This window comes from Halalkalicoccus tibetensis (genome assembly GCF_037996645.1).
In the GTDB taxonomy this organism is placed as follows: domain Archaea; phylum Halobacteriota; class Halobacteria; order Halobacteriales; family Halalkalicoccaceae; genus Halalkalicoccus; species Halalkalicoccus tibetensis.
Map to the genome: position 1 here is coordinate 1 of NZ_JBBMXV010000004.1, position 55,184 is coordinate 55,184.

At 67.1% G+C, this 55,184-nt stretch carries 60 protein-coding genes and 2 tRNA genes (1 of these 62 running past the window's edge); 20 read left to right on the forward strand and 42 right to left on the reverse strand.

Translation table 11 applies throughout. From position 1 onward, the window contains the following. From WOA58_RS12675 to WOA58_RS12705, 7 genes are all read left to right on the forward strand, one after another. The coding region (locus WOA58_RS12675) for a SufD family Fe-S cluster assembly protein (RefSeq protein WP_340603756.1) at positions 1-492 on the forward strand (492 nt) is incomplete at its 5' end. Next, the gene (gene sufD, locus WOA58_RS12680) at positions 489-1,757 is read left to right on the forward strand and encodes a Fe-S cluster assembly protein SufD (RefSeq protein ID WP_340604601.1); all 1,269 of its coding nucleotides are present in this window, start codon (positions 489-491) and stop codon (positions 1,755-1,757) included. The genes WOA58_RS12675 and sufD, both read left to right, overlap by 4 nt. Positions 1,758-1,807: 50 nt before the next feature. Then, positions 1,808-2,308, forward strand: coding sequence for a ferritin-like domain-containing protein (locus WOA58_RS12685; RefSeq protein WP_340604602.1), 501 nt, complete (start codon positions 1,808-1,810; stop codon positions 2,306-2,308). A 55-nt stretch (positions 2,309-2,363) separates the two neighbouring features. Further along, the gene (locus tag WOA58_RS12690) at positions 2,364-2,798 is read left to right on the forward strand and encodes a metal-dependent transcriptional regulator (protein ID WP_340604603.1); all 435 of its coding nucleotides are present in this window, start codon (positions 2,364-2,366) and stop codon (positions 2,796-2,798) included. A gap of 219 nt (positions 2,799-3,017) precedes the next feature. Next, positions 3,018-3,090 (forward strand) — tRNA-Gln (locus tag WOA58_RS12695). A 144-nt stretch (positions 3,091-3,234) separates the two neighbouring features. Next, entirely contained in the window at positions 3,235-3,486 is a 252-nt protein-coding gene (locus WOA58_RS12700; RefSeq protein ID WP_340604604.1) for a hypothetical protein, read from the forward strand. Positions 3,487-3,541: 55 nt separating this feature from the next. Continuing rightward, a complete protein-coding gene (locus WOA58_RS12705) occupies positions 3,542-3,784 on the forward strand; it encodes a PRC-barrel domain containing protein (RefSeq protein ID WP_340604605.1) in 243 nt (80 codons plus the stop codon). A gap of 33 nt (positions 3,785-3,817) precedes the next feature. On the opposite strand, the gene WOA58_RS12710 is transcribed toward WOA58_RS12705, so the two are convergent. Further along, positions 3,818-5,131 (reverse strand): polysaccharide deacetylase family protein, encoded by a 1,314-nt coding sequence (locus WOA58_RS12710; RefSeq protein ID WP_340604606.1) that lies wholly within the window; start codon positions 5,129-5,131, stop codon positions 3,818-3,820. 59 nt (positions 5,132-5,190) lie between these two features. Then, positions 5,191-6,480, reverse strand: a complete 1,290-nt coding sequence (locus WOA58_RS12715; protein ID WP_340604607.1) for a nickel pincer cofactor-dependent isomerase, group 22 — start codon at positions 6,478-6,480, stop codon at positions 5,191-5,193. 84 nt (positions 6,481-6,564) lie between these two features. Here WOA58_RS12715 and WOA58_RS12720 point away from each other — a divergent pair, with 84 nt between their 5' ends. Then, positions 6,565-6,936: a cyclophilin-like family protein gene (locus WOA58_RS12720; protein ID WP_340604608.1), complete on the forward strand. Its 372-nt coding sequence runs from the start codon at positions 6,565-6,567 to the stop codon at positions 6,934-6,936. On the opposite strand, the gene WOA58_RS12725 is transcribed toward WOA58_RS12720, so the two are convergent. Both WOA58_RS12725 and WOA58_RS12730 read right to left on the reverse strand, forming a co-directional pair. Beyond that, positions 6,933-7,685 carry a ribonuclease H-like domain-containing protein gene (locus WOA58_RS12725; RefSeq protein ID WP_340604609.1) on the reverse strand — a complete coding sequence of 251 codons (753 nt, stop codon included), beginning with the start codon at positions 7,683-7,685 and terminating at the stop codon, positions 6,933-6,935. The two genes, WOA58_RS12720 and WOA58_RS12725, sit on opposite strands and share 4 nt — an antisense overlap. 30 nt (positions 7,686-7,715) lie before the next feature. Beyond that, a complete protein-coding gene (locus WOA58_RS12730) occupies positions 7,716-8,453 on the reverse strand; it encodes an alanyl-tRNA editing protein (RefSeq protein ID WP_340604610.1) in 738 nt (245 codons plus the stop codon). 159 nt (positions 8,454-8,612) lie between these two features. Here WOA58_RS12730 and WOA58_RS12735 point away from each other — a divergent pair, with 159 nt between their 5' ends. Further along, a complete protein-coding gene (locus WOA58_RS12735; RefSeq protein WP_340604611.1) occupies positions 8,613-9,305 on the forward strand; it encodes an HD domain-containing protein in 693 nt (230 codons plus the stop codon). On the opposite strand, the gene WOA58_RS12740 is transcribed toward WOA58_RS12735, so the two are convergent. Together WOA58_RS12740 and WOA58_RS12745 are read right to left on the reverse strand one after the other, a co-directional pair. Next, entirely contained in the window at positions 9,297-9,938 is a 642-nt protein-coding gene (locus WOA58_RS12740; RefSeq protein ID WP_340604612.1) for a LysE family translocator, read from the reverse strand. The genes WOA58_RS12735 and WOA58_RS12740 overlap by 9 nt on opposite strands. Further along, on the reverse strand, positions 9,939-11,135 hold the full coding sequence (locus WOA58_RS12745) for a threonine synthase (RefSeq protein ID WP_340604613.1): 1,197 nt from the start codon (positions 11,133-11,135) through the stop codon (positions 9,939-9,941). 92 nt (positions 11,136-11,227) lie between these two features. On the opposite strand from WOA58_RS12745, the gene WOA58_RS12750 reads away from it, so the two are divergent. After that, the gene (locus WOA58_RS12750; RefSeq protein WP_340604614.1) at positions 11,228-12,478 is read left to right on the forward strand and encodes an NAD(P)/FAD-dependent oxidoreductase; all 1,251 of its coding nucleotides are present in this window, start codon (positions 11,228-11,230) and stop codon (positions 12,476-12,478) included. Here WOA58_RS12750 and WOA58_RS12755 read toward each other — a convergent pair whose 3' ends face one another. From WOA58_RS12755 to WOA58_RS12790, 8 genes are all read right to left on the reverse strand, one after another. Further along, positions 12,479-12,919: a hypothetical protein gene (locus tag WOA58_RS12755; protein WP_340604615.1), complete on the reverse strand. Its 441-nt coding sequence runs from the start codon at positions 12,917-12,919 to the stop codon at positions 12,479-12,481. A 221-nt stretch (positions 12,920-13,140) separates the two neighbouring features. After that, positions 13,141-13,818 (reverse strand): metallophosphoesterase, encoded by a 678-nt coding sequence (locus tag WOA58_RS12760; RefSeq protein WP_340604616.1) that lies wholly within the window; start codon positions 13,816-13,818, stop codon positions 13,141-13,143. A gap of 52 nt (positions 13,819-13,870) precedes the next feature. Beyond that, the gene (locus tag WOA58_RS12765) at positions 13,871-14,500 is read right to left on the reverse strand and encodes a J domain-containing protein (RefSeq protein WP_340604617.1); all 630 of its coding nucleotides are present in this window, start codon (positions 14,498-14,500) and stop codon (positions 13,871-13,873) included. A gap of 65 nt (positions 14,501-14,565) precedes the next feature. Next, positions 14,566-15,318: a proteasome assembly chaperone family protein gene (locus tag WOA58_RS12770; protein ID WP_340604618.1), complete on the reverse strand. Its 753-nt coding sequence runs from the start codon at positions 15,316-15,318 to the stop codon at positions 14,566-14,568. Positions 15,319-15,322: 4 nt separating this feature from the next. Further along, entirely contained in the window at positions 15,323-15,505 is a 183-nt protein-coding gene (locus WOA58_RS12775; RefSeq protein WP_340604619.1) for an RNA-protein complex protein Nop10, read from the reverse strand. After that, complete coding sequence (locus WOA58_RS12780) at positions 15,505-16,305, reverse strand: translation initiation factor IF-2 subunit alpha (protein ID WP_340604620.1); 801 nt, start codon at positions 16,303-16,305, stop codon at positions 15,505-15,507. The genes WOA58_RS12775 and WOA58_RS12780 overlap by 1 nt, the downstream gene beginning before the upstream one ends. Further along, positions 16,305-16,478, reverse strand: a complete 174-nt coding sequence (locus WOA58_RS12785) for a 30S ribosomal protein S27e (protein WP_340604621.1) — start codon at positions 16,476-16,478, stop codon at positions 16,305-16,307. The genes WOA58_RS12780 and WOA58_RS12785 overlap by 1 nt, the downstream gene beginning before the upstream one ends. Positions 16,479-16,480: 2 nt before the next feature. Beyond that, on the reverse strand, positions 16,481-16,759 hold the full coding sequence (locus WOA58_RS12790; RefSeq protein ID WP_340604622.1) for a 50S ribosomal protein L44e: 279 nt from the start codon (positions 16,757-16,759) through the stop codon (positions 16,481-16,483). 229 nt (positions 16,760-16,988) lie between these two features. On the opposite strand from WOA58_RS12790, the gene WOA58_RS12795 reads away from it, so the two are divergent. Beyond that, a complete protein-coding gene (locus WOA58_RS12795; RefSeq protein ID WP_340604624.1) occupies positions 16,989-18,803 on the forward strand; it encodes a cbb3-type cytochrome c oxidase subunit I in 1,815 nt (604 codons plus the stop codon). Positions 18,804-18,807: 4 nt separating this feature from the next. Here WOA58_RS12795 and WOA58_RS12800 read toward each other — a convergent pair whose 3' ends face one another. Continuing rightward, on the reverse strand, positions 18,808-19,227 hold the full coding sequence (locus WOA58_RS12800) for a DUF6789 family protein (protein WP_340604625.1): 420 nt from the start codon (positions 19,225-19,227) through the stop codon (positions 18,808-18,810). An 82-nt stretch (positions 19,228-19,309) separates the two neighbouring features. On the opposite strand from WOA58_RS12800, the gene WOA58_RS12805 reads away from it, so the two are divergent. Then, positions 19,310-19,573, forward strand: a complete 264-nt coding sequence (locus WOA58_RS12805) for an HAH_0734 family protein (RefSeq protein WP_340604626.1) — start codon at positions 19,310-19,312, stop codon at positions 19,571-19,573. On the opposite strand, the gene WOA58_RS12810 is transcribed toward WOA58_RS12805, so the two are convergent. After that, complete coding sequence (locus WOA58_RS12810; protein WP_340604627.1) at positions 19,570-19,932, reverse strand: methylglyoxal synthase; 363 nt, start codon at positions 19,930-19,932, stop codon at positions 19,570-19,572. The genes WOA58_RS12805 and WOA58_RS12810 overlap by 4 nt on opposite strands. A gap of 111 nt (positions 19,933-20,043) precedes the next feature. On the opposite strand from WOA58_RS12810, the gene WOA58_RS12815 reads away from it, so the two are divergent. Next, positions 20,044-20,118 (forward strand) — tRNA-Met (locus tag WOA58_RS12815). A gap of 559 nt (positions 20,119-20,677) precedes the next feature. Here the strand turns inward: WOA58_RS12815 and WOA58_RS12820 are convergent. From WOA58_RS12820 to coaBC, 21 genes are all read right to left on the reverse strand, one after another. Beyond that, complete coding sequence (locus WOA58_RS12820; RefSeq protein ID WP_340604628.1) at positions 20,678-21,202, reverse strand: DUF7529 family protein; 525 nt, start codon at positions 21,200-21,202, stop codon at positions 20,678-20,680. A gap of 38 nt (positions 21,203-21,240) precedes the next feature. Then, the gene (locus WOA58_RS12825) at positions 21,241-21,684 is read right to left on the reverse strand and encodes a DUF7555 family protein (RefSeq protein ID WP_340604629.1); all 444 of its coding nucleotides are present in this window, start codon (positions 21,682-21,684) and stop codon (positions 21,241-21,243) included. Between the two features lie 3 nt (positions 21,685-21,687). Beyond that, positions 21,688-23,067: an ABC transporter ATP-binding protein gene (locus WOA58_RS12830; RefSeq protein ID WP_340604630.1), complete on the reverse strand. Its 1,380-nt coding sequence runs from the start codon at positions 23,065-23,067 to the stop codon at positions 21,688-21,690. Continuing rightward, a complete protein-coding gene (locus tag WOA58_RS12835) occupies positions 23,064-24,446 on the reverse strand; it encodes an ABC transporter ATP-binding protein (protein WP_340604631.1) in 1,383 nt (460 codons plus the stop codon). The genes WOA58_RS12830 and WOA58_RS12835 overlap by 4 nt, the downstream gene beginning before the upstream one ends. Next, positions 24,446-26,170: an ABC transporter permease gene (locus tag WOA58_RS12840; RefSeq protein ID WP_340604632.1), complete on the reverse strand. Its 1,725-nt coding sequence runs from the start codon at positions 26,168-26,170 to the stop codon at positions 24,446-24,448. Before WOA58_RS12840 ends, WOA58_RS12835 begins: the two co-directional genes overlap by 1 nt. Further along, positions 26,167-27,237, reverse strand: coding sequence for an ABC transporter permease (locus WOA58_RS12845; protein WP_340604633.1), 1,071 nt, complete (start codon positions 27,235-27,237; stop codon positions 26,167-26,169). The genes WOA58_RS12840 and WOA58_RS12845 overlap by 4 nt, the downstream gene beginning before the upstream one ends. Positions 27,238-27,358: 121 nt before the next feature. After that, a complete protein-coding gene (locus WOA58_RS12850) occupies positions 27,359-29,200 on the reverse strand; it encodes an ABC transporter substrate-binding protein (RefSeq protein ID WP_340604634.1) in 1,842 nt (613 codons plus the stop codon). 347 nt (positions 29,201-29,547) lie between these two features. Continuing rightward, positions 29,548-30,237, reverse strand: a complete 690-nt coding sequence (locus tag WOA58_RS12855; protein WP_340604635.1) for a type 1 glutamine amidotransferase domain-containing protein — start codon at positions 30,235-30,237, stop codon at positions 29,548-29,550. Between the two features lie 58 nt (positions 30,238-30,295). Continuing rightward, positions 30,296-32,068, reverse strand: coding sequence for an ABC transporter substrate-binding protein (locus WOA58_RS12860; RefSeq protein ID WP_340604636.1), 1,773 nt, complete (start codon positions 32,066-32,068; stop codon positions 30,296-30,298). A gap of 58 nt (positions 32,069-32,126) precedes the next feature. Next, positions 32,127-32,696 (reverse strand): hypoxanthine/guanine phosphoribosyltransferase, encoded by a 570-nt coding sequence (hpt, locus tag WOA58_RS12865; RefSeq protein WP_340604637.1) that lies wholly within the window; start codon positions 32,694-32,696, stop codon positions 32,127-32,129. Between the two features lie 46 nt (positions 32,697-32,742). After that, the gene (locus WOA58_RS12870) at positions 32,743-33,129 is read right to left on the reverse strand and encodes a MaoC/PaaZ C-terminal domain-containing protein (protein ID WP_340604638.1); all 387 of its coding nucleotides are present in this window, start codon (positions 33,127-33,129) and stop codon (positions 32,743-32,745) included. A gap of 202 nt (positions 33,130-33,331) precedes the next feature. Then, on the reverse strand, positions 33,332-35,173 hold the full coding sequence (locus tag WOA58_RS12875) for a Na(+)/H(+) antiporter subunit D (protein WP_340604640.1): 1,842 nt from the start codon (positions 35,171-35,173) through the stop codon (positions 33,332-33,334). Then, on the reverse strand, positions 35,170-37,044 hold the full coding sequence (locus WOA58_RS12880; protein WP_340604641.1) for a proton-conducting transporter transmembrane domain-containing protein: 1,875 nt from the start codon (positions 37,042-37,044) through the stop codon (positions 35,170-35,172). Before WOA58_RS12880 ends, WOA58_RS12875 begins: the two co-directional genes overlap by 4 nt. Further along, entirely contained in the window at positions 37,037-38,629 is a 1,593-nt protein-coding gene (locus WOA58_RS12885) for a monovalent cation/H+ antiporter subunit D family protein (protein WP_340604642.1), read from the reverse strand. Before WOA58_RS12885 ends, WOA58_RS12880 begins: the two co-directional genes overlap by 8 nt. Beyond that, the gene (locus tag WOA58_RS12890; RefSeq protein ID WP_340604643.1) at positions 38,622-38,993 is read right to left on the reverse strand and encodes a cation:proton antiporter subunit C; all 372 of its coding nucleotides are present in this window, start codon (positions 38,991-38,993) and stop codon (positions 38,622-38,624) included. Before WOA58_RS12890 ends, WOA58_RS12885 begins: the two co-directional genes overlap by 8 nt. After that, positions 38,993-39,532, reverse strand: a complete 540-nt coding sequence (locus tag WOA58_RS12895; protein WP_340604644.1) for an MnhB domain-containing protein — start codon at positions 39,530-39,532, stop codon at positions 38,993-38,995. Before WOA58_RS12895 ends, WOA58_RS12890 begins: the two co-directional genes overlap by 1 nt. Continuing rightward, positions 39,529-40,068, reverse strand: coding sequence for a DUF4040 domain-containing protein (locus WOA58_RS12900; RefSeq protein WP_340604645.1), 540 nt, complete (start codon positions 40,066-40,068; stop codon positions 39,529-39,531). The genes WOA58_RS12895 and WOA58_RS12900 overlap by 4 nt, the downstream gene beginning before the upstream one ends. Further along, on the reverse strand, positions 40,065-40,379 hold the full coding sequence (gene mnhG, locus WOA58_RS12905) for a monovalent cation/H(+) antiporter subunit G (RefSeq protein WP_340604646.1): 315 nt from the start codon (positions 40,377-40,379) through the stop codon (positions 40,065-40,067). Before mnhG ends, WOA58_RS12900 begins: the two co-directional genes overlap by 4 nt. After that, a complete protein-coding gene (locus tag WOA58_RS12910; RefSeq protein ID WP_340604647.1) occupies positions 40,376-40,651 on the reverse strand; it encodes a cation:proton antiporter in 276 nt (91 codons plus the stop codon). Before WOA58_RS12910 ends, mnhG begins: the two co-directional genes overlap by 4 nt. Next, positions 40,648-41,679, reverse strand: a complete 1,032-nt coding sequence (locus tag WOA58_RS12915; RefSeq protein WP_340604648.1) for a monovalent cation/H+ antiporter subunit E — start codon at positions 41,677-41,679, stop codon at positions 40,648-40,650. Before WOA58_RS12915 ends, WOA58_RS12910 begins: the two co-directional genes overlap by 4 nt. A gap of 90 nt (positions 41,680-41,769) precedes the next feature. Then, entirely contained in the window at positions 41,770-42,978 is a 1,209-nt protein-coding gene (gene coaBC, locus WOA58_RS12920; RefSeq protein WP_340604649.1) for a bifunctional phosphopantothenoylcysteine decarboxylase/phosphopantothenate--cysteine ligase CoaBC, read from the reverse strand. 212 nt (positions 42,979-43,190) lie between these two features. Between coaBC and WOA58_RS12925 the strand changes: the two genes are divergently transcribed. Both WOA58_RS12925 and WOA58_RS12930 read left to right on the forward strand, forming a co-directional pair. Beyond that, complete coding sequence (locus WOA58_RS12925) at positions 43,191-44,165, forward strand: lamin tail domain-containing protein (RefSeq protein WP_340604650.1); 975 nt, start codon at positions 43,191-43,193, stop codon at positions 44,163-44,165. 108 nt (positions 44,166-44,273) lie between these two features. Then, entirely contained in the window at positions 44,274-45,365 is a 1,092-nt protein-coding gene (locus tag WOA58_RS12930; protein ID WP_340604651.1) for a lamin tail domain-containing protein, read from the forward strand. A gap of 27 nt (positions 45,366-45,392) precedes the next feature. Here the strand turns inward: WOA58_RS12930 and WOA58_RS12935 are convergent, their stop codons facing one another. Then, positions 45,393-46,148, reverse strand: coding sequence for an NAD(P)/FAD-dependent oxidoreductase (locus WOA58_RS12935; protein ID WP_340604652.1), 756 nt, complete (start codon positions 46,146-46,148; stop codon positions 45,393-45,395). A 98-nt stretch (positions 46,149-46,246) separates the two neighbouring features. Here WOA58_RS12935 and WOA58_RS12940 point away from each other — a divergent pair, with 98 nt between their 5' ends. From WOA58_RS12940 to trkA, 3 genes are all read left to right on the forward strand, one after another. Further along, positions 46,247-47,746 (forward strand): globin-coupled sensor protein, encoded by a 1,500-nt coding sequence (locus WOA58_RS12940; protein WP_340604653.1) that lies wholly within the window; start codon positions 46,247-46,249, stop codon positions 47,744-47,746. A 106-nt stretch (positions 47,747-47,852) separates the two neighbouring features. Continuing rightward, positions 47,853-48,383, forward strand: a complete 531-nt coding sequence (locus WOA58_RS12945) for an SRPBCC family protein (protein ID WP_340604654.1) — start codon at positions 47,853-47,855, stop codon at positions 48,381-48,383. 60 nt (positions 48,384-48,443) lie between these two features. Beyond that, positions 48,444-49,781 (forward strand): Trk system potassium transporter TrkA, encoded by a 1,338-nt coding sequence (trkA, locus tag WOA58_RS12950; RefSeq protein ID WP_340604655.1) that lies wholly within the window; start codon positions 48,444-48,446, stop codon positions 49,779-49,781. On the opposite strand, the gene WOA58_RS12955 is transcribed toward trkA, so the two are convergent. From WOA58_RS12955 to WOA58_RS12965, 3 genes are all read right to left on the reverse strand, one after another. Beyond that, on the reverse strand, positions 49,776-51,272 hold the full coding sequence (locus WOA58_RS12955) for a TrkH family potassium uptake protein (RefSeq protein WP_340604656.1): 1,497 nt from the start codon (positions 51,270-51,272) through the stop codon (positions 49,776-49,778). The genes trkA and WOA58_RS12955 overlap by 6 nt on opposite strands. Before the next feature lie 80 nt (positions 51,273-51,352). Next, a complete protein-coding gene (locus WOA58_RS12960; RefSeq protein WP_340604657.1) occupies positions 51,353-52,147 on the reverse strand; it encodes a halocyanin domain-containing protein in 795 nt (264 codons plus the stop codon). Positions 52,148-52,191: 44 nt separating this feature from the next. Continuing rightward, complete coding sequence (locus tag WOA58_RS12965; protein WP_340604658.1) at positions 52,192-53,298, reverse strand: M42 family metallopeptidase; 1,107 nt, start codon at positions 53,296-53,298, stop codon at positions 52,192-52,194. A gap of 141 nt (positions 53,299-53,439) precedes the next feature. Between WOA58_RS12965 and WOA58_RS12970 the strand changes: the two genes are divergently transcribed. Further along, a complete protein-coding gene (locus WOA58_RS12970) occupies positions 53,440-53,697 on the forward strand; it encodes a hypothetical protein (protein ID WP_340604660.1) in 258 nt (85 codons plus the stop codon). Between the two features lie 236 nt (positions 53,698-53,933). On the opposite strand, the gene WOA58_RS12975 is transcribed toward WOA58_RS12970, so the two are convergent. After that, positions 53,934-54,998 (reverse strand): polyprenyl synthetase family protein, encoded by a 1,065-nt coding sequence (locus WOA58_RS12975; RefSeq protein ID WP_340604662.1) that lies wholly within the window; start codon positions 54,996-54,998, stop codon positions 53,934-53,936. A gap of 114 nt (positions 54,999-55,112) precedes the next feature. Between WOA58_RS12975 and WOA58_RS12980 the strand changes: the two genes are divergently transcribed. Then, on the forward strand, positions 55,113-55,184 hold the start of the coding sequence (locus WOA58_RS12980; RefSeq protein ID WP_340604663.1) for an MTH865 family protein. Its footprint extends 183 nt past the window's final position; the window shows 72 of its 255 coding nt (coding positions 1-72); the start codon lies at positions 55,113-55,115; its stop codon lies beyond the right edge, outside the window.

The following is a 55,184-nucleotide window of genomic DNA, read 5'->3' on the forward strand; positions in this document are numbered from 1 at the left end:
ATCCTGAAGGGGCGCGGCGCGAGCGCGAACCACATCAGTATCGCCTTCGCGGGCGAGGGTCAGGACATCGACACGGGCGCGAAAGTGTATCACAACGCGCCCAACACCAACTCGACGATCGAGTCCAAATCGATCAGCAAGGACGGTGGACGGACCAACTACAGAGGGCTGGTGCACATCTCGGACGGCGCACACGATTCGTCGACGGCAGTCGAGTGTGACGCCTTGATGTTCGACAACGAGTCGATCTCGGACACGATGCCGTACATGGAGATCAACGAGTCGAAGGTCGACGTCGCCCACGAGGCGACGGTGGGCAAGATCGGCGACGAGGACGTCTTCTACCTCCAGTCGCGCGGCCTGGACGACGACGACGCCAAACAGATGATCGTTTCGGGGTTCATCGAGCCGATTACCGAGGAGCTGCCCATCGAGTACGCCGTCGAACTCAACCGGCTCATCGAGCTCGAGATGGAGGGATCGCTCGGATGAGCGCCGGCATCCAGCACGCGGACATCTCGGAGGAAACAGTAGAGAAGATCTCCGAGGGGCTCGACGAGCCCGAGTGGCTCCTCGAGACTCGCCTGGAGGCCCTGGAGGCGCTCGACTCGCTCGAGCTCCCCAGCGTCATTCAGACGCCGGGACGGCGATGGACGAACCTCGAGGACCTCGACTTCGAGGCGCTGGTCGACCCGCTCGACGCCGCCGAGGAGAAGGACCAGGTCGGCCCCGAGAACGTCGAGGTGCTGCCGTTCGCGGAGGCCGCACGCGAGCACGAGGAGCTCGTCCGCGAGCACTTCGGGTCGATCATCGACCATCAGGAGAACTACCTGACGGCGCTCTCGACGGCGCTCTTCACGACGGGGACGGTCGTCTACGTCCCGCGGAACGTCGACGCCGAGGACGTGACGATCCGGACGACGATGAACTCCCGGTCGCTGTTCAACTACACGCTCGTCGTGACCGAACAGTCGAGCTCGGTCACCATCCTGGAGCGCCAGTCGACGGGCAGCGAGGCGCGTAGCACCTCGGAACGAGCGAGCGGCGACGAGCCGCGAGCAGACGAGGTCGACAGCGAGGAGGGTCGCTACTACAGCGGCATCGTCGAGATCAGTGCAGGGGAGAACAGCCACGTCCAGTACGGTAGCCTGCAGGACCTCGACGAAGACACCTACAACTACACGCTGAAACACGGCGTCACCGACCAGTACTCGACGATCAACTGGATCGAGGGCAACCTCGGCTCGCGGCTGACGAAGTCGGGCGTCGAGACTACCCTCGCCGGCGAGGGCTCGGAGAGCCAGATCGTCGGGGCCTTCTTCGGCCACGACGACCAGCACTTCGACATCAACTCGCGGGTCTGGCACCGCGCGGAGCACACTACGGCGGACCTCGTGACCCGCGGCGTGCTCGACGACCGGGCCCGCTCGGTCTACGAGGGCGTTCAGGACGTCGGCTCGATGGCGTGGGACACCAACTCCTACCAGCGTGAGAACACCCTCATGCTGAGCGACGAGAGCGAGGCCGACGCCTCCCCGAAGCTGATCATCAACAACCACGACACCGAGGCGAGCCACTCGGCGACTGTCGGACAGGTCGACGCCGAGGACCTGTTCTACATGACCTCGCGCGGGGTCGATCCTCAGACCGCGAAGAACATGCTCGTCGAGGGGTTCTTCGTGCCGGTCCTCGAGGAGGTCGCGGTCGACGAGCTGCGCGAGGACCTCGAAGCACGTATCAAAGAGCGGCTCCGATAAAGGGGTATGCACGCCGGCCGTATCGCTTTCGAATCGCTGGGTGGTTTCCAATGAGCCTCACGACACGGGTCGGCTCCGATCGCCAGCTCGCGCGGCTGCTCCAGATCGGCATCGTCCTCGAGGAAGTCGTCGAGGCACGCGCCTATCACCACCACCAGTCGCTTTCCACCGAGGAGAAAGCGGAGCTCGACGAGGAGATCGAGCACCTGCTCGAACACGCCGCCGAGGAGTCCGCCGAGCACCGCGAACGTCTCGAGGGGCTGATCGAGGAGCTCGACGCCGACAGCGTCGCCTTCGAGGAGATCGAGACCCTCGTCGAGGGCCAGTACGGCCAGACCAAACCCGACGATTTCGATGGGATCCTCTACGACCAGCTTCACAGCGAGGAGACCGCCTACAAGTTCTACGACGACCTCATCGAAGCGATCGAGGGCAGCGACGCCGAGTTCGGTATCGAACGCGGGCGGCTCCTGGAGACGCTCCGGTCGATCCGCGCCGAGGAGGAGGAGGGTGCCCGCGAGGTCACCGAGATCATGGAGGGACGCGAATGACAGCATTCACAGCAACGCTGTTCGCTGCTCGCGGCGACCACGCGGGGTGGTCGCTGTGAACACAGCCGATCAGTATCTCAAGACGATCTACGTCGTACAGCACGTGGAGAACGGACCCGCAGCGACCGGCGCGCTCGCCGACCGACTCGAGGTCAGCCCCGCGAGCGTCAACGAGATGATCGGCAAGCTCGAGGAGCGCGGGCTCGTCGACCACGAGAAGTACAAGGGCGCCTCGCTCACCGACGACGGGATCGTCCGCGCCCGGAACGCGCTCCAGACGTACTGCATCATCGAGCGGTTCCTCGCGAACGTCCTCGAGGTCGAGGAGTTCCGCGCGGAGGCCCACGAGCTCGAGAGCGTCATCGACGGCACGGTCGCAGAACGCCTGGACACGATCATCGACCGCCGATCGGACTGTCCGGAGTGCTTCGACCCCGAGACGGATGCGTGTGAGTACCTGGAGACCTGTCTCGAGGAGCCGGCGGACTGATTCTCGAAGCGTTCAAGTGATCGCCGTGGGTAGGTACGGCGAGGAATCCCGTGGCGTCCCACGATGGGGCGTGATACGGGCGTTCCGAACGCAGTCCCGTGGTGTCTCACCGAGTGAAGCGAGGTGAGGCTTGGAACGCGAGCAAAGCGAGCGTTCCGGTGGTGAGCAAAACCGTAGGTTTTGCGATTCTCACGGGACGAGCACGTCGAAGACGCGCGCAGTCCCGTGGTGTAGTGGCCAATCATAATGGCCTTTGGAGCCATTGACGGCGGTTCGAATCCGCCCGGGACTATTTTTCGGTGACATCGCGATCAGAGCGGTGGCCGCTTCCCGGCGAGACACGGCATCGGATCGGCATCGGTGAGGCCGTCCCGTCCGTCGATCATCGGAGGAGTACCGTAAGATTATAATCTGCCTCGTCCGAATCCATCGTCGGATGTCGATCGAACTCACCGATATCACCGTTGGAACGCCGGTCGTCGACTCGACCGGTCTGGAGATCGGTATCGTCAGCACCGTGGAGGACGGGAGCGCGACGCTCGACCGGGACCCGACAATCGCCGACGAGCTCCGCTCCATCGTCGGGTTCGGACGCTCGGAACCTGATCACCTCACCATCACCGGCGACCTGGTCGAATCGGCCGAAAACGGCGTGATACGGCTGGCCGTTCCCGACCGACACCTGTAACCTTCGGAAGCCGAGACAAGCCAGCCTATATGCGGCTGGCCGTCGAAGGCCGACCATGGCGATCACTCTGACGGAGGCCGATGAGGGAAAGCGCGTCATCGATGCCGACGGCGACGAGATCGGGATCATCAGCACCGTCGAGGGTGAGACCGCGCTGGTCGACCCCGACCCGAGCCTCACCGACGACGTCAAGGCCGCGCTCGGGTTCGGCGACACCGACGAGGACCAGTTCCCGCTGGACCCCAGTGACGTCGGCGAGGTCACCGACGACGAGGTCCGCCTCGAAACGACCTACTGAACGCTTCTCCGATCACGGTCCGGGGACCGCCGGTCACTCGTACTGCTGGTTCCGTAGCTCGCTGGTCAGCAGACAGTCCGCCCCGACCTCGTCGATGTAGGCCATCGTCCGTTCGAACCCCTCGGGGTCGATCCAGACGTCGTGGTCCTCGACCACGTCGTGGTAGTAGAGCACGAGCGTGTCGGTCGGGATCCGGTCGTCGAGCAACAGGTCGATCAGCGCCATCGCCCGTTCGGGGTTGTCGCCGGGGTGGCGGTTGACCGACAGCGGCGAGCTGATCGTCCGGTTCATCGAGCCCCGTTGGCCGTGGGTCCCGAAGTCGTAGTAGTCCGCCGCGATGTCCATCGTGTCCGTGGTAAACGAGCCGAACGGGTAGGCGATCATCGAGGTCGCGCGCTCGAAGCCGTGATCGAGCAGCCACCGTTTCGACTCCTCGAGCTCCGCCCGCTGTTCGTCGAGCGAGAGCTCCCCGGTCCGGCGGTGGGTGTGGGTATGGCTCGCGAACTCCCAGCCGGCCTCCTGCATCTCCTCCATCTGTGCGAGGGTGAGGCTGCGGCTGTTCCCGACCCGGCCCGTGATCGTGTAGACGGTCGCCGGGACGTCGTACTCCTCCATGATCGGGAACGCGGTGTCGTAGGTCGACCGCAGCGAGTCGTCGAACTGGACGAACAGCTTCGGCTCGCGCTCGACGGGCACCGCACGGAGGTCGTCGAGGTACCAGTCGACGTCGTCGCCCGCCCAGGAGATCGTCGCGTAGGCCTCGTCGGCTGACGCGAGCGACGAGGTGTGGCTCACCCCCAGGTCGTAGCGGATCCAGCCCGGCTCGTCGATCTTGTGTCGGGTACGGAAATGCAGTTTCCGGCCGCAGTCGGGTGCGTTGACGTCGAACGACGGCGAGTAGTGGTTCCCGGGCGATTCGATGTACATCGCCAGCGAGAACGAGGTCTCCGTGAGGTCGTAGCCCGAAAGCGGGATCCGAACCCGGACCTCGCCGTCGCCCGCGCTCGTCAGGTGCGCCGATCGCGAGCCCCGATAGGCCCGTTCGGTCGACGCCTCGAGCGAGCCGGCGAGCAGCTCCCAGTCGTCGAGATGTTCACAGTCCTGCCAGCTCTCGCCGCGGTCCCAGAACTCCTCGCGGGGATCGCCGTCGATGAACAGCGTCGCCTCCGGCGGCTCCGGGCCCGGATCGGGCTCCGGGTCCCGTTCGGGCTCCGTCTCGGCTCCGTTCTCGTCGGCCCCGCTCTCGTCGTCCTCGGGCTCCGCGCTACCCAGACAGCCGGCCGCGCATGCCGCGCCGGCCGCCGCCAGGAACGCCCGTTTAGTCATCGGTCGCTGGCTCCCGTTCATACGGGAACCACAACTATCAGTAATATTATTATTAACGAGCTAGACTATCGCTCCCGTCGTCACCCGACCGGGTCGAACCGGGGCTCGCCGGCCTCGAAGCCGAGGCGGTCGTAACCCGCTACCGAGAGGTGCTCGACGGGCTCGTCGGCGAGCGCCGCCGAGACGCGGAACTCCGAGAGATGGCCCGTATCGGGGATCCAGGCCATTCGGACCGTCTCGGGGTCGTAGCTCCCGATCGAGGAGACCGCGGCGATCAGCGCGAGCTCGCCGGTCGGCAGCGCGACCGGGAGCCGGGCCTTCGAGAGCGAGCCGCTCGTCAGCGCGTTCGTGTAGACTTGCTCAAGATCGAGCTCCTCCGCGACCGCGGTCGTGGTGAGGTCGGCCAGCCCGATCCCCTGGCCGTTGCCGTGGGTCGCCTCCGTCAGTCCGCGGACGACGACCCGGTCGATGTCGGGCGTCTCGGGATCGTCGGCGTTGAGCACCTCGTAGCGCCCGATCACGTTCGTGTCCATGCCCGTCCCGGAGACGTCCTTTCCGATCCGATCGACCACGAGGGCGTCGAGGTCGTCGTAGGGCAGTGTGGGCATGTACTCGCGGGCGCGTTCGAGCAGTTCGGCCTCGCGTTCGGGCAGCGCGTTCTCGGGGATTCCCTCGACGTGAGCCGTTCGGTCCTCGAAGTTCTCGACGATCGCGATCCCGCCGAGTACCTCCACCCCCTCGCGGACCGCCTCGAGCGCGTCGGTGATCGCGGGGACGTACCCCCGTGAGAGCGCGTCGCGGTGGACGGCCTGGGCGCCACGGTGCTTCCCGAGGCCGATCGCGAGCATCTTACAGAGCCCGCTCTCGACCTCGCCGGTGAAGTTGGTGTGGGGCTTCACCCGGTTGATAACGAGGACCGCGTCGGATTCGTGGGCGGCCCGCGAGAAGTACACGGGCCCGCCGCCCGCCTCGCCGACCTCCACGACGTCCATCCGGGAGTCAATCGGACACCCGACCGATTCCGCGTCGATCCCCAGCGCCGCGAGGGTCTCTCGCTGGCCCTCGCTGGTCGCACCACCGTGGGACCCCATCGCCGGGACGACCACGGGATCGAACCCCCGCTCGGCGAGTCCGTCCACGACCGCTCGTGCGACGGGTACGAGGTCGTGGATCCCGCGGCTGCCGACGCCGACGGCGACGGTCGCCCCCGCCGACAGCGTTTCGAGGGGGAGATCGGAAAGGGATTCGCGGGCCGTGCTGGCGGGGTCGTCGACGGTCGGCGTCGGCGGGTCGTACTCGACGCGCGCGAACCGCGGGAACTCGACGGGTTCGAGCATCCCTTCGACCGCCTGTTGATCTGGAAACTCCATACGGGGCGCTCGCACCGGAGCTACAAAAGCCGCCGTCCCGGTGTCGGGGGACCGTTTATGCTCCTCCTATGCCGATCCGTAGCCATGTCCCGACTTCGCATTCGGGTCGGCGAGCGGGAGTCGACGGCCGAGTGGACCGACGAGAATCCGAGGACGCGTGAAGCGATCGAGGAAGCGCTGCCGCTCGCCGGCGACTGTCGGACGTGGGGCGACGAGCTCTACTTTCCGACCGAGGTGGACGTCGGGCCGGAGAACGCCCGCGAGGAGGTCCCGGTCGGCGCGGTCGCCTACTGGCCGGTGGGCGACGTCATCTGCCTGTTCTGGGGGGCAACGCCCGCGAGCCACGGCGACGAACCGCGTGCGGCCGCGCCGGTGAACGTCGTGGCGCGGCTCGACGACCCGGACGCGTTGGTCGGTACCGAAGAGGGAGACGAGGTGCGGATCGCCCTCGATTAGCGGAACGCGCCGAAGACCTCGCTGTCGAGGCGCGTCGCGACCCGATCCGCGAGCGTCTCGAGGTTGCGGGTGTCGTCGCGGTTGTACCGCACGAGCCGCTCGAGGGCCTCCTCGTCGCCCCGTTCGTAGGCGTGCCACAGCCTGACGGCCTCGCGGCCGTCGACGCCCGCCTCCTCGCGGCCGATCCCGAGCTCCCCCTCGATCGCCTTCAGCCCGCCCGTGAGCCCCGCCTGCTTGCAGGGGTACATCAGATCGAGGTGGGGGGTGTCGATCGAGAGGTCGAAGCTGGTCTCGAGGAAGGGGACGTCGAAGCGGGCGCCATTGAAGCTGACGAGCAGATCCGCCGCGTCGAGCTCCTCGGAGACGGCCTCGCGGGTGAGGTCGTCGCCGGCGACCAGCGTCTCGGTCTCGCCGCCACAGTGAAAGCTCACCGTCGTCACCCGGTCGCGGTCCTTGCTGAGGCCGGTCGTCTCGATGTCGAAGAAACACGTCCCGGACCGGAAGTTCTCGTAGAAGCGCCAGTGGCTCGCGGAGGGTAGCCGATCGGCGAAGTAGGCGGCGTTTCGCCGGTCGAGCTCGGTTCTGGCCTCCGCGACGAACGACTCGATCGACGCGGCTCGCGAGTCGCCCACGGGAAGCGAGCCCGCCTCCCTGAAGGCGTCCCAGTCGGTGATCCCCGCCTCCCAGAGCTTCCGCTCGGTCCGCTCGCCCACGCCGTCGGCGGCGATGAAGCTGTTCTCTACGCGCACGCGATACGGTCGGCGACCGAGGGAAATAACCTATTCGTCTTCGAGGACGAACGCGATCCGCTCCCCGTCCGCGCCCCGCGTCTCGCGGCCCGTCACCTCGACCCGGCCGATCTCCTTGGTGTCCTCCACGTGGGTGCCCGCGCAGGCGACCCGGTCGAACGGGTCGTCCGGATCGCCGATCTCGACGATCCGCACCTCGGTGATGCTGTCGGGCAGCAGTTCGAGGCGCGTTCGTTGGGGATCGAGCTCGCGTTCGGCCCGTTCGCGTTCGAGCGTGTACCACCGGACGCCGAGACCCGCCTCGACCAGCTCGTTCATCCGGTCCTCGATATCGGTCAGCTGCTCGTCCGAGAACCGCTCGTACGCACAGTCGAGGCGCGCGCGGTCGGCGTGGAGCTGGTTTCCGGTCGTCGGCGCGTCGTACCCCTCGAGCAGCAGCGCCGACAGCAGGTGCTGGGCGGTGTGATAGCGCATGTGGGCGCGCCGGCGCTCCCAGTCGAGCTCTCCCCGAACCATCTCGCCGGCGGTCGGCCCCGCGTCCCCGCTCTCGACGACGTGGTAGACCTCGTCGGTCTTCTGAACATCCGGAACGGGCCAGGTCTCGCTCCCCGAGAGCGCCCCGTGGTCGGCCGGCTGGCCCCCACCCTCCGGGTAGAAGTGGGTGGCGTCGAGGACGACCCGCGACGTTTCGCCGTCGTCGATGACGCGCTCGACGCGCGCATCGAACTCCCGGACGGTCGAGTCCTCCAGATAGCGCTGTTCGGTCATATCCACGCTACTCGCTCGCCGGACATAAGCATCGTCGGCGACGTAGGAACATTGGACCCGACCACCGATCGATACCGAGACCGTCGTAACGCTAAAGAGTAAAACACACGTTTTTGTAGGTAACAATGAACGACGACAGGACGCTTTCGAGGTGTTTCTATGGGCGTTGAGATCAAGGAGACGCCCGTCTCGGACGAGGAGTTCGAATCGATGAAGGAGTTCGTCTACGAGTATCTCGACGCGAGCGTCCAGAACGAGGAGGAGGGCGGGCGCATGCGGTGGTATCCGTGGCATTCGGCGGAGTACCGGTTCAACCACACGCTGAACGTGCTATCGCTGGCCGAGGAGATCGCCGAGGCCGAGGGCGCCGACGTCGACGTCGTCCGGGTCGCCGCGCTGTTTCACGACGTCGCCAAGCTCGACGCCGACCAGGAGATCCACGCCGAGGAGGGCGCGCGCGTCGCCCGCGAGTATCTCTCCTCGCGGGGCTCGTTCCCGACCTCCTTCATCGACCGGGTCTGCCGGGCGATCGACGCCCACACCCACACGGGCGAGCTTTCGGAGCTCTCGCTCGAGGGCCAGTGTCTGATCGAGGCCGACCTGCTCGATAAGGTCGGCGCGAACGGCACCGTGCTCATGCTGCTTCGGATGGGCTACGAGGCCCGCACCCACATGGACAGCGCGACGATGGTCCACCGGGTCTACGAGCGCGGCAAGGAGGCCTGCGAGCGCGTCGAGAGCGACACGGGTCGGAGCCTCGCGCACGAACGGCTCAAGCGCGTGCGCTGGTTCTGCGAGTGGCTCGAGATGGAGGTCCCCGAGATGGAGCGCGATACCGAGGCCCTAGAGTAGGGCCAGCGCCCGGTAGAGGAAGACGACCCCGAAGCCCGCGAGGACGAGGGCGCTCCCCGCGGCGACCAGCGGCGCGAACCCGTCGATCCGTCGGCCCGCCCGGACCAACGCCGCCGGGAACAGCGTGATCCAGAGCGCGATCCCCGCGAAGAAGCCGAGAACGATGGCGACGCTCCCGGTCGCGACGCCCAGCTCGCCGATCACGGGCACCGCGACCGAGAGGGTACCGGGATCGAGCAGCGCCACGCCGACGGTGAGCCACCAGAGCACCTGGTACGGGTTGGTCAGCGAGAGCATGAACGTCCTCCGGAACCCCTTCGAGGCGCTGCTCTCGCCCTCGACGAACGATCCGCGGGCGCTCCGCGCGGCGTCGAGCGCGAAGTAGAGCATGAGCAGTCCGCCGACCGCCATCATCCCGGCTCGCAGCGTCGGGGCGTCCTGCAGCACGGTCGCGACGCCCGCGAGCGCGACGACGAAGAAACAGGCGTCGGCGCTCATCGCGCCCAGTCCGGCGCGAACGCCCGCATCCCATCCCCGCAGAACGCTCTCCTCGGCGATGATCGCGTTCATCGGCCCCGGCGGGGCCGCGAGCGAGAGGCCCAGCAGGATCCCGGCGATCGCCGCCCCGAGCACTCAGATCCCCTTGCCCATCAGGTGGCTGCGCAGCACGTCGCTGTCCTTGTTGGCGGTCGCGGTGTTGAGCAGGATGACCGTCGAATCGGCGTCGAACTCGCCGCGATCCGCCAGTTCCCAGGCCCCGCTCGCGGCCGCGGCACAGGTCGCGCCCATCTCCAGGCCCTCGCCCTTCGCGACCGCGATCGCGCTCTCGAGGATCTCCTCGTCGGGCGTCGCGACCGCACCGCCATCGGATTCGCGCAGACACTCGAGGATCCACGGGCTCGCGCCGGGGTCGGGGATCTCGATCCCGCCACAGATCGTGTCGGGATGCTCGACGGGCTCGTGGTGGTCCTCTCCCTCCTCGAAGGCCTCGACGATCGGCGCACAGCCCTCGGCCTGGGCGGCGTACATCGCCGGGAGCTCGTCGATCAGGCCGTGCTCCCGGAGCTCTTTGGCGCCCTTGTGCATCCCGACGAGGCCGACGCCGCCGCCGGTGGGGTAGACGATCGCGTCGGGGGCCTCCCACTCGAGCTGTTCGAGGATCTCGTAGCCCATCGTCTTCTTGCCCTCGTGGCGATAGGGCGTGACGAACGTTTGGACGGAGTGCCAGCCCTCCTCTTCGCCCTCCTCGTCCATCGCGTCGGCGTAGGCCGCGCCCGCGTCGCCGATCCGCCCGCCGACGACGGTCATGTCTCCCCCATGAACGTTCACCATCGCCTTGTTGGTGAAGCCGGATCGCGAGGGGAGGAAGACGTGCGAATCGATGTCGGCCCGGCCGGCGTAGGCCGCGGCGGCCTGCCCGGCGTTGCCCGCCGAGGCCAGTGCGATATCGCTTGCGCCCTCCTGAGCGGCCGCCGTCATCGCCACCGTCTGGCCGCGGTCCTTGAAGCTCCCCGTCGGGTTGCGGCCCTCGTCCTTGATCAGCACGCGCCCGACGCCCATCTCCTCGGCGAGCTTCTCGCACTCGACCAGCGGCGTCGCGCCCTCGTCCATCGTAACCGCCGATTCGCGGGTGAACGGCAGCAGCTCCTCGTAGCGCCACATCGAGTCGAACGGCCGCTCGGCGAGCGTCTCGCGATCGAGGTCGATCGCGTCGTGGTCGTAGGCCGGATCGAGGATCCCGCCGCAGTCGGGACAGCGCTGGGCGTCGGGGCCGACCCGCTCGCCGCAGTCGATACAGTCCAGGCCGACGAAGGCGGACGTCGTCTCCATACCGGGGCTTGCCGGCCGGGGACAAAGGGCTTCCTCTGTAACGCGGGCAGCGCGTAGCAGGGACTTAGTAGGCGGCCGCCGAAGCCGATGACATGAACGTCGTGGTCGTCGGCGGCGGGCTCGCCGGGCTGGTCTGTGCCCGCCGGCTCGCGAGCGAGGGGGTGGAGGTAACGCTGTTCGAACGCGAACCCGAGGTCGGCGGGCGGGTCCGCTCGGTCCATGAGAACGGCTTCACCTTCGATCGGGGCTTTCAGGTACTGTTCACGGCGTATCCCGCGGCGAAGACCGAACTCGACTACGACGCGCTCGACCTGCGGTACTTCACGCCGGGGGCCTGCCTCGCCCGGCCCGGGGAACGTTCGGTGCTCTCGGACCCGCTCGGCGATCCCGGGGCGGCCCTCGAGTCGGCGCTCAACCGCGAGGTCTCCTTTACTGATAAGCTCCGGACGCTCGCGCTGCGCCGCCGGCTCTCGAAGCTCGACCCCGAGGAGCTGTTCTCCGGCGGGGACCAGACCATCCGCGCGGCGCTGCTCGAACGCGGGTTCTCGGAGAGCTTCATCGGGAACTTCGCCGCGCCCTTCTACGGCGGGATCACGCTGGATCGCTCGCTGTCGAGCTCCGCGGCGACGTTCGCCTACACCTTCGCGATGCTCTCGCGGGGCCGGATCGCCGTCCCCGCCGGCGGGATGGGCACGATCACCGAGCAGCTCGCCGCGTCGGCCAAAGCGGCGGGCGCCACCGTTGAGACCGGACGCGAGGTTCAGTCGGTCGACGGCCCGTCGGTCTCCACGGGTGGGGAGTCGCTCGAGGCGGATGCAGTCGTCGTCGCGGCCGACCCGAAGCGTGCCCGCGAGCTGACCGGCGTGGCATCGATCCCGGCGGAGGCGCTGGGCTGTGTCACCCAGTGGTACTCGCTGTCGGGCGATCTGGGCGGCGGGAAACGGCTGATCCTCGACAGCGAGGGCGAGGAGGGCGCGCCGAACCAGGTCGTCCCCCACACGGCGGTCGCCCCCGAGTACGCCCCTGACCGGGAGACGCTCCTGAGCGCGACGTTCCTCGGCGAGCCCGAGGAGAGCGACGCGGCGCTCGCCGAACGGACCCGCGAGACCCTCTCCTCGTGGTATCCCGAGCACGTCTTCGACTCCCTCTCGCTCCTCCATACCGACCGGATCCCGTTCGCGCAGTTCGCCCAGCCGCCCGGTTTCTACGCCGACCTGCCCGACGTCCGCGAGCCGGGGGGACCGGTCTACCTTGCCGGCGACTACACCGAGTGGTCCTCGATCCAGGGCGCGATGAAGAGCGGGCGGGTCGCGAGCGAGGCGGTGCTCGAGGACCTCGGGTAGCTACTCGTCGGGGTCGTCGGACTCATCGGATTCGTCCACGAGATCACGCGCGAGGCTGGCGACCAGCCGCTGGAGCTCGTCGCGGCGGATGTCCGCGCCGAGCCAGTCGGTCAGGAACGCCGTCCAGCCCCCGAAGGTGAACTCCGAGCGAACCGTCACTCGCGCCTCCTCGCTACCCCCGACTGTGATCCGGGTTCGCATCTCCTCGAAGGGACCCTCCTCGCCCCGCTGGACGTAGCTGTAGCCGTCCCCGTGTTCGGTGAACTCGAGGGTGATCCCGATGTCCTCACCCGTGGCTTCCACGACGGTCTTCCCCGCCCGCTGTTCGACCGACTCGATCTCGTACGTGCCGGCGTACTCGACGATGGACTCGGGCGTGAGCGTCCGCTCGACCTCGGCCCGCGGGACGTCGAGCGTCGCCGTCACCTCGACCTCTCTCATTCGTCCGGTCCTTCGACCGCCACGATATATACTGGCTTTGGAGCCGCCGTCCGTCGAACGGGTGGTTCGGTGGCCGGCGCGAACGGAACGCTTTGCGTTCCGTGAGCGGGGCGGGGAAAGGCTGGCGTCCCTGAGAGCGGTCGTCCAACCGGACGACCGCGATGCGGCCCTGGTGGACATGCAAAGGGCGAGCGAGGGCTGCCAAGCCCGAGTGAGGGCTTTCAGAGGTAGGCCCGAAGCTCCGAGAGCGGGGGGAACTCCAGGGTCTCGTCGCCGTCCTCGTCGCGGACGACCGGTCGGAACGCCCCCGGGGGGCCCAGAAGCGGCGAGCGGAGCGCCTCCGCCCGCGAGACGTCGACCCCGGCGGCCAGCCGGGTGAACGCCGGAAGCACGAGTGCCCGGCCGCCGCCCGCGGCCGGCCCCAGCAGGTAGCAGGGGCGTTTTCGGCCCTCGATCGTGATCGCCGGGTGGACGTGTCCGAGGACGTAGCCCTCGGCGCTCCCGGCGCGCTCGTGGCCGTGACAGGCCAGTACCTCGCCCACCCGATGGGTGCTCACCGTCCCGTCGAGAAGCGAGTCGAGCATCGTGTCGTGGTTGCCCCGCGTCACGACCAGCCGCGCGCCCGCCTCCGCGACGCGGCGTTCGAACGCCCGGAGGCTCTCCTCGACGCCGTAGGGGAGGTGATCGAAGCTGTGTAGCAGGTCGCCGGCGACGACGACCTCCTCCGGTTCGAACTCCGAGAGCAGTGCTCCGAGGCGTTCGAGCACGTCCTCGCGTTCGCCGAGCGGGAGCTCGACGCTCGAGGCGCGGTCCTTTCCCAGATGGACGTCCGCGAGCACGAGCGTTTCCTCCGCGGGGAAGTAGGCCGCCCGGTCCCGGAAGACGCAGTCCTCGAACACGGCCGAGGGTTCGTCGCCGCGGGCATGAGCCTGTCGCCGTCCCCGCGCAGGGTCAGGCCGACGCCGGGACGGCCTCGGCGCCCTCCCCGCCCGCGTGGGTGCGTGCGGTGGCGTAGGCGTTTCGCACCCGCTCGAACGACTCGCGGTCCCCGCCCTGGTCGGGGTGGACGTGCTTGACCTTCTCGCGATAGGCGGCCTTGATCTCGGCCTCGTCCGCGCCCGGCGGGAGCCCGAGCACGGCGAAGGCGGCCATCGTGGCGTCGTCGGTCCCCGAGCCCGACGAGAGGGTCGGCGTCTCGAAGGGGAGCCGGCGGCCGAGATGGACCCCCGGCATCTCGTGTTCAACCAGCACGGCGTGGGTGTCGGTCGCGTCGATGCGGAAGAACGCGCGCGCGTCGAAGGTGATCGCGACGTCGCGATCGGGCAGGTAGAACTCGACGGGCCCGCCGGCGACCTCGCGGTTCTCGACGAACTCCTCGCCGATGGTCCGGAGGTAGCTTCGGATCTCGCTGCGCTTTCGGTTCTCGCCGCCCGCGGTCGGCTCGCGTCGCTCGTCGGGGAAGAGTCGGAAGCCGACGGCGAAGACCGCCGCAATGAACACGCCGATGACGAGCCCGACGAGGATCCCGATGACGAGCCACCACGGGAGGAACCACACCAGATCACCCTGCGTGGACTGCACGCCGTTCGGTAGGGGTGCGAGGACAAAGAAGCTTCGTGATGCGTGACGGGCGCCCTGTGCCCCGCCTATCCGATATACCGCAGGTCGTCGTCGGTCGGGACGTTCTGGTTCTCGATCTCCTGCATCCGGTCGACGACGTCCTCCATCTCGTCGGCGCGCTCCTCGAGGTCCGAGAGGTCGATCTCGAACTCGAGCAGCTCCTGGAGGACGCCCAACAGCGCCTGTGCGCTCTTGGGATCGACGAGATAGCCGCTGGTCTCGCCCATCAGACAGGCCGCATCCAGGTCGCGCCGGCCACCGAGACCCACCAGCAGGCCGCTGATCCCGACGATCCCGCCCTCGGGCTCGTTCTCGCGGAACTCCACGCCTGAGGACTCGAGCGTTTCGATCAGCGTCTCGCTCGATGCGGCCCCGAGGACGGCGTGTTCCTCGACGAGCTCGCCCGTCGGCACCCCGCCGAGCGCGAGCACCTGCTCGACCTCGAGGTCGGTCGCGACGTCGAGGACGGCCTCGGCGATCCGGTAGTGGCCGACGCCGCTGCCGGCCTGCTGGTCGCCCGTCACGACGAGCGCGTCGCGGTCCCCGAGCGCGACGTGGTGACACTCGATCGAGACGAGCTCGGCGAGTCCCGAGTCCGAGACGGTGACCTGTGGCGGCAGGTGCTCGGAGTGGATCCGGCGGACGAGCTCGCCATCGCCCTCCTCGATCAGGTGTTCGGCGACGAGCGTTCCGACGTGGCCGACACCGGGAAGCCCCTCGATCAACACCGGATCGGCGAACTCGGGCTCGGCGAGTACCTCGACCTCTACGTCGTTCATGTCCTCATTCGCGCCCTCGGCGCTTAAGTGCGCGTCGGTACTCGCCATAGCGGTCCTCGGGCGAGAAGGGCGCTGGCGCGCTGTTTACGGCCTCGGCCCCGCAGTCGGGACACTCCGAAGAAAGCGTGTACACCGGGCGATCGTGGCTCGCGCGCCACTCGCTACAGACCCGGATGTCCGACTTCATTACTCGTCGTCGGTGCGTCGCTCGCGGTGGAACTCGCCGCTGCCGCCGAGCTCGGCGATCGCCTCGCTCGCGCGTGCGGCGCTCTCCTCGAGCTCGGACTCGGCGGTCTTGTAGTTCGGCGCCTGGACCCGGATGCGGTACTCGGGCGCGCCGACGTAGGTGACCTCGAGGTCGATCTCGTTGCCCACCTCGCCGTTGCCCTCGGCGGCCTGCAGCGCCTCCTTGACGGCGTCGACGCCGCCCTCGGCCGAGCAGACCAGGTCGACGTAGCCCGTGACGGTGACGTACGGCACCGAGACGTTCTCGCGGGCGGTCTCGACGATCGCCTCGACCTCCTCCTCGGAGAGGTCGGTCTCCGTCAGGGCTTTGTGGCCGTGGATCGCGGCCTGTTCGAACCCCTCGTAGAGGCCGCCGTGGACGTCGATGAGCTCGTTGGCGACCGCGGTGTAGGTCTCGTCGTCGACGTCCTCGCCGAAGGCGATCGTCATCCAGTTGTCGGCCTTCTGGTCGTTCTTCCAGCGCTGGATGGTCTCCTTTCGCTGGTGCTCGTTGACGTCCTTATACGAGAGGTCGATCTGCTGGGAGCCCTTGTCGACCTCGAGGACCTTACAGACGACGGTCTGACCGACGCGAACGTGATCGCGGACGTTCTTGATCCAGCCCGAGGCGACCTCGGAGATGTGGATCAGCCCCTGTTTGTCCTCGTACTCGAGCAGGTCGACGAAGACGCCGAAGTCCTCGATCTCCTCGATCTTGCCGACGACGAGCTCTCCCGGGTTCGGCCAGCCGCTGTACTTCATTATCGTGCCTCGACCGTCTCGGTGACCTCGCCCTCGATGCGGGCCTTCCCGCCGGTCGGACGGGCCAGCGTGTGCCCGCAGATCGCACACGCGACCTCGGTGGAGGCCTTATCGAAGACGACCTGTTCGTTCTCGCAGTCCGGACATTCGACGGAGTAGAAGTTGCCTGCCATCGTTACTCCTGGAAGTCGACGCGGCCGGCGCGCCATCCCTCGCGCAGGTGGGCGTTGCCACACTCGCCACAGCGGTACTTGAAGTCGGTCTTGCTCGTGGGCTTCCCCCCGCTGGGGACCTTCGAGAACTTCCCGCCGTTGCCGATGCCGGTCTGGCGCTCGCGCTGGCGGTCGATCCACTTCATTCCCGTCTGGCGCCCGGTACGGGTCTTCTCGAGCTCGTGCTCGTGGTGCTCGTTACAGTACGGACAGTAGGTGTTGAATCGTCGTGGGATCTCCATAGCCTTGTCGCCCGGTTGGATACCGCGGCTTAAAACCCGTTTGGTTGATCGCCGGCCCTCGCTGGAAAGGTTCATGTGGGCGCCTGCCTGAGCTAGAGTCACGGACGGGTACCGGGATCTACACGAAAAACCACACGACTCCGCGACGATCACGGTCGCCGGTACCGGGCGAACCCGGGCGGGAGAAACGACAATGTACACGGGAATCTTCGGTGGACTACTGGTCGGTATGGTACTCCTCGCGCTCTGTGGAGGAGTCGTCTACCGATCGAACCGATCGACACGAACGCTAACGGCTGAGGACGACCTCCGGACCGACGGGGGTGAACGATCCGATGGCACCGACGGCGGGAATACCGGCGGATCTGGGGAGTCGAAACCCCGGTCCGACGGCGGCGTCGCCACCGGCTACGGCTTCGTCACCGCGAAGCCGACGGGGCTGATCCGGTGGCTCACCACCGTCGACCACCGCGACATCGGCATCCTCTATCTCACCTTCGGGGTGTTCATGTTCCTCTGGGGCGGGACCGACGCGATGATGGCCCGGACGGAGCTGCTGACGCCGAACGCCGAGGTGTTCGGTATCCAGACGTACAACGAGCTGTTCACCACCCACGCGGTGACGATGCTGTTCCTGTTCGCGACGCCGATACTGTTCGGGATCGCGAACTACTTCCTGCCGGTGATGATCGGCGCCGACGACATGGCGTTCCCCCGGATCAACGCCATCGGGTTCTGGGTGCTGCCGCCAGCCGCCGTCCTGATGCGCTTCGGCATCATCAGCGACGCGATGGCGACGATCCTCGCGCCGCTGGCCCCTGCGCTCTCGGTGCTGTTTCTCGGGTTCGAACCCCTCGACATCGGCTGGACGCTCTACCCGCCGCTGTCGACACAGACGGCGAACCCCCAGATCGACATGTTCCTGCTCGGCTTACACCTCTCGGGCATCGGCACCACGCTGGGGGCGATCAACATCATCGCGACCGTCTTCACCGAGCGCGCGCCCGACGTCGGCTGGGAGCGTCTGGACATCCTCTCGTGGACGCTGCTCGTCCAGGCGGGGCTGATCCTCTTCGCGTTCCCGCTTCTGGGCAGCGTCATCGTCATGCTGCTGCTCGATCGGAACATCGGGACCTCGTTCTTCGCGATCGAGCACGGGGGACACATCCTCTATCAACACCTGTTCTGGTTCTTCGGCCATCCCGAGGTCTACATACTGATCCTCCCGCCGTTCGGGCTGATCAGCCTGATCCTCCCGAAGTTCTCGGGCCGGAAGCTGTTCGGGTTCAAGTTCGTCGTCTACTCGACGATGGCCATCGGCGTCCTCTCCTTCGGCGTCTGGGCCCACCACATGTTCACCACCGGCATCGACCCGCGCATTCGGGGTGCGTTCATGGCGGTGACGATCGCGATCGCGGTGCCGAGCGCCGTGAAGGTGTTCAACTGGATCACCACGATGTGGATGGGTAACATCCGACTCGAGGCCCCGATGCTGTTCTGTATCGGCTCGATCTCGACGTTCATCTTCGGCGGGGTGACGGGGATCTTCCTCGGCTCGATCCCGGTCGACCTGCTGTACCACGAGACCTACTACGTCGTCGGCCACTTCCACTTCATCGTCTCGGGGATCATCCTCTTTGCCGTCTTCGCGGGCGTCTACTACTGGTTCCCGCTGATGAGTCGGCGGATGTACAACAAGCGCCTCGGGGCGGTCCACTTCTGGCTCTCGTTCGTGGGCGTGAACCTGCTGTCGTTCGGCATGCTGATCCTCGGGATGTTGGGGATGCCCCGACGTTCGGCGACCTATCCCGCGGAGTTCCTCCCGTTGCAGGTGATGGCGGGCATCGGCGCGGCGTTGCTCGCGATCGGCCAGGTCGTCTGGCTGTATAACATGCTCCAGTCCTATCGGGCGGGTCGGATCGTGATGGACGCCGACGTCTGGGACCTCAAGGAGTTCGGCCAGTTCACCCGGGAGTGGCAGTGGTTCGAGCGCCGCCTCGAACAGGTCCAGCGGACGGGAGAGGAGGGCGAGGAGGCCCGCTGACTCGCTACACCCCCATCCGCTCGTAGGCGAACCCCAGAACGAAGCCGTACGCGAGGTGGCCCACGAGCGTGAAGAAGAGATAGAGGAGGACGAAGGGCCAGGTCAGCTGGCCGGTGCCGAGGATCAGGAAGGCGACCCACAGCACCAGCCCGAAGAGCATCCCCTGGACGGCGACGTCGTTCCCGCCGGGGAGCTCGACGAGCAGCCGCCGGGCGAAGACGAAGACGATCGGCCAGACGAGGACGCCGGCGGCGGTGAAGACGACGAAGCCGACGACGTGCTGGTCCGGTAGCCCGACGAAGCGGGCGATCGCCTCGGGGGCACCGAGCTGTGATCGCGTCTGGACCTGGCTGAACAGGAAAACGAGCATCATCACGGTCGTCGCGGCGGCGCCGGCTCCGATCGCACGCAGAAAGCGATTCATACGGCCGTGGGTACTGGGGTTTCACCGAAAGCTCTGTCGGTCATCCGAAGCGCTTAATCCTCCCTCCGCCGAAGCCGGGCGTATGAAGCGGCTCATCATCCACGGGGACCCCGGCGTCAGGCGGGACGGGATCATCGACTACGACGGCGAGGAGATGGTCCTCTTCTCGATCTCGCGAAACGGCGACTGGCACGGGCCCGACCGCCCGCAGCTGTGGTGTGTCATCGGCACCGAGGACGAGCGAATGGACTTCGAGAAACGGAACTACGTCCCCCATTTTCTGGAGGTCGAGACCATCGACGCCGACGCCCTCGACGTCGTCCGAGAGCGGGGTACGGTCAGCTAAACGCACTCGATCAGACACGCCGCGCTCGCGAGGTTCGTCGCCAGCGGCGTGTCGTGGACGTCACAGATCCGCAACAGCGCGGTGATGTCGGGCTCGTGGGGCTGGGCACGAAGCGGGTCCCGGAGGAAGATCACGCCGTCGAGCTCGCCCTTCGCGACCTCCGCGCCGATCATCATGTCCCCGCCCAGCGGCCCGGACTCCATTCGCTCGACCTCGAGGCCGGTCTCCTCGTTGATGCGTTTGCCCGTCGTGCCGGTGCCGATGAGCTCACAGCCCGTGAGACGCTGTTCGTGCTCGTGGACGAACTCGATCAGGTCGGGTTTCTTCTCGTCGTGGGCGATCAACGCGAGTCGCGTCATACACCCCCTGTGTGCGCCGCCTTCAAAGGTGTTTGTCCCGGGTCGATCGCGCCGCCGGCCTGCGATTTCTGAATCACAACCCTTAACTACGGGACGCCGGTATGAACTGGTAGCGGGATGGGATAGCCAGGAGATTCCGGCGGGCTCATAACCCGCAGACCGGTAGTTCAAATCTACCTCCCGCTATACTTCTGCTGCGAGCAAACCCGGCGAGTGGAAAGTGTAGCACGTGGTAGTTCGAATGAAACCGAGGTTCTTCACGAAGTGCATGTTCTCGGGCGTAGTTCAGACCCACCTCCCGCTACGCCTTACGCGACTACGCGCGAGAAGCGACGGGCGCCGGAAACGCCACGATCGGCACATGAGAGCGGCATCCGGCGACCCGAATCCCCTCCCCGCAACCTCTTTCAAACCGAACCACGAGTGACGGGGGCGTGATCCGACTCCGAGTGGCCCCCAGTAGTGACGGGACGGAACACCGCCCGGCGATCCGTCGGCGAGGCGTCCCCGTGTCCGTCGGGTCGGGGCGTGCTACGCCCGCAGGAACACGTACGCGACCGCGAGGACGATCAGGAGCGCGATTCCGGCGTAGATCACCATCGACCGCTGTCGTCTGGTCATGGGATGAGTAGGGGGCGGGGACTGATCAATCGGTGGCTTGCCCCCTCAGGAAGCCGATCGCGCGGTGTACGGGTCGTTCGATCCGCGGGGCGGCGACGACCGCCGTTCCGACGCCGCGTCGGGCCTACGCTCGATCGACGTCCGGAAGGAACGGATCGGGGTTGCCGTGGCGAACCGACCCCAGGGCGGTCCCGTCGACGGTCTTGAAGTGCGAGTGGACACGGCCCTTCGCCAGGGCGGACTTGATCATCCCCTTCGCGAGCCGAATGTCGTACTGGCCGGCGACGAGGATGATCGTATCGCTTTCAGGATCGACGAATTCGGTGACCAGATAGACGTAGCCGTCGGTCTCGTTCCGATAGACCTGGTACTCGGGGAACTCGCCCCGGTCGAACGCCTCGGAGAACGGCTCGGCGTGGTTATCCGGGAGCATGTAGACCAGGCCGAACCGGTCGTCGTCGCCCTGGTCCCTGCTCACCGGGGAGGTATGAACGGCCGGCATCGAGACGACGTCCCAGCCCTCGTCCCGGCGGCGATCGGCGATCTCCGCCATCTCGTCGTTCGTTCGGACCCACGCCTCCTTCACGGCGTTCGACCGCTCTCGAACCCCGTCGCCGTCCGTCCCGGGTCGACCCATGTCTCCGTTCATGGAAACGATCGCTTAGTCTCTTTCGGTGAGGCTTCCGATCAGGCGATCCCGAGGGCCGTCTCCATCAGGTACGACGCCAGGAGGATGAAGAGACTCCCCAGGAAGAGCTTCCCCGCGGGGTCGATGCGCCGGATCGGCGGGGGCGCCGGCAGCCACCGCAGCGGGGGGGACGCCGCCACGAGCGTCTGGAACCGGGTCCGCTCCGGCGCGGACTCGCTCGCGATCGCTCGCTGTCGATCCCGAGCGTCCTCTCGCAGCTCCTCGGGCGAGGAGGGCCACAGCCGGACGGTCGCGTACGCCATCAGCAGGAATCCGATCAGGAAGAGGACGGTCTTCGCCCGGACCAACCCGCCGCCGGTCGCGGCGGCGACGACGAGCGCGACGGCGATCGCCGCCGCCGTCGTTATCAGCGCGTATGCTACGGCGTCGACGCAGACCAGCGCCGCCGTCCGGAGGCGGGCGGCGAGCGAGTCCCTGTCCATCGCCTATCGGTGGCGCTCGTCGAGCACCTGACCGGGATCGCGGTAGTCCGCGTCCGGGTCGTGGCGGTGACAGAGGCTTCGGCGACCCGAGGGGCTGACCTCGTAGTAGTCGGGTTCAACCGGTTCGGCGTCCGCGTCCTCGGATCGATCTTCGTCGGGAACGCGTCCCTCACAGACGCTGCCGAACGTCTCGAAAAGGACCTCGAGGGCCGTCTCCTCGTCGCCCGATCGGACATGGTCGGCGGTCTCATCGAGCGTCGCCTCGACGTCCTCGGGGAGCTCCTGATCGGCGAACAGCTCCTCGTAGACCTCGTCGATCGTCCCGAAACGCGACTCGCGCCCGAGCAGCCCCCGGATCCGCTCGGTGACCGTCCGATCGGCCCGCTCGCGCTCGCGCAGTACCTCCCGGAGAGTGCCGATGCGGGTCCACAGCTCGTCATCGAGATGGCGGTACTCCTCGGGCCGGATACGCGCCGGACAGCGCGTGCTGAACGGGCAACCGGTCGGCGGATGGCGCGGGTTCGGGGGCGTGCCCTGGAGGGTGATGCGGTCCCGCTTGGCCGTCGGGTCCGGTTTAGGGATGGCCGACAACAGCGAGTGAGTGTAGGGGTTCGCCGGGTCGGTGAACAGCTCCTCGGTCGGTCCCAGCTCCATGATGTTCCCGAGATACATCACCGCCACCCGGTCGCAGATATGCCTGACAACCGAGAGGTCGTGGGCGATGAAGAGGTAGGTCAGCCCGAACTCCTCCTGGAGGTCCTCGAGCAGGTTGATCACCTCGGCCTGCACCGAGACGTCGAGCGCGCTGACGGGCTCGTCGAGCACGATGAACTCGGGTTCGAGCGTCAGCGTTCGCGCGATGCCGATGCGCTGGCGCTGACCGCCCGAGAACTGATGGGGATAGCGGTAGTAGTGCTCGGGCTTGAGGCCGACGGTATCGAGCAGCTCCCGGACGCGCTGGCGGCGCTCCCTGGCGGTTCCCCAGTCGTGGACGTCCAGCGGCTCGCGGACGATCTCGCCGACGGTCATCCGGTCGTTGAGGCTCGAATCGGGGTCCTGAAAGACGATCTGCGTGTCCCGACGCCACTCGGCGAGCTCGCGTCCGGAGAGCTCGGTCGCGTCCCGGCCGTCGAACAGCACCTCGCCGCCGGTCGCGGACTCGAGCTGGACGAGCGTCCGGCCGAGCGTCGTCTTCCCACAGCCCGACTCGCCGACCAGCCCGAGCGTCTCGCCGCGCTTGATGTCGAAGCTGACGCCGTCGACGGCCTTGACCGGCGCGCTGGAGAACAGCCCGTCGTCGTCGTAGTAGGTCCGCAGGTCGCGGACTCGTACCATCACGTCTCCTCTACTGCGCTCGGCGTCGGAAGCGGGTTCCTGGCTCATCGGTCCTCACCTCCGGTCGGCCGGTCCCCGTCGGCGGGGCTCGCGGCCCCTCGGATCGAGTCGTCGCGCTCCGCGTGGCGCTCGACGGCTTCCTCGGTCGGCCGGTCCTCGGGGTACAGTAGGCAGGCCGCCCGGTGGCTATCGGTCCCCTCGTTGACGGGCATCGAGACCGGATGGACGTGCTCGCAGTCCTCGAATGCCTCGGGACATCGCGGCGCGAACCGGCAGTAGGTCGCCGGCTCGTTCGGCGTCGGGACGGTCCCCTCGATCGTCCGCAGTCGATCGCCGCTCTGTCGGCCGGGAATCGACTCCAACAGTCCGCGCGTGTAGGGGTGTCTCGGTTCGGCGAACAGCGGCTCCACGCCGGCGGTCTCGACGATCTCGCCGGCGTACATGACGTTCACCCGATTGGAGACGTCGGCGATCACACCCATGTCGTGGGTGATGAACATGATCGCGAGGTCGCGCTCGACCTGCAGCTCCCGCAGGAGGTCGAGGATCTGGGCCTGGATCGTCACGTCCAGCGCCGTCGTCGGCTCGTCACAGATCAGGACCTCCGGGTCGCAGGCCAACGCCATCGCGATCACCGCCCGCTGGCGCATCCCGCCGGAGAACTGGTGGGGGTACTCGGCGACCCGACGGCGGGCGTCGGGGATGCCGACCGCCTCCAGCAGGTCGATGGCCTCACGGGTCGCGTCCCGGCCGGAGAGGTCCTGGTGCAGCCGCAGTGCCTCCTTGATCTGGTTGCCGACGGTGTAGACGGGGTTGAGGCTAGTCAGCGGGTCCTGAAAGACCATCGCGATCCGGCCGCCGCGTATGGCCCGCTGGGCCTCCCCGCTCAGCCGGGTCACCTCGACGAACCCGTCGACCGGGTCCTCGTGGCTCCCCTCGGTGACGAACACGCAGTCCCCGCGGTCGATCCCGAGCGCGTCGCCGTAGCCCACCCCCGTGAAGTCCTCCAGGGTCGCCTCCTCGGGGTCCTCGTAGCCGAACGAGGAGGGCGTCGCGTCGACGTCCGGGTGGTCGAACAGCGCCGCCGGGTCGCGGTCGCCTTCGAAATCAGTCAGGTCGACCGTCCGCTTCGGGAACCGTTCGGCGAACTCGCGGACGGTCTCGGGATGCCGGTAGCGGATGCTGCTGCCGTCGAGGATACGACCGGGCGATTCGATCAGTCCCATGATCGAGCGGGCGGTGACGCTCTTACCCGACCCGCTCTCGCCGACGATCCCGACGGTCTCGCCGGGTGCGATGTCGAACGAGACCCCGTCGACGGCCCGTATCACCTCCTTGTCGGTGAAGAAGGCCGTTCGGAGGTTCCGAACGGTGATGATCGGCTCGGTTCGCCCGGTCGTATCCTCGTGTTCGAGTTCCATCGACATCATCCACCACCTCCGGCGGCCGCGGCCCCCGCCTCGTCGGCCCCGGTATCGGTCTCGGGGTCCATCGCGTCGCGAATGCCGTCACCGAGCGCGTTGAACCCGGTGACCACCAGTACGATCAGTATCCCCGGGATCGTGGCGATATGCCACGACGACGTTGAGACGTACGCACGGCCGTCGCTGACCATCCGTCCCCATTCGGGGGTCGGCGGGTTGATCCCCAGCCCGAGGAACGACAGCGAGGCCGTCAGGATGATGACCCCGCCCAACAGCAGCGATGCGTAGATCATGATGTACGCCGAGATGTACGGCGCCATGTGCTTTCGCATCGTCATCGCGGGGGTCTGGCCGTAGCTCTTGGCGGCGTCGACCCACTCCTCCGCGGCGACTTGCAGAGAGGGCCCACGTATCGAACGCCAGAGTCCCGGCCAGTATATGATGGCGAATATCAGCGCCAACAACAGCCCGCCATCGTAGACGTCCGCGATCGGGTGGTTCGCCTCCTGGAAGATGACTGATAGCAACAACACCAGGAGGAACCCGGGAATCGAGATGATGGTGTCGGTGGTGATGATGGTCAGCGTATCGACGAGTCCCTTGTAGTAAGCGGTCACCAGCGACATCGTCAGGGCGATTCCGGTCGCAAGCCCGATCGCCGTGATGGCGATCACGAGCGAGGTTCGGGCCCCGTAGACGAGGAAAGTAAAGAGGTCCTTCCCGTCCTGGTCGGTCCCGAACGGCGACCAGCGGTCGTAGTCGTCATAGCTCATCAGCCCGATCGTGCTCGACCCGCCGCGCGACTGGCTATCGAGGTTCGCGGTGCCGTGGGTCGTCGTCGCGACCGTGTCGCCGTCGAGATACTCGACCTCGTGGTCGTACGGCGTGTAGATGTTCGCCTCGGCCGTGACCGGGCCGAGCGCCGGCGCCCAGATCGCCATTACGACGAACATGAACACGACGATCAGCCCGAAGAGGCCCCAGTAGTTGGTCCGGAACCGGGCGAGGCTGTCGTCCGTCGGCGTCCAGTCGGCCTCGCGGTAGTGTTCGCGAAACACCGTATACCCCTTCCACGCCCAGGCGAGGCAGACGAAGGCGTAGGTGTAGATGAGCGTGACGCGAAGTCCCCAGGCTACCGCCGGCGAGAGGCCGAGGAAGGGCCCCTCCCAGCCGCCTCCGGGCGTTCGATGGCCCTGGTTGGGTATCGTCTCGCGGCTGGTCAGGGTCTGTGTCGACGCGATGGACTCGAGAAGGCCCGTCAGCCGGCCGACGACGGCATCGAACGCCGCGCCGACCGGTCCCAGCGCGAACAGCCCGATGATCGCCGCCAGTGCGGCCGTCACGAGCAGCCGATCGACGAGGACGGTTCGGTCGGCCTCCCTCGTCCCGGGGTCGAAACCGAGGCGATCGGACGGCGACCACGCGACGAACGACGTGAGTGCGGTGGCGATCCCCAATAGGATCAAGAGCGTCGTGACGAGGAGGACCACCGTTCCAGCCATCGGACTGATCGTCTCCGCCACATTCCCCCCGATCCACCACGGGATCGCGACGAGACCGTCGATGATAAACCGGAGTACCTCGCCGAACCGGATGACGCCGGCAACCACCCGGCCGAACTCGAGGGCGAGCAGGACGAACGCGACGGCTGCCCAGACGGCGGCGGGACGCGGGTTCGCGGCGATGCGTTCGCGGAGCGTTCGGTCGTCGTACTCGTCGTGGCTCATTGTTCATACCCCACGCGTGGGTCCAGGATGGTGTACAGGAGGTCCTGAAGGACGTTCAGCGAGATCGTGATCACCGCGAACACGAAGATCAGCGACCCCGCGAGCGGGAGGTCACCCTGAACGGCCGCCAGATAGAACAGCCGTCCGAGCCCGTTGATCGCGAAGACGACTTCGACGATGACCGACCCGCCGAGCAGCAACAGCGCCTCGTTCGTGATGATCGGCACCAGCGGGATCAGGGCGTTGCGAAAGACGTGCTTCCAGATGATCACGCGCCCCGAGAGCCCCTTGGCTTTGGCCGTCTCGACGTAGTTCGAGTTGATCGTCTCGAGGATGGCGGTCCGTCCGATCCGCAACTCGGTCGCCATCGACGCCGATCCCAACACCAGCGCCGCCGGGAGGATCACCTTGATCGCGACCGCAAGGGTTCCGGGATCGAAGAACAGACCGGTCGGGATCGCGATCATCCCGAGGCTCGTCCAGTCGGTCACCCCGACGAAATCGAGCGGCGGCGTCCCGAGAACGCTGCTGGTCGTGGGCCCGAACTCGTACCAGTCGAACCCGAGGAAGCCACCGCCCTGGGTCTGGCTGAGCAGCGCGATGATCATGATCCCCAGCCAGAAGTTCGGCATCGCGAGCCAGACGATCCCCGAAAAGGAGGCGATGTAGTCGGACCAGCTGTTCGGGTTGAGGCCGGCATAGAAGCCGAGCGGGATACCGATGAAGATCGGCAGCAACACCGCCCAGAAGCCGAGCCAGATCGTTCGCGGGGCGAAGATATACACCAGATCGAGGACGTCCCGCCCGCTGTAGACCGCCCACGACTGGCCCAGGTCGAGCGTAAGCAATCCGGTGATGAAGTCGATGTACTGTCTCCAGAGCGGGTCGTTGAGTCCGAGGTTCTCCCGGATCTGTTCGGCCTGTGCGCCGCTGGCTTCCGGCCCGAGCAGCGACGCCACCGGATCGAGCGGCCCCATCCTGAGGATGACGAAGATCAGCGTCATCACGAGAAAGAGGACCGGTATCGCGAGCAGCGTTCGTTTGATGAAATATCGCCAGCGGCTCATGGTGCGTTACGTGTCTTTGCTGCCATATACGGGATAGTGTCGGCTCATGGTTCGGAGGGTCATATAGACCGCGATTTTCGGTCGATTCGGTCATGGGGCGCCCCGGACGAGGGCGGAGGTGCTACTCGTCGTCGAGTTCGGTCTGCCAGTCGAGGTAATAGCCGTCCGCCTCCTCGGGGATGAGTTCAGTGTTCGTGTTCTCCGGTTCGAACCCGAAGTGTCCGTAGGACGGGTCGACCCAGCTCCAGATCCATCCGAGGGTGTAGAACTCGAGGTCACCGTCCTCGCCGCGGTTCTGGAGGGTCCCGAATTCGGTCTCCTCGATCGAGAGGTCGATCGGCAGGTCGGCGACCTTATCGCGGGTCAGGCCGGCGAAGTCCTGGAACGCCTCATCGTCGTAGGTGGTGATCGTCATCTCGAAAGGGTCGTCGTCGCTGTAGCCGGCGTCCTCGAGGAGTTCCTGTGCCGCCTGTCGGTCGGTCTCGTTGGGGCTATAGGGCCACTCGTCGACGAAATCTTGATAGGCGTCCTCGCCGCCCGGCCACATGCCCGGCGGGGTGAAGGAGAACGCCGTCTCGCCGCGCTCCTTGAAGACGATCTCGATCAGCTCGTCGTGATCGGTGACGTACGCGATGGCCTGTCGAACCGGCCGCGGCACGTGGCGTGCGTTGAACGCGGCGTAGAACGTGCTCAGCTCGGCGACGCCGAGATAGTTGACGGTCTCGCCGTTCTCGAGGGGGCCGTATGTCCCCACCTCGCGGCCGGTGTCGTCGGCCTCGGCATCGACGTTCTCGGGCTCGTAGAACGGTGTCGGGATCTCAAAGAGGTCCGCGTTGCCCTCGTTTACGTACGTCCAGATCGCGTTGTCGTCCTCGATGATCTGCCAGTGAATCGATTCGAGCTCGGCCGGTTCGCCGTGGTAGTCGTCGAAGCGGGTGACGCGGGCCTCGGTGCCCGGTTCCCAGCCGTCGAGCTCGAAGGGACCGGTCCCCGCGGCCGTTCCGGTCGAGAACTCCTGTTGGTCGACCTCGCCATCGTACCCCTCGATATCGTCGACGAACCCCTCGGGCACGGCCGCGAAGGAGTCGTACGCGAGAATGTCGAGCGCTGCCGGATCGGGGTTGGCGAGCGTCACTTCGAGGGTACTGTCGTCGATCGCCTCGACCGCGAGCGAGTCAGGGACGACGTTCGCCGCGCCGACGCCCTCATCCTCGTCGACCTCGTGTTCGATGCCGAGGAAGCCCGCCCCGATCGCGAAGTTCGCCCGTTGGCTGTCGGGCGACTCGACCAGTCGCCGCCACGCGTAAACGAAGTCGTCGGCGGTCAGCTCCTCGCCGTTGTGGAACTGGGCGTCGGTCAGCGTGAACGTGTAGGTCAACAGGTCGTCCGAAACGTCGACCCCCTCGACGAGCTGGTTCTCGAGCTCGGTCTCACCGTTGGGGTAGTGGACCAGGTTCTCGTACATCTGGTTGATGACGGCCCCCGATGCCGTGTCGGTGGACTGGATGGGGTCCAACGTCGTCATCTGGGAGTTGATCATCCGGAGCTCGTCGCTGCCCTCGACCGTGGTATCGTTGTGCTGCTGGCGGTGTCCGCCGAGCGGACCGGTCTCAGCCACGTCGACCCGGTCGTACCACATCCGCTCCTCGAGGTTGTGAAACAGCGGCAGCAGGATCATGTCGTCGCGCACGGCCTCCTCTATCTCAACGTAGGCCTCGTTACGGATGTCTTCAGCGTCCTCATCGGGGTTCTCCTCGATCGTTTCCCAGGCGTTCTGGGCCTTCCGAGCGGGGTTCTCCTCGTCCCCATTGCCGCCGTTCCCGCCGTTCCCCCCGTCCCCGTCCTCGCCGTCGTCGCTGTCGAAACAGCCCGCCAGCGCGACCGCGGTCGCCGACCCGCCCGCAGCCTGTAGAAATCGCCGTCGGTTGATACGTTCGTCCGACGAACTGTCGTTTCGTACCATGATGTTCAGTCTGGACCACATTCATATATATGTATTGGTTTTTAGGCTCTCTAATACACCTCTTCTTCATGAAGCGGAGTTCATTTGACGACATATGGAAATATATCCTGATATAAGTGGATGAATATACGATAAGTATCGACACGCGACCCACGTTTGAATCATAATTATAGATAATATATACTATTCCTCAGGCATTCATCAACCGAAAAGCTAGACAAGGTACTGCCCGTCCGACCGATCGAGTACGGATAGGGACGTCGGCGGGTCGGCGAACCGGGCTGCCGGGGGAGGCCGACACGAGTGTTCGCCCGCGAAGATCCCGTGAGGCCGATCCCGTGGCGCGATCAGGCCGATCGCTCGATCCCGAGCTCCGAGAGCAGCGTCCGGGCGGCCTCGGCCGAGGACGCGGGGCCGCGAGCGGTGACGAGCTTTCCGTCGACGGTCACCGACGAGTCGGCGTCGAGTTCGGCGTCCCAGTTCCCGCCGACGGCGCGAACCTCCTCTTCGACCCAGTAGGGCAGCTTCCGGCCGTCGGGCATGACGTCGTTCTCGCCGACGGTGTCCTCCTCCCATTCGTTGGGGAAGCCGGTGACGTCTCGCCCCTCGACGAGGAACGTCCCGTCGCTCGCGCGCGTGAAGGCGAGGATCCCGACGGCGTGACAGACCACGAGCGCTTTCCCGTCGCCCTCGACCGTTTCGGCGAGGATCCGGCGGGCGTCGCGGTCCTGATTGACGTCCCAGACGGTGCCGTGCCCGCCCGGATAGACCACGGCGTCGTAGTCCTCGGCATCGACGGCGGCCAGCGCCTCGGGGTCGTTCAGCCGCTCGTCGCTCTCGTGGACCTCCCGGACCCACTCGGCGGTCTCCTCGCCGACCATCTCGGGATCGAGCGAGGTCTCGTCGATCACGGGCGGCGCGCCGCTTGGCGTGGCGACGGTGATCTCGGCGCCGGCCTCCGAGAGCGTGGTCAGCGGCTCGATACACTCCTCTCCCCAGTAGCCCTCCTCGCTGACGACGAACAGTACGCGTGTCATGCAACGAGGTTGGCGATCGAACCCGATAAACGGCGCGCCGCCCCTCGGGCTTGCCGGCTCAGCGCCGGCTCGAGTGCCACGTCTGGCGGTCCCAGTCGCCGGCCGATTCCCCGGGGCCGGTGATGGTGTGGTGGTAGCCGACGATGGCGTCCTGCGAGACGAGGAAGTCGACCGGCCGCTCGGTCGCGAGCGTCGCGAAGACTCCCTCGAGAGCCTCCGTGCGGCCCTCGCCGCTTCGCGCGCTCCCATAGAGCCCCGCCAGGTCCGCCTCCGGGACGTAGCCCGTGAAGTTCATGTCGCCGTCCTCGAGCCAGTAGCGCGCGGTCGTCGTCGGCGCGTGGGGGTAGGCGTTCAGCCCGAGCCCGCAGAGCAGGTCCCAGGGCTCGGCGCTCGCGCTCTCCGTACGCGGGCCGGCGTTGTACTCGCCGGCGCTCCAGGGCGGCTCGCCCTCCCCGACCCAGCCGTTCTCGACGTATCCCTCGAACAGCGTCCCGAGCTCGACGGGCTGGCGGTCGATCGCGATCCCGAGGTGTTCGAGCTCGCGCTCGATGAACTCCGCGAGCGCCGTCGGGCGGTTCCCGTCGCTCGCGTGGACGAACGTCAGCTCGACCGGCTCGCCTTCGGGGCCGAGCAGCGTCGCGCCGTCGTAGCCGTAGTCCGTGCCGAGGGCATTCTCGAGGGCCATCGCAGCCTCCCGGTGGGAGTAGTTCTCCCCGATCCCGGGCGTCTCGAACTCCGCGTGCCACTCCGAGCCCGCCGGCTGGAAGGTGTGGATCGGCTCGCCGTAGCCCCCGAGTACGGACTCGGCGATCCGCTCCTTGCCGATCGCCATCGAGAGCGCGCGCCTGACCTCGACCTCCCGGAGCGGCTCCCAGCCGTTGGCCCGCTGGTTGAACGCGAGCGTCGTGACGTGGTCCTGGGGGACGCGGTAGAACTGTCGGTCGTCGTCGCCGGCGAACTGCTCGAACCGGGCGGGCGGGATCGTCGTCGTCGTCACGTTGCCGGCCCGCAGCGCCCCCAGCCGCGCGCGCTCGTCGTCGTAGACCCGGTACTCGTAGGTCTCGAAGTAGGGCGCCTCGGCCCACAGCTCCGAGTCCGCCCCGGCATCGCGCATGTAGTAGTCGTCGTTTCGCTCCGCGACGAACCGCCGGCCGGCCTCGCGGCTCTCGGCGCTGTAGGGCCCGAGGTTGCCCGTGTACTCCAGCCCGGCGATCGTTTCGTCGGCCTCTAAGCCCTCGCGGTCCTGCTCGGCGACGTAGGGCTCGATCAGCGTCCGCGGCAGACAGAAGCTCCGGCGGAGGGCGGGCGATTCGGGGAACTCGACGTTCGGCTCCTCGAGCTCGATCGCGAAGGTCCGGTCGTCGACGACCTCGAGGTCGGCGCCCTCCCAGTGGGGGGCCAGGCGCGACCCGGCCCAGTTGTCCGCCCCCTGGTGGATCCCCTGAACGTAGTAGACCCAGTCCTCGGCGGTCATCGGCCCGTAGGGATCGCTCCAGCGCACGCCGTCCCGCAGGGTGGCCTCGTAGCGCTCGCCGGCCTCGAGCTCGTCGAGGCTGAGCCAGTAAGGGAACCGCTCGCCGTCGTCGGTGATCGCGTACGGCCCGTCGAGGACGAGTTCCAGACGGGATCGCGAGGCGGCGTCGCTCACCCTGTGGGGGAGGAGGGTCCGTTCGGCCGTCGCGGTCCCGGTGACCCACCGCTCGTCGATCCGCGGAAGTTCGGCTTCGGTCTCGCCGACCTCGCCTCCGTTGGCGTCGCCACAGCCGGCCAGCGAGGTCATTCCGGCCGCCGCGAGCATGCGGATCGCCTCGCGGCGGGTCGGCTCCGACATACCGTTCGCTTCGGCGCCCCGATTTACGTAGTTGTCGGCGCTTCGCCGCCTCACTCGATCAGCCGTCGCCCCCCTCATCGACGATGACGACCTCGCCGTCGACGACGTCGACGTTGATCAGCGTCTTCACCGAGTACGGCGAGTCGTCGAGCTTGTTGCCGCCGCCGACCTTCTTGATCACCGCGACCACGTCCTCGACCTCCGCGCCGATGTCGCCCAGCGCCTCGGTGATCGCCTTCAGCGTCCCGCCGGTCGAGAGCACGTCGTCGAGCACGAGCACGCGGTCGCCCTCCTCGACGTCGTTGATGTACATCTGGTTCTCCGAGTAGCCGGTTTCCTGGAAGAGCGCGACCTCGCCATCGAGGCCGTACTGGCGCTTTCGGATCACGACGAGGGGAATGTCGGTCATCAGCGAGACGGCCGTCGAGATGTGGATCCCCATCGCGGCGGGCGTGACGATCTTGTCGACGTCCTCCAGCTGGGCCTTGCGGATGATCTTGACGACGATCTCGCGAAGCAGGCTGGGTTCGAGCATCGGAACCCCGTCGCTGATCGGGTGGACGAAGTAGTGATACCCCTCCTTCTCGATGATCGGGGCCTCGAGCAACGACCGGCGAAGCTGATCCATGTCGTATCTACTCGATCCGCCAGTAAAACCTGCCGATCCTCCGCCCCTACTTCCACACGACCCCCTCGAACTGCCCCCTCATTACTACGACATCCTCCTCGTTCCGACAGACCGCCACCCCCGTCGCCTCGTAGCGGTCCTCGCGTTCCACGACCGACTCGGTCGTCCACTCGCAGCCGATGGTCTCGTCCGTGTAGACCGGCCTACGGAAGTCATACTCCATCGTCCGGGCGATGAACTCCAGATCCCCGCCGATCTTCGTGGGGATCGTCGCCGTCAGCAGCCCCTGGACGATCAGGCGCCCCTCCTCGTCGGGATCGGTGTGGATCGGCTGGGTGTCGCCCGAGAGCTCGCCGAAGCGTCGGACGTCCTCGTTGGTGAACGTCCGCTCGTGGGTGTACGTAGCCCCTTCCGCGGGTGGTTCGGCTGGCATCGGACCGACTGTCGATTCGGTAGGGGATAAACTGTAGGGACGTGGTAGCGGTGGCGGTTGCCCGTGGTAGGCTGACCGCGAGTGAGCGCCAGCGAACGAGCGGTAGCGCCGAGCGACTGTAAGGAGCGAGGTGTGCTTTTGGTGCAGATTTTGCCGAGGGAGCGCACCTGCGGTGCGCGACCGCAGCGCAAAAGGTGCGTGCCTAGAGGAAGACCAGCACGAACAGCACGATCGTGAGCACGAGGACGATCAGCAGGATCGTCCCGCCGATGGTCGCCCGGAGGTAGAGCCGCGAGGGGTCGCTGGCCCCCGTGGTGCCCCCGTCGGGCTGGCGCTCGGAGGTCGACGGTGATCCGCCGTCGGTCGTCCTCCGCCCATTGTCGACCGGCAGTCGGCTGGTGACCCGTCCGACCGCGAGGACGGGGTTGTTGCCGACCCAGTAGCACTTGCGGACGAGCGCGACCCCCGCCCGGTCGACCGCGGCGAACGTCTCGGTCACCGCGAGCATGCTCAGACGGCCCGTGTAGAACGTCATGGGGTTCAACACGCCGTCGACGTCGTTGACGTGACCGATCTTCGAGAGGGGCTTTCGGATGATCGGGAACAGCACCACCGAGACGCCGAGCAGCAGCGCCGCGTCCGTCAGGTGGCCCACGCTGTAGGGGTCGAGGTCCAGACCCGCCGACAGGGGCAGCAGGTCGACGAACGTCGGCCAGGCGATCCCGAGGACGATACACGCCCCCGCGACCGAGAACATCCCCACCGAATGGCCGAGCTTCGCGTCCCTCACCGACGTGGTCGCGGGGCCGTGCAGGAACGCGTAGTAGCCCAGTTTGATGAACGAGAGGAACGTCCCCACGGCGCCGATCATCAACAGCCAGTAGAGCGCCTGGTACTCGGGCGCGCCGTAGTAGCCCGGATCGGCGGCGTCGAGGATCATCCCCTTGCTGATGAAGCCGCTGAAGCCCGGCACGGCGGTGATCGAGAGCGCCCCGACCAGATAGCCGATCGCGGTCAGGGGCATCTCGCGCCAGAGCCCGCCCAGCTCGTAGAGGTCCTCTTCCCCTGTTCGGTAGATGATGACCCCGACGGCCATGAACAACAGCGCCTTGTAGAGGATGTTGTTGAACAGGTGGGCCATCGCGCCGGCGATCCCGATCGCGGTGCCGATGCCGATCCCGGCGACCATGTAGCCGAGCTGGGCCTGGATGTGGTAGGACAGCAGCGCGCGCATATCGTGTTGGAGCAGCGCGAAGCACACTCCATACACGGCCATCAGCCCGCCCATGTACGCGAGGTAGAGGTGGCCCTCGGGGAACGCCTGGTAGAGGACGTACGCCGAGGTCTTGGTCGTGAACACCGAGAGGAACACCGACGCGGCGATATGCGGGCGCGGGTAGGTGTCGGGCAGCCAGGTGTGCAGCCCGATGAACGCGCAGTTGACGCCGATGCCGAGCGCCGCGAGCAGCGCGGGCGCGCCGGGGGCGATCCCCGCGGCCTCGACGCCGATGAAGAAGGTGCCGACCTCGACGTAGTGCCAGGTCACCGCCCACAGCACGAGCACGCCGCCGATCCCGTGGGCGATGGCGTAGCGATAGCCCGCGCGCACCGCGTCGCCGCCGTAGTTCCAGACGACCAGCGTGCTCGTGACGGCCATCAGCTCCCAGAAGAACAGCAGGGTGAGCCAGTCACCGGCGAAGACGACGCCCGCAACGGAGGCGATATACGAGAGGACGAACGCCATCGTCGACTTCGGGAGCTCGCTGGAGGCGGTGTAGGCGACCGCGGCCGTCCCCAGGAAGCCGAATCCGAGCCCCAGGAGCCGGGCGAAGTCGTCGACGACGAACAGCTGGGCGTCGAAGCCCAGGAACAGCACCGAGAGGTACTCGCCGGGCTCGACGAGCCAGGAGACGACGAACAGGTAGGCGGTCGCGAGCCCGCCGACCGCGTAACCCGCCGTACGGGGGACGAGCGCGACCAGCACGGCAGCGAGCAGGATCGGCACCGCCGGCGGCACCGTCGAGAGCAGTTCCGTAGGACTCATGGCACCACCTCCCCGGTGACCTCCTCGACGATGTAGACGACCAGGTCGAGGAACACGGCCCGACCCGGGACGACCCCGAGGACGATCGCGCCGGTCACGATCAGGCCGATGGGCACCATCATGAGCCAGGTGCTCTCGGTCCAGGGCGTTCGTCGCTCCCATCCGTCCGCGGGCGGTCCGCCGTGGTGGTGGTCGTCGTGGTCATCGTGGTCGTCGTGATCGTGGTCATCGTGGTCCGCGTCGACGTGGTCGCTCGGGAACCGGTCGACCGCGTAGCCGCTTCCGTGGTCCGCGTTCGTGTTCGTGTCCGCGTCCGCGTCTTCGTCGTCGACCGGCTCGCCACCGTCGGAACCCCGTTCCGACGAGGATCGCGAAGCGGGGCTTCGCTCACCACCGTCGGTGAGCCGCCCGACCTCGACGCCGTAGGACTCGGTCTTCCCGCCGGCCGGGAACTCGAGCAGCGGCTTCGCGTCGTGGCGGTTCTCGCTCTCGAAGTAGGCCGTGTAGACGATCGGCCAGAAGTACGCGATGTTGAGCAGGCCGCTGACGATCAGCGAGCCCGAGAAGATCACGCCCATCGTCGGGCTCATCACGGCGCTCTCGGCGCCGATGGTGCCGATCCCGCCGGCGCCGAGCCCGCCGATCAGCATGTAGTACTTGCTGACGAACCCGCCGAGCAGGGGGATGCCGGCCATTGCGGCCGCCCCGAGCGTGAACGCGCCCATCGTGAACGGCATCCGCTTGCCGATGCCGGCCATCTCGCTGATGTAGTCGGTGTGGGTCTCGACGTGGATCGCCCCCGCACAGAAGAACAGCGTGAGCTTCCCGAACGCGTGGGCCGGGATGTGAAGCAGCCCGCCGAGGATCGCGTAGGGATGGAGCATCGACAGCCCCAGCACGATATAGGAGAGCTGGGCGGTCGTCGAGTAGGCGAGCCGGCGTTTGAGGTGGTCCTTTCGCAGCGCGATGATCGAGGCCGCGGTCAGGGTGAACGCCGCGACGATCGCGACCGGGACGTGGACGCTCAGGTCGGCGACGAGGCCGGGCCCGAAGACGTCGAGGATCACCCGCGCGATCCCGAACGCGCCCGACTTGACGACCGCGACCGCGTGCAGCAGCCCCGAGACGGGCGTGGGCGCGACCATCGCGTCGGCGAGCCAGGAGTGCATCGGCATGAGCGCGGCCTTCACGCCGAAGCCGGCCACCAGGAGACCGAACGCGAGGCGGGCGAACCACGGGTCGGCGCTCGCGGCCTCCGCCAGTGCGGGGATGCCGCCCGCGGCGAAGTCGACGGTGCCGGCCATGAAGAAGACGAGCACCGTGCCCGCGAGCACGAGCACGCCGCCGCCGAAGAAGGTGTAGGCGACGTACTTCCGGCCGGCGATGCGTGCGTCGGCGTCCTCGTCGTGGGCGACCAGCGGGTAGGTCGCGATCGACAGCAGCTCGTAGAAGACGAAGATCGTCACGAGGTTCTGGGCGAAGGCGATACCGAGGGCGGTTGAAAGGCTCATCGCGAACGCGGCGAAAAAGCGCGTCTGATTGGGCTCGTCGAGCCCGCGCATGTAGCCCGTCGCGTAGAACGCGGTGAAGATCCACAGGAACGACGCGAGCAGGGCGAAGAGCATCCCCAGCGGGTCCGCGCGCAGCGCGAACTCGACGCCGGGGACGAAGGTGCCGAAGCTCCAGACGTAGATGGTCCCGTCCATCACGCCGGGAAGCATGCTGGCGACGATCCCGAACTTGGTGAGTGCGGTGATCACCGACCAGCTGTCGCGGACGTTCGGATAGCGATACGACGCGACGATCGCCCCCGTCGCGACGAACGAGACGAGGACGGCCGCGAGCGGCCTGATGCTGTCTACTTCAACCATTGAGAACCTCCTCGATAAAGGGCGTCAGCAGCGAGTCGAACGCGCCGCCCGCGAAGCCGAGCGCGACCGAGAGCAGCGCGGCGATGATCGTCATCCAGAGCATCCCCCTCGAGACGGCGTCGGGGGCGATCGCACCGAGGTCGCGCGGCTCGGTCGGGCCGGGGTCGCGTTCCGCTTTGCCGGCGGTTCCGTCCGACTCGGCTCGCCATCCTTCGGGCTGCTCGCCACCGTCCGTCGCGACCGCACCCGGCGTCGGCCGGTCCGCGACCGGGGTGAAGTACATCTTCTCGAGCAGCCGGGCGACGTAGGCGAGCGTGAGCATCGTGCTCAGGAAGATCACGACCGCGACGGGCCAGGCGCCCGCCTCGACGGCGCCGACGGCGATGAACCACTTGCCGACGAAGCCGACCGAGGGCGGCACGCCCACGAGCGCGATCCCGAGCACCGCGAGCGCGCCGGCCGCAAAGGGCATGCGTTTCGCGAGCCCGCCGTACTCGTCGACGGTGCGGGCGCCGACGCCCGCGGCGACCACGCCGACCCCGAGGAACAGCCCGCCCTTCATGATCGCGTGGCCGAACAGGTGGATCAGCGCGCCGACCAGCGCGGTGTCGTTGAGCAGACCGTACGCCAGCACCACGAGGCCGAACTGTGAGACCGACGAGTAGGCGAGCATCCGTTTCACCTCCCGCTGCATCACCGCCAGCACGCTCCCCGCGAGCACGCTGAGCGAGCCGAGGGTGACGACGATCTCGGTCGCGTAGGGTGTCGCGAGCAGGAACTCGACGGTGAACACCGAGTAGGTCAGCCGGAACAGCGCGTACGCCGAGACCGTCGAGACCAGCGCCGAGATCATCGGCGTCACGCCGTCGGGCGCGCGCTGGTAGGCGTCGGGCTGCCAGGTATGGAGGGGAAACAGCGCGATCTTGATCGCGAAGCCGACGAAGATGAAGGCGAAGGCCGAGAGGATCAGCGGGTCGCCGTAGCCCGCCCGCTCGGGGATCGCGGTCGCCAGATCGATCATGTTGAGCGTCCCCGTCGCGACGAAGAGGAAGCCGACGCCGACGAGATAGAGCGACGCGCCGACGGTCCCGATGATGAGGTACTTGAGCGCCGCGATCGCCGCCTCGCCCGACTTCCCTTTCGCGATCAGGGCGTAGGTCGTCAGCCCGACGATCTCGAGGAAGACGAACATGTTGAAGACGTCGCCGGTCAGCGAGAGCCCCGCGAGGCCCCCGACCAGCAGCAGGTAGGCGCTGTAGAAGCTGTTTCCGCGGGGGCCGCCCCTGCGGGTGTAGGCGAGCACGCCCGCCGAGATGGCGGTCACGAGCACGAGGAACGGCACCGAGAGCCGGTCGGCGACCAGCTCGATGCCGACCGGTCGGTCGAAGCCGCCCAACTGGTGGATCACCATCTCGCCGGCGGTGAAGACCTCGACGGCGAGCCAGACCGACAGCGCGAACAGCGCCGTGGTCGTGAGCGCGGCGATCGTCCAGCCCGCGTCCTCGTAGCGCAGCCCCACGAACAGCGGCAGGGTGGCCGCGAGGATCGGCACCACGACCAACAGCGCGGGGACGTTCTCAATCATCCGCACGCACCTCCCGGAGGACGTCCTCGCGCAGGGTGCCGTACTCGGTGTAGATCCGCACGATCAGTGCGAGGCCGACCGCCGTCAGGGCGACCCCGACGACGATGGCGGTGAGCACGATCACGTGGGGCAGCGGGCTCGCGAGCGCCTCGGTCGCCCCGCCGGGGTCGGCCGGGACGACAGGCGAAGAGCCCCCGTCGACGTAGGCCGCCGCGACGAAGAACAGGAAGATCGCGGTCTGGAAGAGGTTGACCCCGACCACCTTCTTCACGAGGTTCTCGCTGGCGATCACCATGTACAGTCCCACCGATAGCAGGACGATGAACGCGACGTAGGCGTAGCGTGTGGCGAGTAGTTCGAGCATCAGTCGTCTCCCTCCGTGTCGGTGTCGCCCCGGATACGAGGCTGGTCGCCCTCGCTCGTTCCGACCCGCGAGCGCTCGGGCCGGGCGGTCGTCTCGGCGGTGAAGCCGGCGGCCGTCACGAAGAACAGGCCGATGACGGTGCCCGAGACGATCGCCGCGACGCCGAGGATCTCGATGCCCTCCATCCCGTAGCGGACGGGATCGGGGATCGGCAGCAGGCGGTACTCGAGGAACGCGCCGCCCAGGAGCATCGTGGCGACCCCGATACCCGCGAAGGCGACGACCCCGCCGGCGATCAGGCCGATCACCGTCGAGTTCGCGAGCCAGTCGCGGGTGGGCTCGATCCCGAAGGCGAAGGCGAGCATCAGGATCACGACCCCGATGATCGCCCCGCCCTGGAACCCCCCGCCGGGGGTGTCCGCGCCGTGGAAGGTGACGAACAGCCCGTAGGTGAGCACGAACGGCGTGACGATCTTCACCGTCGACATGATCACCTGGCTCTCCGTATAGGAGTCGCCCCCGGTGTCGGGCGCGCTCATGCGAACACCTCCCGGTGGAGCACCAGCAGAACGGCGACCGCCGCCCCGAAGACGACGACCGCCTCGCCGAAGGTGTCGAACCCGCGATACGCCGCGAGCACCGCTGCGACGGAGTTCTGGACGCCCGTATCGGCGTAGGTGTTCTGGAGGTAGTACCCCGTGACCTCGGGGTTGGCCCACGCGATCGCGTCGGGGTCGCCGACGGCCGGGATCTCGGGCAGGACGGCCGCCCCGAGCACGAGCGCGAACGCGCCGACCGCGATCAGTGCGGGGACGTTCACCGACTCGAAGAGCTCGTCGGTCGGCGGGCGGACGGTCTTCGCGATCGTCAACAGCAGCAGGATCGTCGTGACGCCCGCGCTGATGGCGGCCTCGGTCATCGCGACGTCCGGCGCCAGCAGCAGGGTGTAGATGATCGCCATCCCCAGGCTGTAGGCACCGAAGACGATGATCGCCGAGAGCACGTCCCGGAACAGCGCCGTGGCGACCGCGGTCACCAGCACGAACGCGATCAGCGTCGCCTCCAGCGGCGTCATGGCTCGTCCTCCCGCCAGGGCTCGATCCCCGACTCGTAGGCCGCCCGCGCGACGGCGTGTGCGGCCGTGGGGTTGGTCACGAAGATGAAGAACAGCAGGAAGACGGTGATCACCGTCGAGGGTTGCCAGCCCAGCGCGAGCGCGACGGCCGCGAGCGCGAAGCCGGCCCCGAGGGTGTCGGCCTGCGAGGCCGTGTGGGCGCGCGTGTAGATGTCCGGCAGGCGAATCACGCCCGTCGCCGAGACGAACGTGAAGAAGACCCCGCCGGCGATGAGGACGACGATCGCCCCCACGCGGAGGCTCTCGATCATATGATCCCACCCCGCTCGACGGTGAACTTCGAGATGGCGATCGTCATCAGGAAGTTGAGCAGCGCGTAGACCAGCGCGATGTCGAGGAACCACGGCTCGTCGAGCCCCGCCGCCAGTAGCGCGAGGATCACCACGGTGTTGGTTCCGAGCACGTTGACCGCGAGCACGCGGTCCTGCATGGTCGGGCCCTTGATCGCGCGATAGAGCATCGCGATCGCGAGGATCACGAAGATCGCCGCCGCGCCGAGGAAGACGTCGTTGACGAGGCTCACGAGTCCTCACCCCGCAGCAGCTCGGCGTCGCCGCGCTCCTCCGGGCTCGGGATGCGCGCGCCGGCCCGCCCGTAGAAGACGAACCGGACCGCGCGCTCAAGGCTCCCCTCGAAGAGGCCTTCCCGGGTCTCGGGGATCAGCGCGTGGACGATCAGGTCCTGGTCGTCGGCCCGGACGGTGAGCGTCCCGGGGGTGAGCGTGATGCTGTTCGCGAGCGCCGTCAGCGGCAGCCCGCCGGGGATCGTCATCCGGACGCGGGTCAGGCGCGGCTCGATCGGCATCGACGGCCGGAGGATGACGGCCGCGATCAGGATATTCGACTTGACGATCTCGAAGAGCAGATACGGGACGTAGAGGACGAAAAAGCGCAGCGTCCGGATCGGTGACCGGCTCGCCGTCGGCGCGCTCGGAAACGTCACGTGCGAGAGCGTGATCGCAACGATCAACCCGGAGACCGTCCCGGTCACGAGGTCGAACCAGTAGGTCGGGTCCCCGAGGACGAGGTAGAAGCCGAAGGAGATCAGAAACAGCGTGAGAAACCGGCTCGCGCCGCCCGCGGTCACGAACTGGTCGCGCCGGGTCGCGGGTGAGACGGGCGCCTCCTCGTAGGTGAGGCCGTGTTCCTCGAGGCGGTGTTCGATCGGTCGGAGCATCGGCGCGCTCGCGCCGGGGCGGTACTCCGGGTCGATGATCGCGCGATCGATGGCGTGCTCGTCGGCGTACTCGGCGAGGCGATCGGCGTAGTCGCGCGGGCTGAACAGGTACCGGTCGGTCCCGACGACGGCGGTCTCGATCGGTATCGACTCGCCCCCGTCTTCGTGTACCCAGGCCCGGATCCGATCGAGCAGCGACTCGGCGTCCTCGATGGCCGCCCGACCCGTCGGCGTCTGGTCGTCGTCGGTCACCGCGGCGACGAAGTGGAGCTCGGCGGCACCGTCGGATTCGCGTACCGAATCGACGGCGTAGGCGACGGTCCGCCGGAGCGTCACCGACTGCTCGATCGGCACGAGCACCCGGTCAGTCGCCACGAACGACCCCTCCTGGTGGTGGAACTACCTTACTCATGGCTGGGGCCCATACTACTGGGATCAAGCGCGACTCATAGGAAAACGATTTCGTTATCCGTCGCGCGATTCGCCCTCGCCGACGAGCACTGTCGCGAGCTTCCCGACGACTTCGTTCGCGATCTCCGCCTTCGTCCCCGAGCGCTCCGTGACCCCCTCGTCGACCAGCAGCACGCGGGTCCCCTCGTCGCCCATCACGCTCGCGTCGTTGGCGACGACGAACGCCATGTCGATCCGATCGCGGATCGTCCGCGCGGCCTCGACCATCGCGTCGTCCTCGCCGCTCGTCTCGGTCTTGAACCCGACGATCGGCAGTCCGGGGTTCGCCTCGCGGACGGCGTCGACGACCTTCGGACTCGGCAGCAGGTCGAGCGAGAGGTCCTGGCCCGAGCGGATCTTCTGGTCCTCGCGCTCGACGGTGTAGTCGCTGATGGCCGCGACCGAGACGTAGGCGTCCGCGCCCTCGGCGGCCTCGAGGGCGGCCTCCGAGAGCTCCGCGCTGCTCTCGACGCCTACGAGGTCGATGCTTGGGGGGACTTCCTCGCTTCCCGCCCCCAGAGGGTGGGGACCCACGAGCGCGTGGATCAGCGTGACCTCCGCGCCGGCGGCGTAGCAGGCCCGCGCGACCTCCCGGCCGGTCCGTCCAGACGAGCGGTTGGTCAACACGCGAACCGGGTCGATCGACTCGGCGGTCGCCCCGGCGGTGACGACGACCCGATCGCCCGACAGCGGCGAGGGCGTCGCCGCGCGGGCGGTCCCGAGCGCGATGGCGTCCTCGCTCGCGATCTTCGCCTTCCCCTCGTCGATCCGGGGGGAGACGAACGAGACGCCCCAGCCCTCGACTCGATCGATGGCCTCGAGCACCCCGGGATGGTCGTACATCGGCTCGTGCATCGCGGGGGCGATCACCACCGGGAGGTCGGCGCCGAGCGCGGTCGTCGCACAGGTCGTCACGGGCGTGTCGTCGATCGCGCCCGCGATCTTGCCGACGGTGTTCGCCGTCGCGGGCGCGATCAGCAGGACGTCCGCCCAGCCCTCCCGCCCACAGAGCTCGACGTGTTCGACCCGGCCGGTGATCTCGGCCACGACGTCGTTCCCGGTCGCGAACTCCACGCTCCAGGGGTGGACGATCCCCTGCGCACTCGCGCTCATCACGGCCCGTACGTTCGCCCCGCGCCGGCGTAGCTCGTGGGCAAGCTCGACGGTCTTGACCGCGGCGATCGACCCCGTGACCCCAAGCGCGACGTTCACTCCCGAGAGCATTCACCCACAGTTCTCGGCGCGACGGGTTAAACGTAGCCGGTCGGCCGCGGCGTCCGCGCGACGAAATCCCTCGTTCGTTCACTTCGGTTTTCAGCTTCCAACTGACAAATACTTCTAAATCGTAAACAATGTTCAAGTAATACCCCTGCGTGATACGTTTTGATCCCGCAGAACCGGCCGAGATCGGCCGACGGAGCGGGGTTCAGGCTACAATGAGCGACAGCAATCTCAACCGGCGACAGGTACTGAGCGCGACAGGGGCGGCGATCGTGGGCGGGGCTCTCATGACGGGCAGCGCGGCGGCCGACGGGGGCAGCTACACCGCGGAGCTCACGGGCGAGCCGCTCGGGGTCGATACGAACGCGGGCGGGACCGCCACGGTCTCCGTTTCCGACGGCGAGGCCAGCTACGAGCTGTGGGTGAGCTGCCTGCGCGACGGCACCCACGTCTCGCTTTCGGCCGACGGCGAGGTGCTCGCGGAGTACGACCTCGACGTTCACGGGGTCGTCCGCGACACGGTGGTTCTGGAGGGCACGACCGACGACGAGGGACTGCTCGACGCGCTGGAGGGTGAGGTGACGATTACGGCCCACACTGAACAGAACCCCGACGGCGAGATCGAGGGGACGCTCTCGGCGGTCGACGAGGCCGACCCGGCGCCCGAGGAGCCGACGGAGGAGGAACCCGAAGAGGAGCCAGAGGAAGAGGAGGAGGAACCGGAAGAAGAACCTGAAGAGGAAGAAGAAGAGGACGAGGAACCCGAGGAGGATGACGACGTCGCTGTGTCGGATGCACTCGAGATCAGCGATTTCGAAGTGCTCGGGAACGAACCTAACGACGAGTACGTCACGATCACCAACAATAGCGACGAAGACATCGATATGACTGGGTTCCAGCTTCGTGACGCACCCGGCGGGGCCGTCGATGATCGGAATACTCCTGATGGACCGTTTACGTTCCCCTCCTTCACTCTCGATGCCGGAAACAGCGTGACGGTGTTTACAGGTAGTGGGCAAGACGACGATGCGAACCTATACTGGGGCGAAAACCTGCAGGTCTACAACCAAGAGGGCGATACAATCACCTTGCTTGATGCAGGCGGTAATACGGTCGCTGAGGTGACTTACGATTCCCAGACTTCACTGATCGGCCAGCCGCTTCAGTTCGTTCGCTCGTTGTTCGCCTGAGCGAACCCGACCACTCGTATCACCGGAATATTTTATGACGGTACGAGATCGCTGATCGACCCGTTACCTGACCAATTCTGAACAGAACAAATAGAAACCGATCACACAGTGAGAGAAAACGACATCGACCGACGCGAATTTCTCGGCCTGGCGGGCGCAGCCTGTATCGTCGGGTCGGCGGGTTGTACTGACGATCCGGGCGACGACGAAGACGTCGAAGACGATCCCGAACCGGAACCGGACGAAGAACCCGAAGAGGAACCGGACGAAACGACCGAGGAAAGCGAAGGGGATGACGAAGAGCCCGACGAGGGCGAGGCCCAAGAGGATGAGACGGAAGACGACGAGGCAGAGGAAGCCGAGGTAGAAGAGGACGAACCGGACGACGAGGAAGAAGGGCCGGAGGAGGGAGAACAGGAACAGACGGAAGAGGAGGAACCTGGCGAAGAATCAGAAGATGACGATCCGGACGAGGAGCCCGGCGAAGAGGACGACGATGACGATGAGAACGGTGACGACGACGATCCCGAGGGCCGCCCGATACTGATCACGGCGACTGACGCCGAGACGGGCGACCCGATCGAGGGTGCGGACGTCCACATGGCCTCCGCGGACGGCGATCCCGCCGACGCGGTCGAGTTCAGCTTCACGACGGATTCGGACGGGGAAGTCGACGAGGTCGTCGAGATCGGGAACCTCATCCTCACGATCGAGGCCGAGGGCTACGAGACCTACTCGACTGAACTCAGCCTCGACGAGGAACACCATGCCGAGCTCGAACCCGAGGACGGAGGCGACCCGGGGCTCCAGGACGCTCTCGAAGTGGTCGATAGACAGACCGACGTCGGCCACGACACCGACAACGAGTACATCCTCTTCGAGAACACGAGCAGTTCGGAGGTCGATCTCAGTGGGCACGTCGTGACCGACCGGGAGGAAGGCGGAACGGGGATCGAAGCACCCTTCCCCGACGGGTTTACCCTCGGTCCCGGTGATCAGGTTCGAGTGACTAGCGGTTCGGGAAGTCCGACCGACGACGAGATCTTCATGGACAGCGGGCGAGCCGTCTGGCGACAGGACGGCGACGAGGTCCTCATCGTCGGTCCGGGTGGCGATGTCGTCTTCAGCTACTCGTACGGTGACGGTGGAACGTCGTCCATCCAGTTCGTTTTCAACCAGGTCCGCTCGTTGTTCGCCTGAGCGGACCCGACCACTCGTTTTTTCGCGCTACTCGTCGGCCAGGCTCGGGTGTGGCGTCGGCTCGTCGTCGTGGGGTTCGGCGAACCACTCGCGCATGGTCTCGCGGCTCTCTTCGGCCCGGCGTTCGCGCTCCTCCTCGTCGATCTCCTCGCAGCCCGGCGGGACGTCCCGTCCGCGCTCGGAGAAGTAGCCCTCCGGGGCGACCCAGTCGTTGTAGAACTGCAGGTCCGAGTCGTGGATCAGCGTCAGGGCGACCTGCGCGCCGTGGCCCGCCGAGATCACGGTCTGGTGGTACTGTTTGGCGATCCGGCCCGCCGCGTAGATCCCCTCGACGGCGGTGTGGCCGTCGCCGTCGGTCCCGATGTACTGCTTGGAGCCCCGCCGGTCGAGCTCGACGTCGAGCGCCTCCAGATAGCTTGAGTCGGACCACGAGGCGGCGATTACGCGCCCGGCTTCGTAGACCTCGCCGTCCTCGGTGGCGACCTCGAAGCCCCCCTCGTCGTCGGTTCCCTCCGTTCCCTCCTCGGCGGCATGGGTGATCTGGGTCACGGTCCCTTCCGCCAGCGTACAGCCGGCGCGCTCGGCCTGCGCGCGGGCCATGTCGAGGAAGAGCCGCGAGTCGACGCCCGCGGGGAACCCGGGGTAGTTCTCGAGATGGGCGTTTCGCCGCAGGATCGACTCGTCGCCGCCGACGATCAGCGTCTCCAGGCCCGCACGCGAGGTGAAGGTCCCTGCAGTGAGCCCGGCGACCCCGCCGCCGACGATCAGCACGTCCGGTTGCATACCCCCATCCAGCCCCCCGGCGCTCGTAAGGATGTCCCTCGAAATCAGATCGGATAATTATAATAACTTTAATTATACTTTGGTCCCGTCATACCACAATGACTACCGACGAGCGCGCCTTCAGACACCGAATCGAGCAGGGCGAGTGGGTCGACGGGATCGGCCTCAACGACGCGGAGATCGCGTGGCGAAAGGAGTTCCTCGGGTTCGAGGCCGAGGACGCCCGGCGGGCGGCCGCCCTCGACCGGCTGCTCGAGGAGGAGGCCGACCTGACGGCGGCGACGGACCTGTTCATGGACCCGATCCTCGAACACGGGCGCACGCGGGCGGTCGTCGACCGTGGTACCCGCTCGAACGAGCAGCTCCGGGGGGTCGTCCACGCCTACTACGAGACCTTCACCGCCGGCAGCTACGACCGGGACTACTTCGCGAAGCGCACCCGGATCGGGCGGATCCACGACATGCTCGACATGCCGATCCACTACTTCATCGGGATGTACGCGAACATCCACGTCCACTTCCTCGATGCCCTGCTCGCGGAGCGTGCCGCGGCCATCGAGGAGCGCCTCGACGACCCCGAGGCCGCGGCGGTCGTCCGCGAGGAGCTCGGCGAGGCCGGCGCCGACGCGGCGGCGTTCCTCCGGCTGACGAACCTCGACCTGCAGGTGATCTGTAACACCTACCTCCACTCGCGGGAGGGCGGGCTCCGCGAGGAGATCGACCGCTCGCGCGAGCTGCGCGAGTCCGTCGAAAAGCTGATCGAGGAGCTCGACGAGACGAGCGCGGCCGTCGAGAGCCGCTCCGAGGAGATCGCGGTGCTCACGGACGAGCAGGCCGAGAACACCGGCCAGATCGCGAGCGAGGTCGCCACCCTCTCGGCGTCGATCGAGGAGGTCGCCGCGAGCGCCGAGGAGGTCAACCGCAACAGCACCCGCGCGAGCGAGCGCGCCGCGGCGGGTCAGGACGCCGCGGGCGACGTCATCGAGCGGATGGACCGGATCGACGAGGCCACCGCGGCCGTCGCCGAGGACGTCGACGGACTGGTCGAGCGGATCGACGACATCGACGACATCACCGACGCGATCAGTTCGATCGCCGAACAGACGAACATCCTCGCGCTCAACGCCTCGATCGAGGCCGCCCGCGCCGAGGGCAACGGTGACAGCTTCGCGGTGGTCGCCCGAGAGGTGAAGTCGCTCGCGGGCGACGCCCGCGAACGCGCCCGTGACATCGAGCGACGGATCGAGGCGATCCAGGCCGACACCGCCCGGACCGCGGGGAGCTTAGAGACGGCGACGGGCCACGTCGAGGAGAGCATCGACGGGATCGAGGAGAGCCTCGCGCTGCTCGACGACATCGCGGAGGCGACCGCCGACACCTCCCACGGGATCGAGGAGGTCGCCACGGCCACCGAGGAGCAGGCCACCAGCACCGAGGAGATCGCGAGCATGATCGACGAGACCACCGACCTCTCGACGGAGGTCTCCGAGAAGGCCGACCGGATCGCGAGCACGAACGACCAGCAGCGCGAGCGCATCGAGGGGATCACGGCCGCCGTCGAGGCGCTCCGGGACGCCGAGGGGCGCAACGACGGCTGAACCGTCGGCCCCACGGAACCGTCGCGACGGCGATCGATACGGAGCCGATAGCCGGCGTTCCCGTTCGGATCCAAACACTTAGGGCGGATTCGTCGCAACTGGGCGCGTGGACGAAGTCGAACTGAGCACTGTCATCCATCTGCCGCCCGAGGAGGTCTACGACTTCCTCATCGACTTTCCTCGCTACGCGAACTACTCGAAGTATCTCACCGACGTCCGCCAGCACGGCGACGGCTCGCCCGGCACGGAGTACGACCTCCGGGTGGAGTGGTGGAAGCTCTCCTATACGGCCCGCTCGCGGGTGACCGACGTCGACCCGCCCGAGCGGATCGACTGGCGGCTGATCAAGGACGTCGACGCCCACGGCCACTGGCGCGTCGAGGAGGTGCCCGAGGAGGCCCCCGAGGGCGCGGAGACGGCCTCGCGGGTCTGGCTGCGCGTCGGGTTCGACCCCGACAGCGCCAGCTCCAGCATGATCGACCTCCCGGCGTTCGTCTCGCTGGGGGCCGTGATCCGGAAGGTGAAGCCGAAGGTCCTCGAGGAGGCCGAACGGGTCGTCGCGCGGATCGTCGCCGACCTCGAGGGCGAGCCCCGCGAGGTCGACCTCGAGATCCACCGGACGCCCGACTCCGTCTGAAGGGAAATACCCATACCGAACGACCGCAAACCGGCGGGCAATGAATCAAGCGGTGGTTTCGTGCGCGTGATCGTCATCGGGGCCGGCGAGGTCGGCTCCTCGATCGCAGCCGGGCTCGCGGACTCCCACGAGGTGATCGTCGTCGACGTCGACGGCGACCGCGTCGAGGAGCTCACCTACTCGATCGACGTGCTCGCGATCCAGGGCGACGGCACGACGATGTCGACGCTCGAGGAGGCGGGCGTCGAGGACGCGGATATCTTCATCGCGAGCACCGACAACGACGAGACGAACATCGTCTCCTGCAGCGCCGCGAAGATCGCGAGCGACCCGTTCACCGTCGCCCGGGTGAAACGCCCCTCGCTGCTCGACACCTGGAACCGCTCGAACCAGGGGTTCGGCGTCGACTTCATGGTCTGTACGGACCTGCTGTCGGCCCAGGCGATCGTCACCATCGTCGGGCTGCCCGCGGCCCGCGACGCGGACCCCTTCGCGGGCGGAGCGATCCAGATGGCCGAGTTCGAGATCCCCGTGGACAGCCCAGTGACGGGTCAGACGGTCGCGGAGGCCGACCGGTTCGACTCCCTGACGTTCGTCGGCATCCTCCGGAACGACGAGGTCGAGATCGCGCGCGGCGAGACCACCCTCATGGAGGGCGACTACGTCGTCGTGATCGGCAGTCCCGAGAGCGTCCAGGGGTTCGGAACCGAGCTCTCCCCGGAGGCGACGCCGAGCTCGGCCGAGGAGATCGTCATCGTCGGGGGCAGCGAGATCGGCTACCAGGTCGCCCGTCTGCTCGAGGAGCGCGGGCTCGAACCCCGGCTCATCGAGGAGGACCACGCCCGGGCGCGCGACCTCGCCGAACGGCTCCCGAAAACGGTTGTGATGGAGAGCGACGCGACGGACCTCGAGTTCCTCTCCCGCGAGCACATCGACGAGGCCGACGTGGTGATCGCCGCGCTCACCCACGACGAGGCGAACCTGCTGATCTCGCTGCTCGCGAAACAGCTGGGCACCTCGCGGGCGGTCGCGGTCGTCGAACACGCCGACTACGTCGACATCTTCGAGTCGGTCGGCGTCGACGTGGCGATCAACCCCCGGGAGATCACCGCCGAGGAGATCACCCGCTTCACCCACGAGGGGCGCGCCGAGAACATCTCGCTCATCCACAACGACCGCGCGGAGGTCCTCGAGGTGGAGATCGACGACGAGAGCATCCTCGCGGGACGCGCGCTCAGCGAGTCGATGGCGGACCTGCCCGAGGAGGTCGTCGTCGGCGCGATCACCCGCGACGGCGAGTGCATCATCCCGCGGGGTGACACCCGGGTCGAGGTCGGTGATCACGTCGTGGTGTTCGCACGCGTCGACGTCGTCGACGCCGCCGCCGCCGCGCTATGAGGTCCAGAACGCCTTCGTGAAGAGGACGAGCACCGGGATCACCTCGATCCGGCCGACCCACATCAGCAGGATCATCACCGCCTTGGTCGTCGACGGAAACGCCTCGTAGGTGCCGAAGGGACCGGCGATGCCGAAGGCGGGGCCGATGTTGAGGAAGGTCGCGGCCGCGGCGCCCATCGCATCGAACTCGCTGAGCACCAGCCCCGCGCGGGCGCCGTCGACGACGACGAAGACCGTCGCCGCCGCAAAGAGCAGCACGTTGACGAGCGCGAACGCGTAGATGTCGCGGATGGTGTCCTCGTCGATCACCTCGCCGCTCAGGCGGATCGGCCGGATCGCCTCGGGATGGATCGAGGTGAAGAGGTCGCGGCGAAAGCCCTTGATCACGACCAGCCACCGGAGCGTCTTGATCGAGCAGGTGGTCGAGCCGGCCATCCCCCCGATGAACATCGCGACGAACAGGACGTGTTTCGCGCCCGCCTCCCAGAGGTCGAAGTCGGCGTTCGCGTAGCCCGTCGTCGTCATGATCGAGACGGTGTTGAACACCGAGTGGCGGATCGTCGACTCGACGCTTCCCGCGTAGGACTCGTCGAGAAAGAGCAGGACCGCCGTGACGACGCCCAGCAGCGCGAGCAAGGCGATGTAGAAGCGGAACTCCTCGCTGTCGAGCAGCCGCCGTCGGTCGCCCTGTAGCGCGAAGTAGATCAGCACGAAGTTCGTCGCCCCGACGATCATGAACGGGACGATCGTCCATTGAACGATCGGGGAGAACGCGGCGATGCTGTCGGGCTCGGGCGAGAACCCCGCGGTTGCGATCGTCGTCAGCGGGTGGGCCACGGCGTTGTAGAGGTCCATTCCCGGTGCGAGTCCGGTCAGATGCAGACCGTAGAGGATCGCGATCAGTGCGACCGTCAGCCCGATGTAGAGCTCGCCGAGCAGGCGGGCCGTCTGTGCGATCCGCGGGGAGAGCTTGTTGATGTCGCGGGTCTGGGTCTCCGACTCCATCAGCTGGGCGCCACCGACGCCGATCTGCGAGAGGATCGCCGTCGCGAACACGAGGATCCCGAGCCCGCCGAGCCACTGGATCACCTGGCGCCACATCAGTATCGAGCGCGAGTGGTTGCCGAAGTCGGTGATGACCGTCGCGCCCGTCGTCGTGACGCCGCTCATCGACTCGAACAGCGCGTTCAGCGGGTGGGCGATCGAGCCCGCCCCCGCGAGGACGAAGGGGATCGCCCCGACGAGCGCCACCGAGAACCACGCCAGCGCGACCATGAGGAACGCCTCCCGCGGGCCGAGGCGATCCTCGTACTCGATGGTGTCGAGGCCCGTGCCGACCGCGATCGAGACGGCGATCGTCACGAGAAACGGGACGACCGCCTCGCCGTAGTAGACGGCGATCAGAAGGGGGAAACAGAGCGGGACGGCGAGCCACTTGAGGACGACACCGGTGAGGCTCACGCTCACACGCCAGCCGACGTTGAGGCTCATGCGTCGACCCGCTCCTCGGACCGTCGTCCGTTCACACCGTTACTGGCCCGACACTGCGGCTTAAGGGGTTCGCTTGCCGGTCACTCGATCCGGTCGCCCTCGTAGTCGCCGCCGTACTTCATGAACATGTAGGTGAGCCCGAGCGTCGAGCCGAACGCGACGGTGAGCGCGACCCCGACGGCCCGCGCCGAGTCGGGGAGCTCGACCCCGCCACCGCCGCCGGCGTCGTCGTCGATCACCTCGCGGGTCTCGATGTCCTCGCCGACCGCGACCCCGCCGTGCATCCCCTGACCGGTGTGGGGCGTACACTCGTACTCGTTGATCCCCTCCTCCTCGAAGGTGTGTTCGAAGGTGAACCCCTCCTCCTCGGTGGTGTCGCTCTGGAAGTCCTCGCCCTCGGTGCTGTTGACGTTGTGGCCGCCGCCCTCGCCGGTCCACTCCCAGACGACCGTCGCGCCGGGGTCGATCCAGATCCCCGTCGGGGAGAACGCGAGCCCGTCGTCGCCCGCGCCGACCTCGACCGTGACCTCCTCCTCGCCGCGCGAGTCGTCGGTGCCGTCGAACTCGTTGGCGTCCTCGACGAAGCCCGGCCAGTCGGGCTCGACGTCTTCTTCGCCTTCCTCGCCCTCTTCGCCCTCTTCTCCTTCCTCCTCTTCCTCGCCGTTCTCCTCCTCTTCGCCCTCTTCTCCTTCCTCCTCTTCCTCGCCGTTCTCCTCCTCTTCGCCCTCTTCTTCCTCTTCCTCCTCGTCCTCCTCCTGGGCGGCCGCCGTGCCGCTGGCCGCGACGGCCCCGGCCGCCGCCGTCCCGCCGACCACGGTCTCGCGCATGAACAACCGCCGTGAGAGGTCCCGGTCCCGGTCTCGTTGCTCGCTCATACGCGGGGGTTGGGAACGCGCCGTACTGAATATGTTGGTTTCCCTCAGAGCCGGTAGTCGCCCTCGCCGGTCTCCGAGTCGAGAAACGCGGTCAGGAGGTCGATCACCGCGGCGACGTCCTCGACGTGGGCGCTCTCGGTGACGGTGTGGAGATAGCGCGTCGGGAACGAGATCGCACCCACCGGCGTCGCCCCGGCCGACGTCTGTAGCCCGCCCGTGTCGGTCCCGCCCGCGGGCAGCACCTCGAACTGGTGGGCGATCCCCTCGCTCTCGGCGACCTCCCGGAGCCGGCGGTGGACCTTCGGGCTGGTGATCACGCTCGAGTCCTTCAGCTTGATCCCCGCCCCCTCGCCGAGCTCGGTGACGTGCTCCTCCGCGCCGAAGCCCGGCACGTCGTTCGCGACGGTCGTATCAAGCGCGATCGCCAGGTCGGGGTCGACGTCGACCCCGAGCGCGCGGGCCCCGCGCAGGCCGACCTCCTCCTGGACCGTCGCGGCGAAGTGGACCGTCACCGCCGGGTCCTCGATCCGGCGGGCGGCCTCGATCAGCGCCAGCACGCTTACCCGGTTGTCGATCGCCTTGCCCGTGACGTGCTCGCCGACGATCCCCGTATCCTGGTCCATTGTCACGAGGTCACCCGGCGAGACGCGCTCCTCGACCGCCTCCGCGTCGAGCCCGAGGTCGATGCGCACGTCCTCGGTCTTCGGGGTCTTCTCGCGCTGCTCCTCGTCGAGGGTGTGGGGCGGCGCCGAGCCGATCACGCCCGGCAGGTCGCCGTCCGATCGGGAGGCCGTCCCCTCGACTCCCGAGTCCTCGGGCCCGGGAACCTCGGTGTGGACGGTCACCCGCTGGGCCTTCAGCACGCGGGGGTCGAACCCGCCGAGGGAATCGACCGCGAGGAAGCCGTCGTCGTCGACGTGGGTGACCATGAAGCCGATCTCGTCCATGTGGGCCGCGACGACCACCGAGTACTCCGAATCACCCTCGACGGTCCCGACCACGTTGCCCATCGCGTCGGTCCGGAGCCCGTCGACGTGCGGGGAGAGCTCCTCGCGGACGATCTCGCGCACCCGGTCCTCGTAGCCGGGAACGCCGCGGGCCTCGGTCAGACGCTTCAACAGCTCGTAGTCGAAGTCGGGGTCGACTGCCATGTCCTTTCTCACCGATCAGCGGGCATAAACCACGAGGGATCGCTCCGCTTCCCGATGACGTGCCGGCTCGATGGATACGGGAAACGAATCCGCCATACTAATTATGGATAATAGATTTAATTTGCGTAGGTAACTAATCACATGGATTACGACGGCCTCACCTCTGCAGAAGATGGACGCCAGCAGAACCCCGATCTCGACAGCTATCGCCTCGGTAATTTCAAGCAGGGGTGGACGCGCGCCATCGAGGGCCAGCAATACGAATCGGTCCTCGATGAACTCAAGTGGAACAACCTCGGCTGGCGTCTCGGCAAGTTATTCGGTCCGACATCTGATGAGCTGAGAGAAGAGATGTTCAAATGGTGTGTGGAGCAACAAAAAGACGAACCGACGAAATAAGCAGTAGCGTTGGGATCCGGGACCGATTCGTAGAGACACGTATCAGATATTTTAGCGTAGATTCAACGAATACAACATCGATATTTGATAGATAGTCTGATACTGCCATCGCGAGCGAGCGGAGTGACCGCGGTAGCGGACCGGTGCGGCGAAGCCGCACCGGCTTTTTGGAGGAGATTTTTGCTCGGAGTGGTACGCGAGCGTAGCGAGCGTACCCGACGAGTAAAAAGGTCCGTCTAGACGTCCCGGTCGATGACGAACTCGGTAAAGGAGGCCAGCTGATCGGACCGTTCCTCGTCGAGGGGTACCTCCCGGAGGTGGGCCCGCGCGCTCCCGGCGAACTCCAGGGCGCGTTCGCGGGCGTACTCGATGCTGTCGGTCGACTGGAGGATCCCGATCGCGTCGACGATCTCCTCGCGCGTGTTCTCGTCGGCGTGGAGGATCGTCGCCAGTCGGTCGGCCTCCGCGGGATCGGCCTCCGAAAGGGCGTGGATCGCCATCAGCGTCCGCTTGCCCTCACGGATGTCGTTGCCGAAGGCCTTGCCGAACTCCGTGTTGCCCTCGATCGTACTCTCGATGTCGAGGATGTCGTCACCGATCTGGAAGGCGATCGACATCTCCTCGGCGTATTTGGCGATGGCGTGTTCGACCTCGTCGGGCTGGTCGGTGAGGATGGCAGGGAGCCGGGCGACGATCCGACCCAGACAGCCGGTCTTGCAGGCACACATCTCCAAGTATTCCGCCTCCGAGACCGTCGCCTCGCGGTTTCGGTGCCAGTGGATGTCCATCCCCTGGCCCAGATGCGTGCGGTTGAGCTCGTCCATCAGCATCTCGTACATCGCGAGCTGGGTCCCCGAATCGAGGCCCGCGGGGTTCTTGCCGACCACCTTCAGCGGCAGGAAGTACATCGCGTTGCCCGCGTTGAGCGCGACGTCCTGCCCGTATCGGTGGTGGAGGGCGGTCTCCCCGCGGCGGATCTCCGCCTCGTCCTCGACGTCGTCGACGATGATCGTGCCGTTATGCAGCACCTCGGGGATACAGGCGTAGGCGAGATGCTCGTGGGGATCGGCCCCGAACCCGTCGAGCAGGAGCAGACAGACGACCGCCCGCCAGCGTTTCCCCCCGCGATCCAGCAGGTCCCAGACCGGGTCCGATAGCGCCCGCTGGATCGCCTCCGGATCGTACCGGTGGCTCGCCGGGCCGAACCACTCGTCGAGGTAGGCCTCGTCGACGTCGCGGGGCAACAGCTCTGCTATCGCGTCGTCGACGACCGGCTGCCACTCGGCTAGGACGTCCCGCATACCGCGCAGGTGGCCCGGCGCGGTCAAAAAGCTTCAGTTTGCCGACGGAGAACTCACAATCAGTTCTTAGTTGTTTCAGAACGCTTTTGTTTCGCGGGCGAGCAGGTACCCGCTATGGCAGACAGAGACGAACTCCGCTCGCAGCTGTACGACGCGTTCGAGGGCGCCGACTACCCCGTGAAGAAC

Bases quoted from the DNA above. Each gene is read 5' to 3' on its own strand.
- WOA58_RS12955 (WP_340604656.1), bottom strand. From the start codon at position 51,272: ATGAGCCTCAACGTCGGCTGGCGTGTGAGCGTGAGCCTCACCGGTGTC.
- WOA58_RS12875 (WP_340604640.1), bottom strand. From the start codon at position 35,173: ATGAGTCCTACGGAACTGCTCTCGACGGTGCCGCCGGCGGTGCCGATC.
- WOA58_RS12965 (WP_340604658.1), bottom strand. From the start codon at position 53,298: ATGGCAGTCGACCCCGACTTCGACTACGAGCTGTTGAAGCGTCTGACC.
- WOA58_RS12705 (WP_340604605.1), top strand. From the start codon at position 3,542: ATGGCGATCACTCTGACGGAGGCCGATGAGGGAAAGCGCGTCATCGAT.
- WOA58_RS12730 (WP_340604610.1), bottom strand. From the start codon at position 8,453: ATGACCGAACAGCGCTATCTGGAGGACTCGACCGTCCGGGAGTTCGAT.
- WOA58_RS12745 (WP_340604613.1), bottom strand. From the start codon at position 11,135: ATGGAGACGACGTCCGCCTTCGTCGGCCTGGACTGTATCGACTGCGGC.
- WOA58_RS12860 (WP_340604636.1), bottom strand. From the start codon at position 32,068: ATGTCGGAGCCGACCCGCCGCGAGGCGATCCGCATGCTCGCGGCGGCC.
- WOA58_RS12800 (WP_340604625.1), bottom strand. From the start codon at position 19,227: ATGAATCGCTTTCTGCGTGCGATCGGAGCCGGCGCCGCCGCGACGACC.
- WOA58_RS12825 (WP_340604629.1), bottom strand. From the start codon at position 21,684: ATGGACAGGGACTCGCTCGCCGCCCGCCTCCGGACGGCGGCGCTGGTC.
- WOA58_RS12785 (WP_340604621.1), bottom strand. From the start codon at position 16,478: ATGGCAGGCAACTTCTACTCCGTCGAATGTCCGGACTGCGAGAACGAA.
- WOA58_RS12895 (WP_340604644.1), bottom strand. From the start codon at position 39,532: ATGAGCGCGCCCGACACCGGGGGCGACTCCTATACGGAGAGCCAGGTG.
- WOA58_RS12830 (WP_340604630.1), bottom strand. From the start codon at position 23,067: ATGAGCCAGGAACCCGCTTCCGACGCCGAGCGCAGTAGAGGAGACGTG.
- WOA58_RS12960 (WP_340604657.1), bottom strand. From the start codon at position 52,147: ATGAGCGAGCAACGAGACCGGGACCGGGACCTCTCACGGCGGTTGTTC.
- WOA58_RS12850 (WP_340604634.1), bottom strand. From the start codon at position 29,200: ATGGTACGAAACGACAGTTCGTCGGACGAACGTATCAACCGACGGCGA.
- WOA58_RS12780 (WP_340604620.1), bottom strand. From the start codon at position 16,305: ATGAAGTACAGCGGCTGGCCGAACCCGGGAGAGCTCGTCGTCGGCAAG.
- WOA58_RS12935 (WP_340604652.1), bottom strand. From the start codon at position 46,148: ATGCAACCGGACGTGCTGATCGTCGGCGGCGGGGTCGCCGGGCTCACT.
- WOA58_RS12925 (WP_340604650.1), top strand. From the start codon at position 43,191: ATGAGCGACAGCAATCTCAACCGGCGACAGGTACTGAGCGCGACAGGG.
- coaBC (WP_340604649.1), bottom strand. From the start codon at position 42,978: ATGCTCTCGGGAGTGAACGTCGCGCTTGGGGTCACGGGGTCGATCGCC.
- WOA58_RS12735 (WP_340604611.1), top strand. From the start codon at position 8,613: ATGGGCGTTGAGATCAAGGAGACGCCCGTCTCGGACGAGGAGTTCGAA.
- WOA58_RS12810 (WP_340604627.1), bottom strand. From the start codon at position 19,932: ATGACGCGACTCGCGTTGATCGCCCACGACGAGAAGAAACCCGACCTG.
- WOA58_RS12870 (WP_340604638.1), bottom strand. From the start codon at position 33,129: ATGCCAGCCGAACCACCCGCGGAAGGGGCTACGTACACCCACGAGCGG.
- WOA58_RS12820 (WP_340604628.1), bottom strand. From the start codon at position 21,202: ATGAACGGAGACATGGGTCGACCCGGGACGGACGGCGACGGGGTTCGA.
- WOA58_RS12755 (WP_340604615.1), bottom strand. From the start codon at position 12,919: ATGAGAGAGGTCGAGGTGACGGCGACGCTCGACGTCCCGCGGGCCGAG.
- WOA58_RS12845 (WP_340604633.1), bottom strand. From the start codon at position 27,237: ATGAGCCGCTGGCGATATTTCATCAAACGAACGCTGCTCGCGATACCG.
- WOA58_RS12685 (WP_340604602.1), top strand. From the start codon at position 1,808: ATGAGCCTCACGACACGGGTCGGCTCCGATCGCCAGCTCGCGCGGCTG.
- WOA58_RS12880 (WP_340604641.1), bottom strand. From the start codon at position 37,044: ATGGTTGAAGTAGACAGCATCAGGCCGCTCGCGGCCGTCCTCGTCTCG.
- WOA58_RS12855 (WP_340604635.1), bottom strand. From the start codon at position 30,237: ATGACACGCGTACTGTTCGTCGTCAGCGAGGAGGGCTACTGGGGAGAG.
- WOA58_RS12970 (WP_340604660.1), top strand. From the start codon at position 53,440: ATGGATTACGACGGCCTCACCTCTGCAGAAGATGGACGCCAGCAGAAC.
- WOA58_RS12790 (WP_340604622.1), bottom strand. From the start codon at position 16,759: ATGGAGATCCCACGACGATTCAACACCTACTGTCCGTACTGTAACGAG.
- WOA58_RS12775 (WP_340604619.1), bottom strand. From the start codon at position 15,505: ATGAAGTCGGACATCCGGGTCTGTAGCGAGTGGCGCGCGAGCCACGAT.
- mnhG (WP_340604646.1), bottom strand. From the start codon at position 40,379: ATGATCGAGAGCCTCCGCGTGGGGGCGATCGTCGTCCTCATCGCCGGC.
- WOA58_RS12940 (WP_340604653.1), top strand. From the start codon at position 46,247: ATGACTACCGACGAGCGCGCCTTCAGACACCGAATCGAGCAGGGCGAG.
- hpt (WP_340604637.1), bottom strand. From the start codon at position 32,696: ATGGATCAGCTTCGCCGGTCGTTGCTCGAGGCCCCGATCATCGAGAAG.
- WOA58_RS12720 (WP_340604608.1), top strand. From the start codon at position 6,565: ATGTCCCGACTTCGCATTCGGGTCGGCGAGCGGGAGTCGACGGCCGAG.
- WOA58_RS12795 (WP_340604624.1), top strand. From the start codon at position 16,989: ATGGTACTCCTCGCGCTCTGTGGAGGAGTCGTCTACCGATCGAACCGA.
- sufD (WP_340604601.1), top strand. From the start codon at position 489: ATGAGCGCCGGCATCCAGCACGCGGACATCTCGGAGGAAACAGTAGAG.
- WOA58_RS12710 (WP_340604606.1), bottom strand. From the start codon at position 5,131: ATGAACGGGAGCCAGCGACCGATGACTAAACGGGCGTTCCTGGCGGCG.
- WOA58_RS12770 (WP_340604618.1), bottom strand. From the start codon at position 15,318: ATGAACGACGTAGAGGTCGAGGTACTCGCCGAGCCCGAGTTCGCCGAT.
- WOA58_RS12885 (WP_340604642.1), bottom strand. From the start codon at position 38,629: ATGATTGAGAACGTCCCCGCGCTGTTGGTCGTGGTGCCGATCCTCGCG.
- WOA58_RS12890 (WP_340604643.1), bottom strand. From the start codon at position 38,993: ATGCTCGAACTACTCGCCACACGCTACGCCTACGTCGCGTTCATCGTC.
- WOA58_RS12715 (WP_340604607.1), bottom strand. From the start codon at position 6,480: ATGGAGTTTCCAGATCAACAGGCGGTCGAAGGGATGCTCGAACCCGTC.
- WOA58_RS12750 (WP_340604614.1), top strand. From the start codon at position 11,228: ATGAACGTCGTGGTCGTCGGCGGCGGGCTCGCCGGGCTGGTCTGTGCC.
- WOA58_RS12805 (WP_340604626.1), top strand. From the start codon at position 19,310: ATGAAGCGGCTCATCATCCACGGGGACCCCGGCGTCAGGCGGGACGGG.
- WOA58_RS12835 (WP_340604631.1), bottom strand. From the start codon at position 24,446: ATGTCGATGGAACTCGAACACGAGGATACGACCGGGCGAACCGAGCCG.
- WOA58_RS12900 (WP_340604645.1), bottom strand. From the start codon at position 40,068: ATGACGCCGCTGGAGGCGACGCTGATCGCGTTCGTGCTGGTGACCGCG.
- WOA58_RS12700 (WP_340604604.1), top strand. From the start codon at position 3,235: ATGTCGATCGAACTCACCGATATCACCGTTGGAACGCCGGTCGTCGAC.
- WOA58_RS12840 (WP_340604632.1), bottom strand. From the start codon at position 26,170: ATGAGCCACGACGAGTACGACGACCGAACGCTCCGCGAACGCATCGCC.
- WOA58_RS12975 (WP_340604662.1), bottom strand. From the start codon at position 54,998: ATGCGGGACGTCCTAGCCGAGTGGCAGCCGGTCGTCGACGACGCGATA.